We start from the raw sequence: 57,277 nt of genomic DNA, 5'->3' as shown, positions 1-57,277 counted from the left end.
TTCGGTGCGGGCCACGGCGGCGTCGAGGGTGCTGCGGTCGGTGACCGTGCCGCTCAAGGCCAGGGCGCGACGGCCGAGGGTCTGGATGCGCTCGACGGTGCTGGCGATGCCGGGGCTGCCGGGCAGGTCAAAGCAGGCTACGTCGGCGCCGGCTTCGGCCAGGCCCACAGCGATGGCCTGGCCGATGCCGCTGCCTGCGCCCGTGACGAAGGCGACTTGGCCGTGAAGACTAAAAAGTTGCATGCGTTACTCCATTCGTGAAATCACAGTTCAACCCTGTGGGAGCTGGCTTGCCTGCGATAGCGATAGTTCAGTCACATCTATAGTGGCTGGACCACCGCTATCGCAGGCAAGCCAGCTCCCACAGTTGATCTCTAGTGTTTGTGGGTTAAGCGGTGGCCATTTCCATCACCGAAACCGGCGTAGCCTCGCCGCGCTCCAGAATCCCCATCTGCCGCCCCCGGCTCATGACCATTACCCGATGGGACAGCCCCAGCACTTCATCCAAATCCGAACTCACCACAATCACCGCCATGCCCTTGGCCGCCAGGTCTGCGATCACCTCATAAATCGCGGCGCGTGCGCCCACGTCGATGCCGCGTGTGGGCTCATCGAGGATGAACACCTTGGGGTTGCGCGCCAGCCACTTGGCAATGATCACCTTCTGCTGGTTGCCACCGGACAAACTCGAAATCCGCGATTGCGGCGCGCCTTTCACGCCCAGGCGCGCCACCGCCGTGCGCGCAAATTCGCGCAGTGGGGCAGGGAACACCCAGCCGCGCTGGTCGAGCAGGTCGGTGTTGCCATAAATCAGGTTGTCTTCGATGCGATGTTCCACCACCACGCCTTGTTGCTTGCGGTCTTCGGGCACCAACACCACACCGGCCTGGATCGCTTCGAACGGCGAGCGCAATTGGCGAACTTCGCCGTCGAGCTGCATGTGGCCCTGGATGTCCTGGGCCGCACCGGCAATGGTGCGTACCAGTTCGGTGCGCCCGGCACCGACCACTCCGGCAATGCCGAACACCTCACCGGCGCGCACGCTGAAATCAATGCCGTGCAGGGCAAACTCACGGCAGCTCAAGCCCTTGACTTGCAACATCACCTGCTCTTTGGGCGCCTGCAACGTGGGGAAAATTCGCTCCAGGCTGCGCCCGACCATCTGCTCCACCAACTCCCGCACCGGCACCTGGGCCGTGGCGTGCAGGGCGATCTGGCGACCGTCGCGCAGCACCAGCACGCGGTCGGCAATGCGTGCGATTTCTTCCAGGCGATGGCTGATATAGATAAACGACACGCCCTCAGCCTTGAGCCGCTCGACCTGTTGAAAGAGCAACTCGGTTTCTTCGCCACCCAAGGCGGCGGTCGGTTCATCCAGAATCAACAAACGCGCTTTAAGGGTCAGCGCCTTGGCGATTTCCACCAGTTGTTGCGCCGCCACGCTCAGCCCTTCGACCTTGCGCGATGCCGGCACGTCAAGCCCCAGGCGCTCCAGCTGGATCTGCGCCTGGGCCTCGATGTATTCGCGGTCGACCCGCCCGTGACGCATGGGCAGGCGGCCGACAAAGATGTTCTCGGCAATCGACAATTGCGGCAGCAGGCGGATTTCCTGGTGGATCAAGCCGATCCCCGCGCCCAACGCCGCACCCGGAGAGGCGGGTGCATAGGGGTGGCCCAGCCAGGTCATGCTACCGCCGGCTTCGGGTTGCACCAGCCCGGCGATAATCGACGACAAGGTGGATTTGCCCGCGCCGTTCTCGCCGAGCAAGGCCAGTACTTCGCCGGGGCGGATGTCCACATTGACCTGCGACAGCACCTGCACCGGGCCATAGGCCTTGCTGATGTTGCGCAGGCACAGCACCGCATCGGCTGCGGTGTCCAGAGCTGCTGCTTGCATGGCGACCTCCCAGGTTCACGGGTGCTGTTGCAGGAACGGCGCGACGTTGTCTTTGGTGGTCAGCACGGTGGGCAGCAGTTGCTCCTTGGGCACGGCTTTACCGGCTTTGAGGTCAATCGCCGAGGCCACGGCGAGGCGGCCCATCTTCTGGGTCTGCTGGGTCATGGTGGCGTCCAGCACGCCGCTTTCCACGGCCTTGAGGCCGGCGACATCGCCGTCAAAACCGACCACCACGACCTTGTGGTCGAGGTTGCCGACTTTCACCGCCTGGGCAGCGCCCAAGGCCATGGCATCGGCGCGGCCGAAGAATACGCTGATATTCGGGTCACGCTGGAGCAGGTCCTGGGCCACGGCAAAGCCTTTGTCCTGGGCCCATTCGGCGGGTTGCTGGGCGACGATCTTGAGGTCCGGGAAGGCTTTCAGGCCCTCTTCAAAGCCTTTGGCGCGGTCGATCTCGGGCGTGGTGCCGAGCTGGCCTTGCAACACGGCGATGCGGCCTTTGCCGTCGGTGATTTTGCCGACGTATTCAGCCAGCGCCTTGGCACCGGCGACGCTGTCGCTGGCGATGAACGTGTCGCCCGGCGCGTCAGGCGCGTTGCGGTCCACGGCGATCACCGGGATGCCCGCAGCCTTGGCGGCTTTCACCGGCACGCCTGCGGCAGTGGCGCCGGCCGGGATGTAGATCAGCACGTCGATCTGGCGGGTGATCAGGTCTTCAATCTGGCTGACCTGGGTGGAGGAGTTGCCCTGGGCGTCCACGGTGATCACCTTGATGCCCTTGGCCTTGCCCTCGGCTTCCACCGATTGCTTGATCTGGTTGAAAAAGTCGGCCTGCAGGTTAGCCACGGCCAGGCCGATGGTCAGGTCCTTGGCCCAGGTGGTGCCGGCGGCGGTGAGCGTTGCGGCAGCCAGAGCAGTAGCGATAAGCAGTTTTTTGGGGCTGAACATGTCGGTGACTCCTGGTTTTATTGTTGGAGGGTGTCAACTGTCGAACAGGGTTAACGGGCAGTGCTGGAGCGGCGTCGCAGGGTGTCGATGGTCACGGCGAGGGCGATGACTACGCCGATCACCACTTGTTGAATAAAGGGCGAAACGCCCAGCAGGTTGAGGCCATTGCGCAGCACGCCAATGATCAGCACGCCGACCAGGGTGCCGCCGATGCTGCCGACGCCACCGCTGAGGCTGGCGCCGCCGATCACCACGGCGGCGATGGCGTCCAGTTCCAGGCTCAGCCCGGCGCTCGGTTGCGAAGAGTCCAGGCGCGCGGCCAGGGTCACGGCGGCGATACCGGCCAGCGCACCGCTCACGGCGTACACCCACAAGGTAATTGCGCGCACCTTGATGCCCGACAAGCGCGCCACTTCCGGGCTGCCGCCCATGGCGTAGAGGTTGCGGCCACCGGCACGAAAGCGCAGGAACACCCAGGCAACCACCAGCATCACCAGGAACAAGCCGACGGTTGCCGACAGGAAACCAAAGTGCCGCACCGTGGCCAGGCTGGTGAACCAGTCCGGGTAGCCGACGATCTGCCGGCCTTCGGTAAGAATGTTCGCCAGGCCACGGGCCACCGACATCATGGTCAGCGTGGCAATAAACGGCGGCAACTTGGCGTAGGTGATCAGCCCACCGGACACCAGCCCGGCGAGCATGCCGCTGGCGATCGAAATTGGAATCGCAAAGCCCAGCGGCACCGCCTGGTCCTGATACAACCAGCCGAGCATCATCATCGAGAAGGCCAGCACCGAACCTACGGACAAGTCGATGCCGCCGATCACGATCACCGCCGTCATGCCAATCGCCAGGATGCCCAGCACGGTGACCTGATCCAGGATGTTCAGGCCATTGCGCAAGGAAAAGAAGAATTCGGAGCTGAAGGAGAAGACCAGCACCAGCAGTACGAGGCCGATCAGCGGGCCGCCGATATTACTGGGGAGCAATTTCACCAGCCTGGGGCGGCGGGTCGGCTTGAGATCGGCCGGATGGACAGAGGCTTTGGCGTCCACTTTGTTCTCCTGACTTATTTTTTTTGGAGTTCATTCAGGCGGCTTGAATATTTATGCATGCCTGACTGTTAATTCAGATTCTAGTGACACCGTGTCAAAGTCAAGCGCTTAATTTTTCATGCAGGCGGTCAAACGGCTGTTCGCGTTGGCCGCAAAGCCACGGTTTAGTGGAGCGCGCGGCGGATTTTGGCCGCTGGTCCGAGGGGGTTTACCAAGGTTTATTTCATTTTTCCGCCGATCACTCACTTGACCTGCTGGCGGATCGGCGTCTAAATAGAAATATATTGTCAGTACTGAATAAATATTCAAATGCAGTGCTGAACACTTTCACCCCGCGTGGTCAGCCTCAAAGGAGCCGCTGCATGAATGCCTTCCAGTACGACGCCCACCAGATCAAAGAACAGGCCCGCCTGATCCGGCGCCACGTGATCCGCCTGAATGCCGACTCACCGGCGGGCGGGCATACCGGGGCCGACCTGTCGGAAACCGACATCCTCGCGACCCTGTATTTCCGCATCCTCAACACCGGCCCGGAACGCACCCAAGACCCGGAACGCGATATCTATATCCAGAGCAAAGGCCACGGCGTCGGCGGTTTGTACTGCTGCCTGGCGCAGGCCGGCTACATCCCAACCGATTGGCTGCCGACCTACCAGCACTTCAACTCACACTTGCCCGGCCACCCGGTGCGGCAGAAAACCCCTGGCATCGAGTTGAACACCGGCGCCCTCGGCCACGGCTTGCCGGTGGCGGTGGGGCTGGCGTTGGCGGCGAAGATGTCCGGCAGTAAAAAGCGCATTTATGTGCTGACCGGCGACGGCGAGCTGGCCGAGGGTTCGAACTGGGAAGCGGCGATGGCGGCGGCCAAGTACGGGCTGGATAACCTGTTTGTGATCGTCGACAAAAACAAACTGCAGCTGGCGGGTTTGACTGCCGAGATCATGCCGCTGGACCCGCTGGACGTGAAATGGGCCGCCTTTGGCTTTCGCGTCAGCGAGTGTGACGGCAATGATGTGAACCAGTTGATCCCGGCGCTGGAAAGCATGCAGAGCCAAACCGGCGCCCCGCAGGTGTTGATCGCCCACACCATCAAAGGCAAGGGCGTGTCCTTTATCGAAGCCCGCCCCGAATGGCACCACCGCGTGCCCAAGGGCGATGAAATCCACGCAGCATTGGAGGAGTTGAGTCATGGCGAGTGAACATCTGGCGAGCGTCATGGTTGAGGCTTTTATTGCTGCGGTAGAGGCGGGCCTCGATGTGGTGCCCGTGGTCAGCGACTCCACCTCCACGGCCAAGATTGGCCCGTTTGTGCAGCGCTTTCCCGAGCGGCTGATTAACGTCGGGATCGCCGAGCAGTCATTGGTCAGCGTCGCGGCGGGCCTGGCGCTCGGCGGCAAGATCGCGGCCACCTGCAATGCGGCGCCGTTTCTGATTTCGCGCGCCAATGAGCAGATCAAGGTCGACGTTTGCTACAACCAGGCCAACGTGAAAATGTTCGGCTTGAACGCGGGCACCAGCTACGGCCCGCTCGCCAGCACTCACCACAGCCTCGACGATATTTCGGTGATGCGCGGCTTTGGCAATGTGCAGATTTTCGCCCCGGCCGATGCCATCGAATGTCGCCAGATCGTCGATTACGCGCTGCGCTATCAAGGCCCGGTGTACATCCGCCTCGACGGTAAAGCCTTGCCGGATGTGCATGGCGCCGACTATCAATTCCGGCCGGGTCAGGTGGATATCCTGCGTCAGGGCGCGGATGTGAGCATCGTCGCCCTGGGGTCGGTCGTGCATGAAGCGGTGGAGGCGGCAGCCTTATTGGCGGAGCAGGGCATTGAGGCACAAGTGATCAACCTATCGTCGATCCGGCCGTTGCAGCGTGAGGTGCTGCTCAATGCCCTGCGGGATACGCATGCGGTGATCAGCGTGGAAGAGCACAACATCAACGGCGGCGTCGGCAGCCTGGTGGCCGAAGTGCTGGCCGAGGCCGGGCTGGGTGTTCCTTTGATCCGCCTGGGCATCGGCGACGGTGAATACGCTGCCGCCGGTGCACGCGAACCCACCCGCGCCTTGCATAACATTGATGCGGCTGGGATTGTGGCGGCAGCCACTCGCGTGCGGTGAATTCAATGACTGACAATAAACCGCTGATCCTGGCGATAGATGAAGGCACCAGCAATGCCAAGGCAGTGCTGGTCAATGAACTCGGGCAGGTGATTGCGCGGGGTTCGCGGCCACTGAGTATCAGCCATCCCAGCCCTGGGTTTTCCGAACAGGACCCGCTGCTGATCTGGCAGAACACCCTGGCGGCGATTGACGACTGTGTGGCGCAGGTCAGTCGCCCGATTACGGCGCTTGCCATCAGCAATCAGCGCGAATCCGTGGTGGCGTGGGACCGGGCGACCGGCGAGCCGCTGTCGCCGTGCATCAGTTGGCAATGCCGACGCTCCACGGCGTTGTGCACGCAACTGCACGCCCAGGGCCACGAAGCCGTCATTCTTGAAAAAACCGGCCTGGCCCTGGACCCGATGTTCTCGGCAGGCAAATTTCGCTGGATTCTCGACCACCTGGACAACGGCCATGCCCGCGCCGCTGCCGGTGAAATCTGCCTGGGTACCGTCGATAGCTGGCTGTTGTGGCAACTCAGCGGCGGCCAGGTATTTGCCACCGACTATTCCAACGCGGCGCGCACGCAACTGTTCAACCTGCACACCTGCGCCTGGGACCCGGTTTTGCTGGACCTGTTCGGCATTCCGCTGGCGGCCCTGGCGCCGATCCAACCCAGCGCCGGTTTTTTCGCCGAGACCGTCGCAGCCGGTGGTTTGCCCGCAGGTATCCCGATCATGGCGATGATCGGCGACTCCCATGCCGCGTTGTATGGGCAGGGCGGCTTTGTACCGGGGCTGGTCAAGGCCACCCTCGGCACCGGTTCATCCCTGATGACGCCCATGAGCGGCGCGATTGCTTCCACCCATGGCCTCTCAACCACCCTGGCCTGGCATGACGGCGCTAAACCCACGTTCGGCATGGAAGGCAACATCGTGCACACCGGCGCCGCCGTGCAATGGGCCTCGCGGCTGGTGGCAGGCGAATCCCTGGATGCCCTGGCCGAGCAGGCCGCGCAGTTGCCGGACAATGGCGGCGTGTACTTCGTGCCGGCGCTGTCCGGGCTGGGTGCGCCGCATTGGCAAGCCGATGCGCGTGGGCTTATTTGCGGCCTGAGCGAAGCCACGACCGGTGCGCATCTGGTGCGGGCCTCGCTGGAGTCCATCGGCTATCAGATTCGTGATGTGTTCGAGGCGATGCAGCAGGACATCGGCAGCCCGCTCAAGGAGCTTTGGGTGGACGGCGGCGCCACGCGTAACCGCTGGTTGATGCAGTTTCTGGCCAACCTGCTGCAACGCCCGGTGGTGCGCAGTTTGTCACCGGAAGTCTCGGCACTCGGTGCGGCGCACCTGGCGGGCAGGGCGCTCGGGATTTGGGCCAGTGACGAGGCGCTGGCAGCACTGGAGCGTCAGCGTGAGCGGTTTGAGCCGCAGGAGGATGGGCAGATGTCAGCGCGTTACGCCGACTGGAAAAAAGCCCTGGCTCGCACCCTGCTCTAAAGACCGATCGAGATCAAACTGTGGGAGCGGGCTTGCTCGCGAATGCGGTGGGTCAGTTGATTCATCTGTCACTGATACACCGCATTCGCGAGCAAGCCCGCTCCCACATTCAGACCATGCTCGACATCACGGCTTCCAGGTATCCACATCCCTGGCATCCACCGCCTTGGGCAACAACCCCGCCTTGAAGAACGCATCCGCAATCTTCTGCTGCTCACCCAACTGCTCCACCGTCACCGGCTGCACCTGATAGCTGCGGTGCGCATTGGCGGCTTGCACCGTGGCCACATCCAGGTTGCCCCACAGCGGGCCGAGCACTTTGGCCGCGTCCTGCGGGTGGGTTTTCACCCACTGGCCGGCTTTTTCCAATTGCTCATACACCACCTTCAAGACCTCGGGGTGCGCCTTGGCGTACGGCGTGCCGGTCAGGTAGTAGCGCTTGTAGCTGGCAAGGCCTGCACCATCGGCCAGTGTGCGTGTCGGCAATTGTCGCTGCACGCTGGTGAGGAAGGGTTCCCAGGTCACCCAGGCATCCACCTTGTTGTTTTCGAACGCCGCGCGACCATCGGCTGGCGACAGATAAGCCGGCTCAATGTCCGAAAACGCCAGGCCGGCTTTAGCCAAGGCAGCGATCAACAGATAGTGGGTGCCGGCCGCTTTGGTCACGGCGATTTTCTTGCCTTTCAAATCCGCCAGCTGCTGGATCGGCGAGTCCTTGCGCACCACGATGGCCTGGGCCGATGGCGAGGGCGCTTCCTGGGCGAAGTAGGTGAGTTTGGCCTGCGCCGCCTGGGCGAAGATCGGCACGGTGTCGGCCACGTCGGCGCTGATGTCCACGTTGCCCACATTCAGCGCTTCAAGCAGCGGCAGGCCGCTGGGGAATTCGTGCCAGCTCACGTCAATATTGTCGGCCTTGAGGGCTTTTTCCAGGGTGCCCTGGGTTTTCAGCAAGGTGATCAGGGTCGAGGATTTCTGGTAACCAATGCGTACGGTTTCCTTGGCCGCGGCACTTACCGCGACGGAAAAAACCAATAACCCGATAACCACGGCGAGGGGACGACGAATAGGCATGGCGCGCTCGATCTTCAGCGAAATAGCGCCAAGCTTAAAGTTATGAAAAGCATTCGATAAATACTCTTTCGATCTGAGCTTAGGGCGCTTTTTGCAACATCCGACCAATCGGGCATAACCATAGAGTTATATGATTCTTTCATAATCTTGCGTGATTAATATAATCAAAAGCGAATTTTCCCGCGAAGACGCTTTATGACCACACGCCGTCAGATCCATTTGTCAGCCTTTCCTATTAAGCGGCCCGGTGGTGCACAGCCATGCGGTGTGGCGCCACCCGCAAACCGTCGGCAATTACCTCGACCCCGAGTACTACACGCGCATCGCCAAGGTCGTGGAAGAAGGCCTGTTCGACTTCCTGTTCTTCGCCGATCGCCTGGCCGTGGGCGACCAGATGGGCGGCTCCCGTGAGTTTGCATTGCGCTATGGCGCCCAGGACGCCACGCGCCTGGACCCGTTGCCGATTCTGTCGTACCTGGTCGGCCAGACCACCCGGCTTGGGCTGGGCGCGACGCGTTCCACCACCTATTACGAACCGGCGCACATCGCCCGCGAATTTGCCACCTTGGACCACCTCTCCAAGGGCCGCGCGGCGTGGAATATCGTCACCTCGATGAATGACAGCGAAGGGCGCCTGTTTGGCAAGGCCAAGCACCTGGAGCATGACCTGCGCTATGACCGTGCCGATGAGTTTGTCGAGGTCGCGCTCAAACTCTGGAACAGCTGGGGCAAGGACGCGCTCAAGCTCGACCGCGAAAGCGGCGTGCTCGCCGACCCGGCATTGATTACCTCTGTGCAACACCAGGGCGAGTGGTTCCGGGTCGAAGGCCCGCTGAATATCCCGCGCTCGCCCCAGGGCCGGCCGGTGCTGATCCAGGCCGGTTCGTCCGGGCGGGGTCGGCGCTTTGGCGCACGGTGGGCCGAGGCGATTTTTACCATTCACCCGCACCTGGCGGCCATGCGGGCCTTTCGCGATGACGTGCGCGCCCAGGTGGTGCAACAAGGCCGCGCCGCCGACAGCTGCAAAATACTCACGGCGGTGATGCCATTTATTGGCGGCAGCGAAGCCGAAGCCCGCGCCAAGCGCGACCAGCACAACGCCCTGGCGCGGCCGGAGCTGGGGCTGGTGACACTGGCTTCGCAATTGAATGTGGACCTGTCGCCGTTTCCGTTGTCGGCCACCTTGGCCGAGGTGGCGCAGTCGCCGCTGATCCACGCGGCGGCCGCTGAAAAGCTGCTGATGCAAGGCTCTGAGCTGAGCCTGGAACAGCTTGGCCGGATCTTCGCCAGCAGCGTGCGCGTGCCGCAACTGGTGGGCACCGGCGCGCAGATCGCCGACCAATTGGCCGAGCTGTTCGAGCAAGGCGGTTGCGACGGCTTTGTGATTTCGCCGGGGTACTTGCCGGGCTCGTTCACCGAATTTGTCGAGAGCGTGATTCCGCACTTGCAGCGCAAGGGCCTGTTCCGCACCGCGTACGAAGGCTCGACGCTGCGTGAGCACCTCGGTCTGGCGGAACTCGCACACTGAATGCACTGAAATGCACTGAATGTGGGAGCTGGCTTGCCTGCGATAGCGGTGGGTCAGTTTGCATCGTTGTTGACTGACACTGCGCTATCGCAGGCAAGCCAGCTCCCACATTAGGGCGGCGGTGTTTTTTATTGGGTATATCAATTTAGAAAGGGAATTGCGCATGGCTGCTTTCGATCACTTGACCCGTCGCCACTTGCTTGGCATGGCCGGTATCTCCCTGGCCGGCCTGGCGCTGCCAAACCTTGGCTTTGCGGCCGACGAGCACGCCGGGCACGGCACGCCTGCGGAACCAGCCGGCACCGGCGAGTTCATCCGCCTTGATGCGCCGCGTAAGCTCAAACTGGCAGTCAACCTCAACGCCGTGTGCCTGGCGCCGGTGGTGATCGCCCACGGCCAGGGCTTTTTCACCAAGCACAACCTCGATGTGGAGCTGGTCAACTTCGGCAATTCCACCGAAGTGCTGCTCGAAGCCATCGCCACCGGCAAGGCGGATGCCGGCATCGGCATGGCGCTGCGCTGGCTCAAGGCGCTGGAACAAGGCTTTGACGTCAAGCTCACGGCCGGCACCCACGGCGGTTGCCTGCGCTTGCTGAGTGTCGCGAACGGTGGCGTGAATAAGCTCGAAGACCTCAAGGGCAAGGCCATCGGCGTCACCGACATGGCCAGCCCCGACCGCAATTTCTTCTCGATCCTGCTGAAAAAGCACGGCGTCGACCCGGTGCGCGACGTCGAATGGCGCCTGTACCCGGCCGACCTGCTGGGCACCGCGCTGGAGCGTGGCGAAGTGCAGGCGGTCAGCGGCAGTGACCCGTTCATGTACCGCCTGATCAAGTCCGGCGTGGCGCGGGAATTGTCCACCAACCTGGTAGAGGAATACGCCAACCTCAGCTGCTGCGTGGTCGGCGTCACCGGCAAGCTGGTCCGTGAAGACAAGCGCGTGGTCGCGGCGCTGACCCAGGCGATTCTGGAGGCCCATGATTATTCCGTGCAGCACCCCGAAGAGGTCGCCAAGGGCTTCCAGGCCTATGCGCTCAATACCACGACAGAAGAAGTGCAGGCGATCCTGCACGACCACACCCACGGTCACCATGCGGTCGGCGCGGCATTGACGCAGGAAATCACCACCTATGTCACCGACCTGAAAACCGTCGAGGTGATCAGCAAGGGCACCGACCCGGTGGAATTCGCCAAGGAGATCACTGCTGATGTCTTCAGTTGATGCAACCACCCTGAACCCAAGCCTGGCCTTCAAGGCCGGCTGGCAGGGCGCAACGGTGGTGGCTGCCTGGGTGGCCGTGGCGCTGTTGATCAGCTATTGGCCCAATGCCGTACGCAATTGGCCAATGACCCAAGGGCTGGCCAATGTGTGCGTGGCGGTGGCTGCGCTGTTCATTGTGTTGAGCGTGCTGGGCCGGCGTTTTTCGCGGCTCGGCCAGCGCCTGAAAAGCGCCGGGCCTTGGCTGATTGCCTTGCCCGTGTTGCTGGGTATCTGGGAGCTGCTCACCGCCAAGCTGGCGCTGCTGCCGGTGCCGTTTTTTGCGCCGCCCCAGGCCTTGCTCGCGGTGTATATCGAAGACTATGCGCGCCTGGCCGACAGCCTGCTGCATTCGGCCTTGCTGCTGGGTTCGGGCGTGGCGTTGGGCGCTGCCACCGGGTTTGTCGCGGGCGTCTCCATCGGCTGGTCCACGCGCATCGGCTATTGGTTGCACCCGGTGCTGCGCATCCTCGGGCCGGTGCCGTCGACGGCATTGCTGCCACTGTGTTTTTTCCTGTTCCCCAGTAGTTGGAGCGCGAGCGTGTTCCTGATCGCGCTGGCCACCTGGTTTCCGGTCACGGTGCTGACCTGGTCCGGTGTGGCGAGTGTCGATAAAGCTTATTACGACGTGGCGCGCACTTTGGGTGCCAGGCCGGGCTTCCTGATTTTCAAAGTAGCGATTCCCGCCGCGTTGCCCCACGTGTTTGTCGGCTTGTTCATGGGCTTGGGCGCCTCGTTTTCGACCTTGGTGGTGGCGGAAATGATGGGGGTTAAATCCGGCATCGGCTGGTACTTGCAGTGGGCCCAGGGCTGGGCCGCCTACGCGAATATGTACGCGGCCTTGTTGATCATGGCGCTGGCGTGTTCGGGGCTGATCACCGGGTTGTTCCTGGTGCGTGACCGCTTGTTGGCCTGGCAGAAAGGAGCGATGAAATGGTAGCGCTGGCACAGGCAGTACAGCCTTCGGCAGGGCTGGCGCTGCGGATTGAAAACCTCAGCCATGGCTTTGCCCTGGACGGCCAGCATTTGCCGGTATTGGAGCGGGTTTCCCTGGAGGTGGCGCCCGGTGAGTTGGTGGCGTTGCTGGGCCCTTCGGGCTGCGGAAAATCCACTTTGCTGCGCCTGGTGGCCGGGTTGGAACCGGCTGACTCCGGCCGTTTGCTCGCCGATGGGCACGCCATCACCGGCCCGGACCCAAGCCGCGTAGTGGTGTTCCAGGACCCGACCCTGTACCCGTGGCGCCGCGTATGGGACAACGTGGCGCTGGGTTTGGAAGCCCAGGGCCTGCTCAAGACCCATTCGGCCAAGGTCGATCAAGCCCTGGAGAAAGTCGGCCTCAGCGCCTTCGCGCGCGCCTACCCTCGGCAACTTTCCGGCGGCATGGCCCAGCGCGTGGCATTGGCCCGTGCGTTGGTCAACCAGCCACGGCTGCTGATCCTGGATGAACCCCTGGGCAAGCTGGACTCGCTGACGCGCATCACCATGCAAAAGGAGCTTATCGACCTGTGGCAGCGTCAGGGCTACACGGCGCTGCTGGTGACTCACGACGTGGAAGAAGCCCTGCTGCTGGCCAACCGAGTGATCGTGTTCAGCGACCGCCCGGCGAAGATCCAGGCGCAGTTGAGCATTGATCGGCCGTACCCTCGGCATCGCGATGATGCTTATCTGGTGGATTTACGCCGGCAGATTCTGGGGTTGTTGGGGTTGGGGGAGAGCTGGTAGCACTCATCCAAACAGCGCCTGGGCGAACGCCTGCGGCGTCGGGCAGGTTCAGCCAAGCCTGCTTGCGGCTGACCCAGCTACTGGTCCATCAACCCGCAAACCACCGGCATTTGCAGAATATGGGCGCCGTTTCTTGCAGGTGTCGGATTGGAATTAAGTGAATGCCGAAATCGTATAAATAACTGTCAGATTTGACAGTTATTTTGAAGTGCTCGATAAGCCAGGATGGAGACCCATTGCTTAACAAGGAAAAGGGTCATGAATATCTCTATCAGAGAATTTGCAGGTTGCTCAGCCGCTATTCTGATTTTGCTTGCCTCTGAAGTTTATGCCGCAGGTTCTGTTTATCGGTGCCATCTTCCGGGCCAGGGAACATACACGGAAATTGGGGCTGTTAATCAGGCCGATGCCCAACAAAAGATGGCCAAAATATCCGGTGTTGAAGCGAGCAAGATCTTATGTGTATCGAAACCCTAAGACCATTTGATGGGGTGTAGAGCCTAACCTTCAAAAACAACTATTCATTTATTGAGCATTCCCATGCTTTGCGTGGGAATGCCGCTAGGGACGCTCTGCGTCCCGCAACGCCACAGTCGCACCGATGCAGTTGCTGACTGCATAGATTTTGACACTGCCAACCCCATGCGTAAGGATCAAACCCGTTTTCGAAAATTGAGTTTCAGCGATGGCGAGAATCCATACGATTTCGCAGATCTGCCAAAGCAATACGGCTTGGAAGTTTTCGAGCTGGCGGGCCTCTACAAAGCGGTCGACGACAAAAGTCGGTAGTTGCACTGGGATGAATTTCGTCGGCACTCCACCTGGCCAGGGATGACGCCGAAGCCAACCTGAAGAAGCTCGCATCCAAGGCCTAGGTGCGCTTAAACCTGCTCCTCGGCCCGCAACTGCACGCTCATGTCATCACAACTTTTTGCCCAGTCACTCAGCCACTGCGGCATGGGCGGTGACGTTTCGGCCAAGCCGAGTTCGCGCACAAAGTCGGCCGGGGGCAGGGTGCCGTTGGCGCAGCGGAACAGCCCGCGCATCACCACCACGCCCACCACTCGGCCCCGGCTGACAAAACGGTGCTCCATCAGGCTCCATTTATGGTCCCAGCCGAGCATGCGGGTGTGTACCTCGAACACTTCGAACAGCTTCAGCTCGCGGCGGAACTTGCCCCAGGTGTCGCCCACGACGGGCAGCGCCTTGTTGCGCAGGGCCACACGGAAAGCGCCGGTACGCAGCACAAAATCCATCCGCGCAACGTCTGCCAGGGTGAAATACCGGCCATTGGTGACATGCCGGTTGATATCCAGATCGAGCGGCCACACGCGCATGCGCACCACCGTGGTGTCCAACGCCTGCACGGGCTTGCGCCAGGGACGACGGAACAACATAAACAGCAATCGAAACCAGAGATTCATACACGTGCCAGGCAGTTGATCAGAAGCCGCACTGTACGGAGCCGGAATCGACTAAGGTAGGTGCGCAAATGACTTATTACATGCGAAAAGCGCAAACAGGTTTTTTATGCACATTACCTTGCTCCTGGCCGATGATTGTTCTGCCGCCAACGCCACCCTGGTCCTGGAAATGCTCAGCGCCGCCAATCTGTTTGCCGACAGCCCACCTTTTGAGGTTGTGGTGGTCTCCCTGGACGGCCAGCCCGTCACCACTTGGAGCGGGCAGTGCATGCAGGTGGCGTGCGCGGCGGCGCAGGTGCGCCGCACCGACTTGGTCCTGATCCCCGGTTTCCTGTTTACCCTCAAGCAGGCCTTGCCCACCTTTCCTGCCTACGGCCCGTGGTTGCGCGAGCAATATGCCCAGGGCGCGGTGCTGGCATCGATGTGCACCGCAGCTTTTTTGCTGGCCGAAAGCGGCCTGTTGCAAGGCTTGCGCGCTACCACCCACTGGGCGTTTGCCGAGCTGTTCCGGCGCCGTTACCCCGACGTGACCCTGGAGGACGCGCAGATCCTGTGTGAAGAAAACCGCGTGATCACCAGCGGTGGTGCCAGCGCGGCGATGGACCTGATGCTGCACCTGATCCGCCGCTTCGGTTCACCAGAGCTTGCGCATACCTGTGGCAAATACCTGCTGATCGACGGCGTGCGTACCGAGCAGTCGGTGTACGCCCTGTGGTCGTTGCCCAAGAACCACGGCGATGGCGAGATTCTGCGGGTGCAGCATTGGCTGGAGCAGCACTTTGCCCAGGCGTTGGTGATTGACGACGTGGCGCGGCGTTTTGGCTTTGGTGTGCGCAATTTCAAGCGGCGTTTCAAGGAAGCAACCGGCTATACGCCCGTGGGCTATGTGCAAACCCTGCGCCTGGAGCGGGCCAAGCAGATGCTGGAGTCCACGCGCATGACCCTCGAAAGCATCACCTACGCGGTGGGGTATGAAGACAGTAATTCATTTCGCCGCCTGTTCCAGCAGCGCGTGGGGATGCTGCCGGCGGCGTATCGCAAAAAATTCCTCACCACGGCCTGAATCAGCGGCGTAGCTGCGCCTGCGCTTCAATGCATTCCACCAGAAACTCCATCACCACTTTCACCGACGCAGAGCGGCGCATATCCGGGTAGACCGTCAGCCAGATATCACGCGCCGGGCCGTCGCTGGGCGTGGGCAACCGCATCAACAGCGGGTCGGTATCGCCCACCAGGGTGGGCAGTACCACTGCGCCGACCTGTGCGCGGGCGGCCATTTGCTGGGTGATCAACTCGCTGGCGGCAAACACCACGGGGCGCGGGCCGCGCAGTTGGTGCAGCCACGCTTGCTGGGGCAGGTGATCGCGGCTGGGGTCGTAGGCGATGAAGGTCCATTGCGCCGCCGGCAAATGTTCGAGCGCAGGCGCGGCGTACAAGCCGAAGCGCACCACCCCGACTTTGCGCCGCACCAAGGCTGCTTCGTCGGGGCGCACGGTGCGCAAGGCGATGTCGGCTTCGCCCTTGTCCAGCGCAGCCAGTTGAGTGGACGGCATCAGCACCAGATTCAGCTGCGGGTAATGGGCGCGTAACCGCGCGAGCTGAGGGGCAATGCAGTGATTGGCGATGGAGGGCGGGCAGCTGACGCGCACTGTGCCGGCCAGTTCGATGGAGGCCACGCGCGACAGGCGCATCACCTGCGTGGCCATGTCGCCCATGCTCGCCGCCACTTGCGCCAAGGCCAGGCCTTGCGCCGTGAGCGGGCGGCTGCGGGGCAGGCGGTCCACCAGTTTTACGCCCAGGGCCTTTTCCAGCGCATCGACCCGGCGCCCGACGGTGGCGTGCTCCACCTGCAACTCGCGGGCGGCGGCCGACAGTGACTGGGTGCGCGCCAGCACGGTGAAGTAGTAGAGGTCCTGCCAGTCGAACATCGGGTTATTTCCGCACAGAGACTGGGAAAGATTGGGGAATATTCCAACCGAATAATCCCTTTTACCATGGCCGCTTCCCAGTGCAAACGGAGTTGTTCCCTGATGAAAGCCATCACCCTGCAAACCTACGGCGGCCCCGATGTCGCCCAACTGCGCCATGATGTGGCCAAACCCCAGGTCACGGCGGGGCATGTGCTGGTCAAGGTGGCCTGCGCCGGGATCAATTTCATGGATATTCATACGCGCCAAGGCAAATACGCTGCGTCGATGACTTACCCGGTGCGGTTGCCCTGCACCTTGGGCATGGAAGGCGCCGGTGTGGTGGTTGAAGTTGGCCCCGGCGTGAAGCATTTGGCCGTGGGCGACCGGGTGGCCTGGTGCATTGCCTGGGGCGCCTATGCCGAATATGCCAACGTGCCCGCCGATAAAGTTGCGCAGATCCCCACGGCGATCCGCTTCGATCAGGCCGCAGCGGCGATGTTTCAGGGTTGCACCGCGCACTACCTGGTTGAGGACGTGGCACGCTTGCAGGCCGGCAGCAGCTGCCTGATTCACGCGGCGTCCGGCAGCATCGGCCAGTTGCTGGTGCAGATGGCACGGCAGTTGGGCGCGACGGTGTTCACCACCGGCAGCAGTGCCGAAAAATGCGCGATTGCCCGGCAACGCGGCGCCCACCAGGCCTGGACCTATGACGGCTTTGCCGATCAGGTGCTGCAAGCCACCGATGGGCGCGGAGTGGATGTGGTGTTTGATTCACTCGGCAAAACCACCTTGCGCGAGAGTTTCCGCGCTTGCCGCACGCGGGGTTTGATCGTCAATTATGGCAACGTGTCGGGTTCGCTGACTGACCTGGACCCGATTGAATTGGGCGAGGCGGGCTCGCTGTTGTTGACCCGACCACGGCTGGCCGACCATATGGCCGACGGGGCGACTGTGCAGCGGCGTGCCAATGCGGTGTTCGCGGCGATGCTGGAAGGGGCGTTGAGCGTCGAGATCGAGGGCCATTACCGCCTGGAGACGGTGCAACAGGTGCACGCACGCATCGAGGCACGCCAGCAGATCGGCAAGGCGGTGTTGTGGGTGGACCGCGACTTGCGCTGATTGGTGGGGTGAGCAGGCTTGATGGTGTGAGTAGGTTTGTTGGGGTGAGTGGGTTTGTTGTGGCTAGCAAGCTTATTGTGGCGAGCAGGCTTGCCCTGCGTTGGGCTGCGAAGCGGCCCCAGTGCGGCTAATGCGATTTTTCAGTTAAACCGCGTGTTCAGGTTTCAGGGCCGCTGCGCGCCCCAACGCAGGGCAAGCCTGCTCGCCACAGGTACTGTGTTAGCCAGAAGTTGGGTGGCTACATGGCCAGATCGCAGGCGAAAAAAAACCGGCTGATCAGGCCGGTTTGGGGTGCCTCGCCAACCGCGAGGGTTATACGTGGTTGCTCTGCAGACGATCCGAACCACCTTCAGCCAGGCCGCGTTCCTGCAGACGATCAGCACCGCCTTCAGCCAGGCCACGTTCCTGCAAACGGTCAGCACCACCTTCAGCCAGGCCGCGTTCCTGCAGACGATCAGCACCGCCTTCAGCCAGGCCACGTTCCTGCAGACGATCAGCACCGCCTTCAGCCAGGCCGCGTTCCTGCAAGCGATCCGCACCGCCTTCAGCCAGGCCACGTTCCTGCAGGCGATCAGCGCCACCTTCGGCTATACGGCGTTCCTGCAGGCGGTCAGCACCATTTTCGGCTACGTGGCTGCCTTGCAGGCGATCCGCGCCGCCTTCAGCGACAACCGGGTGGGCAAAAGCGTTGGCAGCCAGTACCGAGAAAGCGAGGCTAAGCAAGAGTTGGCGTTTCATGGTGGTGTGCTCCGAGAGTTGTAGTTGGGTGTTGCCGGGTATGGGTTTGATGGTACGCGTTGGATTTTTTAAGAGAACTTCATTGCGCTGATGGTGACTATCGACGCCAGCGATGGCCCGTTTTGGCGGGCCATCGTGCAGGCGCTCAAGGCATCTGCGGCAGTTCCTGAGGGCGCAGGTCAAACACCAGCACCTCGGCGTCTTCGCCCTGGCTCAGGCGGATCTGCCGTTCATTGCGCAGCCGTGCGCCGTCGCCTTCCTGCAAGCGTTGGCCATTGAGTTCGACGCTGCCACGGGCCACATGCACGTACACATGGCGGTCCGCCGGCACGTCCAGGGTCGTGGCTTCGTCGCCGTTGAACAGCCCGGCATACACCCGTGCATCCTGGCGAACCTTGAGCGAGCCATCGCTGCCTTCCGGCGAGATGATCAACTGCAAGCGCCCGCGTTTCTGCGCCGCGCTGAAGTGCTCCTGCTGGTAGCGCGGTTCGGCGCCGACCACATTCGGCACAATCCAGATCTGCAGAAAGTGCACGCCATGGCTCTGGCTGTGGTTGAACTCGCTGTGGGCCACGCCGCTGCCGGCGCTCATCAGTTGCACGTCACCAGGGCGGATCACCGAGCCGGTGCCCAGGGTGTCCTTGTGTTCCAGGGCGCCTTCGAGCACATAGGAGAAAATCTCCATGTCGCGGTGCGGGTGCTGGCCGAAGCCCTTGCCGGCGGCGACGCGGTCATCGTTGATCACCAGCAGGTCGGAAAAACCCTGCTCCTTGGGATCCCAGTAGTTGGCGAACGAGAAGGTGTGGAACGACTTCAACCAACCGTGATTGGCGGCGCCGCGTTCCGAGGCTTTGCGAAGGGTCAGCATGATCTTGTCCTCTAGTGAGCGCAGGCTGCGAAATGCAGGGCGCTTGCGTTGAGAAGAAGGTTAATGGTTTTCCATGGATTCATTAATAAGCTGAAAATTGAATTAATGTCGCATTTTAGTTGACAGTGTGGGCGTGCCATAATGCCGTCCCGACTCCCGTTACGATGGACTTGCTCTTCATGAAAACCGTGGCCATGGTGCTGTTTCCAGACTTCCTGCTGCTCGATATGGCCGGGCCGCTGGAGGTGTTTTCCATAGCCAACCGCTACCTGCCGGCGGCGGAGCATTATCGGATCCTGACGATCGGCACTGAGCCCGGCCCGCTGCGCGCCTCCAATGGCGTGCACATGCTTGCCGACCTGCCACTGGACGCTGCCGACGAGGCTTACGACCTTCTATTGGTGCCCGGCGGGCCTGGCGCTTATAACGAATGCCATCCGGCTTTGCTGCCGTGGCTTCGGGCCGCAGCGCCACGGGCACGGCGCTTCGGTTCGATCTGCACTGGCGCCTTTGTGCTGGGGCACGCCGGGCTGCTCGACGGCCACCGCGTCACCACGCACTGGCACTACACCGACCGCCTGATCAAAGGCTTTCCCAAGGCCATCGTCGAGACCGACCGCATTTACTTGCAGGATGGCCGCTTGATTACCTCTGGCGGGGTCACTGCCGGCATCGACCTGGCGCTGTCGATCATCGCCCAGGACCATGGCCGACAGGTGGCGGTCGACGTCGCCAAGGTGTTGCTGGTGGTGATGAAACGCCAGGGTGGTCAGGCGCAGTTCAGCCCGATGACTGCCGCCGTCGCGCCGCTGGAAACCCCGATCACCCGCGTGCAGAACCAGGTGCTGGCGCAGTTGGACCAGCCATTGAGCATCGTGTCCATGGCTGCGCTGGCGGGCATGAGCGCGCGCCATTTTGCGCGGCTGTTCGCTAAAGAGGTGGGGATGACGCCCATGGCCTTTGTGCAAGGCGCACGCATCGACCGTGCCCGGCACCTGCTGGAAAGCACTGACCTGCCGCTCAAGACCGTGGCTTTCCGCGCAGGCTTCGGCAGCGTGCGACATATGCGCTTTCTGTTCAGTGAAAAACTCGGCCTTAACCCCACGCAGTACCGACAGCAGTTCAGTTGACGCCGGAATGTCCGTCTGGCTGCCCTGATTGTCCGTGTCGCTCCCTGTGCCAGCATTGTCCTGTCACGCATAGCTGGCAAGATAGCCCCAGGCCCCTAGAAAGGAGGCGCAGACGCCCAAGGCCGGGTGTTCCAGCGCTGACAGCAGATGAACCATGCACACACGGTGAGCTTCGGCCCCTATACCTTTCATCGCGATCAACGCCTGGTCAGCAAGACCGGGCTGCCGGTGCCATTGGGTGGGCGTGCGCTGGATATCCTCGCGGTGCTGTTGGAGGCGCCGGGGCAATTTGTCAGCAAGGACACCTTGATCGGCCGGGTCTGGCCGAACAGCGTGGTGGAAGACAATAATTTGCGCGTGCACATCGCCGCCCTGCGTCGTGCGCTGGACGGACAACGCTATATCCTCAATGAGCCGCAACGCGGCTACTGTTGCGTGGCGCCGTCACCGGCACCGCAGCCTCGGCACAATCTGGCCGCACGGCTCAGCCCGGTGATCGGCCGCGACGAACTGCTGGGCAGCCTGGTGCGACGCCTGGGCGGCCAACGGCTGATGATGCTCACCGGTTGCGCCGGAATCGGCAAGAGCAGCGTGGCGCTGGCCCTGGCCGAACGGGTGTTGCCGCGTTACCGCGATGGCGTGTGGTGGCTGGACCTGGCAACTGTGCAGGCGCCGACCCGGTTGCTCGACTCTCTGACCGAAACCCTGCACCTGCAACCCTGTGACAGCGCCCATGCGCTGTGCGAGCAATTGGCCGCCCGGCAACTGCTGCTGGTGCTCGACGGTGCCGATCTGTTGCTGGGTGCCTGCCGCCACCTGGTGCATACGCTGCAAGCCAGAGCGCCACAGGTGAGCGTGCTGCTGACCAGCCGCGAAGCCTTGCAGGTGCCCGGCGAATGGGTGCAACACGTGCCCCGGCTGGCGTTGCCGACGCCGACTGACTGGGGCAGTGTCGAGCAGGCCATGAGGTATCCCGCCCTGCAATTGTTCGTGGCACGGGCGTGTGCCGGTCAGCAGGGATTTGTCGTGCGGTCTCAGGACCTGGCGCCGTTGCGCGATATCTGCCGGCGCCTGGACGGCATCCCGCTGGCTCTGGAACTGGCGGCGGCCCAGGTTGAAGTCCTGGGAGTACGCGGGTTGCAAAAGCAGTTACACAAAGGCGTACAGGTGTTGAGACGGGGCCGACGCACGGCGGTCGAGCGCCATCAATCGCTGACGGCAGCGCTGGATTGGACGTATCAACGCCTGAGCCTGCCGCAGCGTTGGCTGTTCCTGCAATTGGCGTTGATCAAAAGCGCGGTGACGTTGCCGGCCTTGACCGAACTGGTGGCCGGTACTGAACTTGCGCATGCCGACCTGGCTTACCTGCTGGCACGTCTGACCGCGACGTCCGCCCTGGCGGTCGAGCCCGGCCCCGGCCCGCGGCGCTATCGCCTGCTCAACAGTGTGCGCAGCTACGCCCTGGCGCAACTGCGCGACCCGTTGCAGGTGGCGCGTTTGCAGCAGGGCTATGAGCATTACCTGGGGCCATTTTCAGGCCGGCCGTTTGTCTTGCAACTGGTCGAGCAGGCTGCGCACGCGGACTAGATCCTGGGTGGCAAAGCCTTCGGTAAATTGCCCATAGACCGAATTCAACCGCTCACGTGCCTCCCGCACACGGCCCTGGCTTTGCCACAGGCGGGCCAGCGAGGTCGCGCAGCGCAGCTCCCAGGCCAGTGCGCCTTGTTCGTGCGCCATGCCCAATGCTTCCTGCAGCAGCGATTCGCGCGTGCGCAGATCGGGCAGGGCCTCGGCGCGCACCCTGAGAATCTCGGCCGTGCACCAACCGGCCGCGCCGTTTCTGGCGCGCTCAAATACCCTGTCATCTACCTGCGTGGCATTGAAGGTCACCCGTATGTCCTGAACCAGCCCCAGGCCTTGCAATGCCTCATGGGGCGCGGTGCCCTCGTAGTGCCGCGCCCAGGTATGGAACAACTGCGCCGAATGTTTCTGTGCGTGTTCCAGCAACAGCGCCAGCAGCGTGTGCGCCGCGTCGCTGTCACCGTTGTAGTGGGCAATCGGTACGCCGGCCAGGGCCAGGGTGTAGCAGATCGAGGTGCCGTGGTTGATCTGCAACGCCAACGCCAGCGCCTGGCTTGCCGTTCGCGCGGCCCGCTCAGGAAACCCGCGCAGCCACAGGATGCGCGCCAGTACCGTCAGCGACGCCACGCTCTGGTCGTATTGCACGCCAAAGCCATGGGTGAAACGGTTGAGATGGCCGCTGTGGGCCATGCGCTGCAGCACTTGTTCGGCATTGTGCAGGGCCAGGACCTGGTCGCCCGCGTAATGCTGGGCCAGTACCCGTAAGCGTTGGGCACTCAAGTCCAGCAGCGGATCGGTGCGCGGGTCGAGGCGGTCGAACTGTATGCTCTGTTGCAGCGCCTCATGGTAGTGGCCGGCACACAGGTTGACCGCCATGTGCCCGGAGATGGCGCGCAACTGGCCCCCATTGTCCTGGAGCGCCTCAGCCAGGCGCCGGGCCGCCACGAATGCAGCGATGGTCTGCGGCGCGCCGCCCAGGGCGTGATAGGACAGGCTGCCCAGTGCCAGTTGCAGTTGCATGGTCAGCTGCGTGCAGGGCGCGTCCGATTGCAGCATCAGCGCCAGGGCCTGGTTTACGTACAGCCCATGTTCGCGCAGCAGCGACAACTCTTGCCACAGGGGCATGGCGCTGACCGTCAGGCGAATGCCCAGCAGGTGCGCGCCGTGTTCGCCCAAGCCCCAGTCGAGGGCGGCGCGGATGTCCTCGCGCAACGGTGCATAACGGTTGATCCACAGCTCGGTGGGGGTGAGTTCCCAGTCCTCCTGCGCCTGGTCCATCAGCGCCAGACAGCGCGCGGCATGGCGCTCGCGTGTGCTGTCGAGTTCTGCCGCGAGGGCGAGCTTTTCCAGGGCATAGCTACGGGTGATATCCAGCAGACGATAGACCATTTCATCATCGCCGGCCTCGACGTTGAGCAGCGACTTGGCCACCAGCTGGCTGATCGAGCCCAGCACTTCGGCCGGTACGATCTGCTCCCCGGCGATTACCGCCGCCGCGCTCGCCAGGCTGAACCCGCCGCGAAACACCGCGAGGCGGCGCAGGCAAATCTGTTCGCAGGTGGTGAGCAGGTCAAAACTCCAATCCAGCGTGGCGCGCAAGGTTTGCTGACGGGGCAGGTCGCTGCGCCGGCCGCGGTTAAGCAGGCGCAGGTTGTCTTCCATTTGCACCAGCAAGCCCGGCAAGCCGAAACGCTCGATCTGCGTGGCGACCAATTCGATTGCCAGGGGAATGCCGTCCAGGCGCTTGCAGATATCAATCGCCAGGGGCAGCTCTGCCTCGCTGAGCTCAAAACTGTCCTGGTGCGACATGGCGCGTTCGATCAGCAGTTGCAACGCCGGGTAGCCGAGGGCCTGAGCGCGGTTGCCGGTGGCGGGTGGGCAGGCCAGCGGCTCCAGGCGCTGCACATACTCTCCCTCGGCGCGCAGGGCTTCGCGGCTGGTGGCCAGAATGTGCAGCTGTGGCGCGTGGCGCAGCAGGGTTTCGCTGATCAGGGCGATGTCGTCCAGCAGGTGTTCGCAATTGTCGATCACCAGCAGCAACTGTCGTGCGTGCAGGTTGCGGGCCAGGCTCAGCAGTGGCTCATGTTCGCTGGGGGCGAGGTCGAGCAGGGCGGCCAGGTTGGGCAGGATCATCGACGGCGTGCTGAGCGCCGCCAGATCCAGCAGGCGAATGCCGTCGCGGTAATGGCCGATCAATAATTCCGCCACGCGCAGCGCCACGGTGGTCTTGCCGATGCCGCCTGCGCCGGTCAGGGTGATGAAGCGTTGCTGCGGCAGTTGCTGCACCAGCGCGTCGATCAATACCTGGCGGCCGATCATCCGCGTACGGCGCAGCGGCAGGTTATGGCCCTGGTTGTGGGGAATACCGTCGATGGCTGTGGTCATCGGTTCGATGCTCAGAGGGGCGACAAAGCTGTAACCGCGCTGGGCGACGGTGACGATATAGCGCTGCCCGGCCTGACCATCGCCCAGAGCCTTGCGCAACGCAGCCACATGCACACGCAGGTTGCCGTCTTCGACTACCGTTTTGGGCCATACCCGCGTGATCAGTTCCTGCTTGCTCACCACATTGCCGGCGTGTTCCAGCAAGATCAGCAAGATTTCTATCGCGGGCCGGCCCAGCCGCAAAGGGCGGCCAGCCTCCAGCACCAGGCGTTGGCGCGGGTGGACACGGTAGGGACCGAAATGCACGGCCTGGTCGCTGAGGTCACTCATGCTGGCCCCCTGTTCTGAAAAAAAGTCCGGCCAGCATATTCCAGGCAGGTGCAGACCACTAGGCTGCAACCCCCTGTGATTTTTGACGAATGTGGTGATTTCGCCAGGTCATCGGGTTCACGCCCTCGCTGCGTGTGAACATATGGCAGAAGTGCGCCTGGTCGCAAAAGCCGCACTCCAGGCTGATTTGGGTCAGGCTCAAGGACGACCCGGTGATCAGTTCCTTGGCCCGCTGAATGCGCTGTTGGCGAATCCACTCCTGGGGCGACAGCCCGGTGGTGCACTTGAATGCACGGGAAAAATGGCTGCGCGACAGCGCACAGGCCTGCGCCAACTCGGCAATCGCCAGGCTTTCGCCGAGGTTGGCGAGGATCAGTTGCTTGGCAATTCGCTCGCGCCGGGGGCACAAGCCACCGGTGACGCCAAAGCGGGGGGCACAGTCATCAAGTCGGGCCATGACAATTATCCGTAGTCGATGGGAGCGATCCCGGTGAATGGATGCAGTGTAGACCGCTGTATTTTTGGCGCCGGGCCGTCTGGCTGGCGAGTTAATCGTTGTTAATTTCGCCAGGTGCGCGCCCGGAAAAGACAGCACAGGCATGCAATCTGCGATCCGCCCGGCGTGCTTACCTGACGGCCTGATAACCGTTTGGATACCGCCATGAACCGCAACGACCTGCGCCGCGTCGACATGAACCTGTTGGTGATTTTCGAGGCGCTGATGTTCGAGAAGAACCTGACCCGGGTCGCCGAAAAGCTCTTCATGGGCCAGCCGGCCGTGAGCGCTGCGCTCGGGCGCCTGCGCGACTTGTTCGACGACCCATTGCTGTTGCGCAACGGGCGCGGCATGGAGCCCACGCCACGGGCGGTGGCCATACTCAAGGAGCTGCAACCGGCGATGGACACCATTTCAGGCGCAGTCAGCCGCGCCAAGGATTTCGACCCTTCCACCAGTTGCGCGGTGTTTCGTATCGGCCTGTCCGACGATGCCGAGTTCGGTCTGTTCCCGCCGTTGCTCAGCCAGCTGCGCGAAGAGGCACCGGGGATCATCGTGGTGGTGCGCCGCGCCAATTACCTGTTGATGTCCTCGTTGCTGGCCAGTGGCGAGATTTCCGTGGGCGTCAGCTACACCACCGAACTGCCGGCGAATGCCAAGCGCAAGAAGCTGCGGGACATTCCCTGCAAGGTACTGCGCGGCGACGACGGCGCGGCGCCGTTGACACTGGATGACTACTGCACGCGGCCCCACGCGATGGTGTCGTTTTCGGGGGACTTGAGCGGCAATATCGACCTTGACCTGGCCCGCATCGGCCGGGCGCGCAGGGTGGTGCTGGCGGTGCCGCAATTCAGCGGTTTGCGCGCCCTGCTGGCGGGCACGCAAATCATCGCCACAGTGCCCGACTACGCCGCCTGTGCCTTGACCGAAGGCACCGTGCTGCGCGCCGAGAACCCGCCGTTCGCGATTGAAGCCTCGGAATTGTCGATGGTGTGGAGCGGCGTACACGACAACGACCCGGCGGAGCGCTGGTTGCGCTCGCGCATCAGTGAGCATATGGCGCGGATGGCGTGAGCGCGCCAGGCGAGACAGCACAAACATCCAATTCCCGCCCCCCGTTCCCCGCCAGACTCCCCCCATCGCTCAACTCTCCAGGGGGGAAACACACCATATGGACCCGACACCTGAAACCAGCCCCGACGAAGTCGTCACCCTGGTCGTCAAACACCTGATCAAGGCCGGCCGTGAAGCCGATTACGAGGCTTGGCTGCGGCGTATCGTGCGCATCGCTGGCGAGCGCCCCGGCCACCTCGGTGTGGATGTGGTGCGCGGCAAGCAGGGCGGGCAGGCGCTGTTTACCTGCGTCTTGCGCTACCGCTCCACCGACGCGTTGCAACGCTGGCTCGACTCCCCCGAACGCCAGGCGCTGATCGCTGAAGCCGCGCCGATGCTGGCCGACGGCGACAAAACCGAAATCGGTGCCGCCAACGAGTTCTGGTTCGCGCCCCTGGCCGACAGCGCCGCGAAGCCGCCGCGCTGGAAGCAGGCGGTGGTCAGCCTGTGCGTGATCCTGCCGCAAACCCTGCTGCTGCCATTTATCTGGGGCCCGATCCTGCGCTTGCACCCGTTCCTGTCCAACTATGTGGTGTCCACTTTTCTGGTGACGCTGACCATTGTGTTGCTGGTGGTGTACCTGCTGATGCCGGCCGCCACCCGCCTGTTTGCTCCCTGGCTTGAAGCCTCTGTAAAGGAAACCCTATGAACGCCGATCTGATTCTGTTCAATGGCCAGTTCCACACCGTGGATCGTGAAAACCCACGGGCCACCGCGGTCGCTATCCACCAAGGCCGATTTGTCGCGGTCGGCACCGACGGCGAGGCCATGGCCCTGCGCGGCAGCGGCACCCAGGTCATTGACCTCAAGGGCCGCACCGTGATCCCTGGCCTTAACGACTCGCACTTGCACCTGATCCGTGGCGGGCTGAACTACAACCTTGAACTGCGCTGGGAAGGCGTGCCGTCTCTGGCCGATGCGTTGCGCATGCTCAAGGATCAAGCCGATCGCACGCCGACGCCGCAATGGGTGCGGGTGGTGGGGGGCTGGAACGAATTCCAGTTCGCCGAAAAACGCATGCCGACCCTGGAAGAGTTGAACCAGGCCGCGCCAGATACGCCGGTGTTCGTGCTGCACCTGTATGACCGTGCCTTGCTCAACCGCGCCGCCCTGCGCGTGGCCGGTTACACCAAGGACACGCCGAACCCGCCGGGCGGCGAGATTGTGCGCGACAGCAACGGCAACCCCACCGGCATGCTGGTGGCGCGTCCCAACGCGATGATTTTGTATGCAACCCTGGCCAAGGGCCCGAAGCTGCCGTTGGAATACCAGGTCAATTCGACCCGCCAGTTCATGCGTGAACTCAATCGCCTGGGCCTCACCAGCGCCATCGACGCCGGCGGTGGTTTCCAGAACTACCCCGATGACTACGCGGTCATTGAACAACTGGCCAAGGACCAACAGTTGACGGTGCGCATCGCCTACAACCTGTTCACCCAAAAGCCCAAGGAAGAACTCAGCGATTTCAAGCACTGGACCGGCAGCGTAACCCTGCATCAGGGCGACGATTACCTGCGCCACAACGGCGCAGGCGAGATGCTGGTGTTTTCGGCGGCGGATTTCGAAGATTTCCTTGAGCCACGCCCCGACCTGCCGTTGACCATGGAGCAGGAACTGGAACCGGTGGTGCGCCATTTGGTTGAGCAGCGCTGGCCGTTCCGGCTGCACGCCACGTACGACGAATCCATCTCGCGCATGCTCGATGTGTTCGAGAAGGTCAACCGCGACATTCCGTTCAATGGCCTGCCGTGGTTCTTCGACCACGCCGAAACCATTACGCCGAAAAACATCGAGCGCGTCCGGGCCCTGGGCGGGGGTATCGCGATCCAGGACCGCATGGCCTTCCAGGGCGAATATTTTGTCGAGCGCTACGGTGCCAAGGCCGCCGAGGCCACGCCGCCGATCAAGCGCATGCTGGCCGAAGGCGTGCCGGTAGGGGCGGGCACCGACGCCACGCGGGTCTCGAGCTACAACCCCTGGACTTCGCTGTACTGGATGGTCAGCGGCCGCACCGTCGGCGGCCTGGAACTGCACGCCGAAGGCCTGCCGCGCCTCACTGCGCTGGAATTGTTCACTCACGGCAGCGCCTGGTTCTCCTCGGAGCAGGGCAAGAAGGGCCAGATCAAGGTCGGCCAGTTGGCGGATGTGGCGGCACTCTCGGCGGACTTCTTCAGCGTGGATGAAGAAGCCATCAAATGGATTGAATCGGTCCTGACCGTGGTCGGCGGCAAGGTGGTGTACGGCGCCGGTGATTTCGACGGTTTCGCACCGCCCCAAGTGCCGGTGCTGCCGGACTGGTCGCCGGTGGTCAAGGTGCCGGGGCACTGGCGCCCAGGTTCACCGGTGCAAGCTCAAGTTCACCACTGCAGCGGACCGTGCGGCGTGCATGCCCACGGCCATGAAAAAGCGCGGCTATCCAGCGTGCCGGTCAGCGACTTCCAGGGTTTCTGGGGCGCGTTCGGTTGCTCGTGCTTTGCCTTCTGATTTTAAAAACACCCAAAGGAGTTAACCCATGACTTACAAGCGCTTGAACAAAGATGACGCCGTTGTATTGCTGGTCGATCACCAGACCGGCCTGATTTCCCTGGTGCAAGACTTCTCTCCGAACGAGTTCAAGAACAACGTGTTGGCCCTGGCCGACGTGGCCAAGTTCTTCAACCTGCCGACCATCCTCACCACCAGTTTTGAAAGTGGCCCTAACGGTCCGTTGGTTCCGGAACTCAAGGCACTCTTCCCGGATGCGCCTTACATCGCCCGCCCTGGTCAGATCAATGCCTGGGACAACGAAGATTTCGTCAAGGCTGTGAAGGCCACCGGCCGCAAGCAGATCATCATTGCCGGCGTGGTAACGGATGTGTGCGTCGCGTTCCCGACCCTGTGCGCCCTCGCTGAAGGCTTTGAAGTGTTCGTGGTCACCGACGCCTCGGGCACCTTCAACGAAACCGTGCAACAAGCCGCTTGGGCACGCATGACGGCCGCCGGCGCGCAACTGGTGAACTGGTTCTCTGTCGCCTGTGAACTGCAAGTTGACTGGCGCAACGATATGGAAGGCCTCGCTAACCTGCTGTCGCCGCGCATTCCCAACTACCGTAACCTGATGAACAGCTACTCGGCGTTTACGGCCAAGTAAGCGGCGCTTGAAGGGGTAGATTAACCCCGTAGGAGGGGGCAAGCCCCTCCTGCATTTGATTGTGTCGTAGCGGCTGACAGGCTATAAACCAGTCAACTGTCCACCGAGAAGCGACAATGAACCCCTTCGAAGACATGCGCCTGTTCTGCCAGGTCATGGAATCCGGCAGCTTCACCGCCGCGGCCGAGCAATTGGGCTTGTCCAAACAATTCGTCAGCCGCCGCCTGATCCAGCTGGAAGACCGCCTGGGCGTACGCCTGCTCAATCGCTCCACACGTCGGTTGGACGTCACACCGCTCGGCCAGAGCTACTACGAATCGGCCTTGCGCCTGCTCAGCGAAGTCGAGCAAGTGGAGCAGGGCATCGCCGGCCAGAACAGCGAACCACGTGGCACGATTCGGCTCAGCGCGCCGTTGTCGTTTGCCATGGCCCATTTGGGCTGCTTGCTGCCGCAGTTCCTGCAACGCCACCCGCAGGTGTCGGTGGAAGTCGACTTGAGTGATCGCCCGGTGGACCTGATCGGCGAGGGCTACGACCTGGTCTTGCGCATCGGCACCCTGGAAGACTCGACCCTGATTGCCCGGCGCATCGCCAGCGTGCAGCGGGTGTATTGCGCCAGCCCTGATTACCTCGCCGCCCGGGGTACGCCGCTCAAGCCCGAAGACCTGGCTGATCATGACTGCCTGCCCTATGGCCATGGCCGCCAAGTGCAATGGCGCTTCAAAGGCAAGTTGCAGGGGCTCAATGTCAGTGGTCGCATGCGCGTGAACAATGGCGAGTTGCTGCGCGACACCGCAATCGCCGGGTTGGGCGTGACCTACCTGCCGACTTTTATTGTTGCCGAGGCGTTGAAAGACGGGCGCTTGGTAACCCTGCTGGACGACTTTGCTCCCGAAGCCCTGACCCTGTCGGCGGTGTACCCGCAGCACCGGCAAAGTTCGCGGCCAGTGCAGGCGCTGGTGGAGTTTTTGCGCGAGCGCCTGGCCGGCGGCTGCTGATTCACACTCATCCCTGTGAAGACTGGCTTATGTGGGAGCTGGCTTGCCTGCGATGCAGTCACCTCGGTGTGTCAGTCACACCACGGTGATGCTATCGCAGGCAAGCCAGCTCCCACACATATTCAAGGGTTGACGAGATTGGCCAACGTCGAACCTTGCACATACCGCTCCAGATTCGCCAGGAACGTATCGGCAATCTCCTCCTTGCTGTTGGTCGAAATCGCCGAGGTATGCGGCGACAACCGCACCCGCGCATGGCTGTACAACGGGTGCCCCGGCGGCAGTGGCTCGGGTTCGGTCACATCCAGCGAGGCCAGGCCGATCTGGCCGTTATCCAAGGCTTCCAGCAGGGCCTCCTGATCCAGCAAACCACCGCGTGCAATGTTGATCAGGTGCAATCCCGGCTTGGCGCCGCCGAGCACATCACGGTCGACAATATGCCGCGTGGCCTCGGTGAGCGGTGCCGCCAGCACCAGGTGGTCGGCACGGGCGAACAGGTCGTGGATGTCCTTGGCGGCCTCAACGTGGTCCACCTCAAAGGGTGCCTGGCGCTGGCGCAGCGCAACCACGTTGATCCCCAAGGCCAGGGCTTTTTGCGCCAGGCTTTTGCCGATCGCACCAAAGCCGAGAATGCCCAATGTGCTGCCCTTGAGCGGGCGCATCGCGGTGAATGTCCACTGGGCATCCTTCACCCAAATAGCCGGCAAATGCTTGGCCGCCGCAAAGATCGCCGCCAGGGCGAACTCGGCAAGGTTATCGGCGGCGCTGCCCCGTGAGGTGGTCACCGGCGGGCCGTTGAACAGCCACTGCGGGTAGAAGTCGATGCCCGACGACACCAGGTGCACCCACTGCGCGCCATACGGCCAGCCCGGCGGCGGGGTGTCGGGCGCGGTGTAGCCGCGCACGTTGATCGGGCGCAGCAGCAGGATATTGGCCTGGGGCGGCAGGTCGCTGGGCACGCCGGCCGGCACGCCGATGACCTGGGCCTGGGGGTGGATCGAGGCAAGGCGTTCGCGCAGTACCTCGTTGTAGTCTTCGTCCAGCTGGCTGGCGATAATCACCTGACTCATGAGCGTTCCTTATTCACTGTGGCGCACGTTGAGCGAACACCGCTTTACCCACACCTTGCAGCACTGCGTCGTTCTGCGGCGTATGCACGCGGCTGCACAGCACGTCGCGGTAATGCCGTTGCAGCGGGCTATGGCGCGACAGGCCAGGGTTGCCCGAGGCTTCGATGGCAAGCTCCACGGCGCGGATCGCATTGCCGGTCACCAGGTATTTAAGCTGCGCCGCATTGGCGGCTGGCGTGTGGCCCTGGGCGGCGGCATCGAGCAGGCTGCGGTTGGCGAACAGCAGGGTGTCGATATGGCCGACGGTTTCCTGAAAACGCGGCAGGCTCGACAGCGCGGCACCGAGGTTGGACGGCTTGCGCTGCTCCAGCCAATTCACCAGCCAGTCCCGCGCAGCCTGGGCCACGGCGTCATACACCGACGACAGCAGCACCGACATCCACAGGAACCCATCGCCATCCAGCTCAGGCTGCGGTGCGCTCCAGGGGCTCACGCTGACGGCATGGTCCAGCGGCACCAGGACGTTATCGAGCACCACTTCGTGGCTGCAGGTGGCGCGCATGCCCAGGTGGTCCCAGGTGTCGATGATGCTCACACCGGGGCTGTTTTTCGGCACCAGCCAGGCGCCCACCAGCGGGTCGGCATCATCACTGCGCGCCCACACGCTGAACCAGCTCAGGCCGTGGCTGCCGGTGGAGTAAATCTTGCGGCCGCTGATGCGCCAGCCGTCGGCGGTGCGCACCGCCGTGGTCGCCGGCAGCCCGCCACGGGCCGGGGTGCCGAGGTCAGGTTCGACGCGCAGCGCATTGATCAACGCGCCGTTGCGTACGGCGTCTTCGGCGACTTGCACGCGCAGGTGCTGTGGCCAGGTTTTGCTGTCTTGCAGGCGTGTGTGCTGCAGGTACTGCATCACCAGAATCAGCGCGGTAGACGGCTCGCCCCTGGCAATTGCGCTGATGGCTTTGCGCGCCTGCGCCAGGCTGGCGCCGCCACCGCCCAGGGCCTTGGGCACGGTGAGGGCGACCAGGCCATGTGCATGCAGCCGCTTGAAGTTGGCGTGGGGGAAGGCGCCGCTTTCGTCATACCGGTGCGCGGTGCTGGCCAGCTCGGCGCTGAGGCGTTCGAGCAGGGCGTCGAATTGCGCGACTTCCACGGAGCGTAAAGACGGTTGAGTCATAAGTCTGTACTCGGTCAAAAATGTGGGAGCGGGCTTGCTCGCGAATGCGGTGGGACAGTTACAGGTGAATTGACTGTCCCACCGCATTCGCGAGCAAGCCCGCTCCCACAGGGGATAGCGTTTAAGCCCGTGCTTTCAGGGGTGTTTCAATCACGCTGTACCGATTGCTCGGCACCTCCAGCCCCAGGTTATCGCGCAAGGTCTGGCCGCTGTATTCGCTGCGAAACAGCCCGCGTTGTTGCAACACCGGCACCACCAGTTCGGTGAAGTACTGCAAGCCATCCGGCAGTACCGAGTTGATGATGAAACCATCGCTGGCGCCGGACTCGAACCAGGTTTGAATCGCATCGGCGACCTGCTCCGGGGTACCGACAAAATCGCGCTTGGGCCGCGAAAAGCGCAAGGCCACTTCGCGCAGGGTCAGGCCTTCGTCCCTGGCCAGCTGCTTGATACGGTCGGAACCGCCTTTCTGGCTGTTGCTGCCCAGGTCGCCAAGCTCCGGGAAGGGGGCGTCCAGTGGGTATTGGCTGAAGTCGTGGTCGTTGAAGGGGCGGCCCAGCGCCACAATCGCATCTTCGACGGTGACCAGGTCCACGGCCTGCTGATAACGGCTTTCCACCTCGGCGGCATCGCGCCCGACAATCGGGCGAATGCCCGGCAAAATCGACAGGCTCGCCGCATCACGGCCAAACCCCTTGGCGCGGCGTTTTAAGTCAGCCGAGTAAGCCTTGCCTTCTTCGAGCGTCTCCACATGCACAAAAATCGCATCGGAATGCTCGGCGGCAAAGTTGCGCCCATCTTCAGAGGTGCCCGCCTGAAAAATCACCGGCTGGCCCTGACGCGAGCGGGCGATGTTCAGCGGGCCTTTGACCGAGAAAAATTCGCCCTTGTGGTTCAGCGCGTGCAGCTTGTCGGGGGTGAAAAATTCGCCGCTCTGCTTGTTGTAGGCAAAGGCGTCATCTTCCCAGGAATCCCACAGGCCCTTGACCACGTTCAAGTGCTCCTTGGCGATGCGGTAGCGCACGGCATGGGGCGGGTGCTCGGCTTTGCCGAAGTTGTCGGCGGTGCCGCTCAGCCACGAGGTGACCACGTTCCAGCCGGCGCGGCCGCCGCTGATATGGTCCAAAGAGGCGAACTGGCGCGCCACCTGGTAGGGCTCGGTGTAGCTGACGGTCACGGTGGCGACCAGGCCGATGTGGGTGGTCAACGCGGCGAGGGCCGAGAGAATGGTCAGCGGCTCGAAACGGTTGAGGTAGTGCGGGCTGGATTTGGCGTGAATGTGCAGGCTGTCGGCGATAAATACGAAGTCGAACTTGGCTGCTTCGGCCAGTTGAGTTTGTTGTTTATAGAAGCCAAAGTTCGTACTGGCATTCGGTTGCGCCTGCGGATGGCGCCATTCGCCCCAGCCGTGACCGACACCGTGGACCATAGCGCCCAGTTTCAGATGACGTGGCGTGCTCATATGCGGCTCCTTGCTTAGCGCGATGCTTGGGAAGTGGGAAAACGTTCGGCGTTAAAGCTGGTGTCGAAACCTTGGGACACGTCGATGCGCTTGGGCAGCAGGCCTTCTTGCTGATAGGTGTCGGCGGTGGCTTGCAGGCCCTTGATCACGCTGTCGTCAATCACCACGGGGTTCAGTTGCGTGTCTTTGGCCACCTCCAGGTGCACCGCCAAGGGCAGGCCGGTAATTTTGGCTTGGGCCGCGGCGTATTCATCCGGGTGTGTGTTGGCCCAGGCGTAGGCACGGTCGACGCGGGCCACGAAGTCATCCAGTTGCGGGCGTTTGTTGGCGATCGCTTGGCTGGTGGCGGCGAAATACAGGTGGTTGCTCAACAACTGCTTGCCGCTGACCAGGACCCGGGCGTGGCTTTGTGAGGTGACCACCGTGGTGTAGGGGTCCCATGTCGCCCAGGCATCGACGGTGCCGTTATCGAGTACCAGCCGGGATTCAGCGGGCAACAGAAAAATGAATTGCACATCCTTGCTCGTCAGGCCCGCGCCGGCCAAGGCCCGGATCGCCAGGTAGTGCCCGATGGAGCCGCGCCCGGTGACGATTTTCTTGCCCTTGAGGTCGGCGGCCGTCTTGATCGGTGAGTCCTTGGGCACCACCAGGGCGGTGGTGTTGCGCCCTTCGGCGTGGATGATGCTGACCACCTTGAGCGCGGCCCCGGCGCCCAGGGCGAACACATACGGCGCATCGCCGAGGGCGCCGATATCAACGGCACCTGCGTTCAGGGCTTCGCCCAGCGGCGAGGCGGAAGGGAACTCCGACCACTGGATTGTGTAGGGCACGTTTTTGGTTTCGCCAGAGGCTTCCAGCAGCGCCTTGATCGTGGATTTCTGGTTGGCCACCCGCAGCGGTTGCAAGTCGGCGGCGTGTGCAGTGCTGATCAGACCGAGGGCCAGGGCGCTGCTCAGCAGCAGGTGTTTGAAGGGCGTGCTAAAGACCATGATGGATAAATCCCAGGCAAAGTGAAAAAGTGTGGGTTACCTCCGCCTGGCAAGGGGTCGGTGCGGCCTGCCCCAGCGTGGGGCAGGCGTGAAGGTGGTTCAGATCACGTAGAAACCGTGGGTGCCATCGCGTGCCAGCTGGTCGACCAGGCCGAATTCCCAGTCCAGATACGCCTGCATGGCTTCCTTCGGGCTGTCGGTGCCTTCGTACGGGCGGCGATAGCGGTCGATACGCGGTGACGCGAGATGGGTTTCGCCTTCTTCCAGCGGCAGTTTTTCGGCGATCCAGTTAAGCGTGCCGCCTTGCAACAGGAACACCGGCTTGCCGGTGATGGCTTCGACTTCGGCGACCGCCAGGCGCGCCAGTTGGCTGCTGCCGCAGGTCAGCACATAACGTTCGGCGGGCGGCACCTTGGCCAGGGCCTGGGGCAATTGCGCACGCAAGACCCAGAAGGCACCGGGGATATGGCGTTTGACGTAGTTGACGCTGGGGGTGAAATCCAGCACCGCCGTGTCGCCATGGGGCAGCCACTCGGCAAGGGTGTGGGGGCTGATCAGTTCGGCCTGCAAGGGCGCCGGCACCGGCGCGACCCACGCACCGTGCTCGCTGAAGTTCGCCGCTTGCAGGTCGTCCAGCACGTACACCTCCCAGCCCAGTTGCGCGAGCCATGAGGCGGACATATTGGCCCGCACGCCGTCGTCATCGGCCAGCACCAGGCGCGCTCCGCGCACGCTGGCCACATGGTCGGTTTCCTGCACCAGCTGGCCGCCGGGTGTGGAACGCGCGCCCGGCAAATGGCCGGCTTCGAACTCCTCCGGCGTGCGCACATCGAACAGGTACGTGGTGCGGGTCGCTTCCTGCTGCCAGTTGTGCAGGTCGGCTAACGTGGCGCGGCCAACCCGCGCCTTGTCGGCCACCCGGCGCGCATCCTGTGCGGCGATCTGGCGGTGTTCTTCGCGGGTCGGCGCAAAGCGGCGCGCTTGGCCATGGGCGAGTTTCTGCCCGGCCAGGGTCCAGCCGATAGTGCCGTTGCGCAGTGCCGACACCGGGTTGGCGATGCCTGAGTTGATCAGCGACTGCGTGCCGATAATGCTGCGGGTGCGCCCGGCGCAGTTGACGATGATGCGGGTGGCCGGGTCCGGCGCCAGTTCACGGGCGCGCAGCACCAGTTCGGCACCCGGCACGCTGATGCCGGTGGGAATGCTCATGGTCTGGTATTCGTCGAAGCGGCGCGCGTCGAGCACCACCACATCGGCCTGGCTGTCGAGCAGGGCCTGCACCTCTTCGGCGGCCAAAGACGGCGTGTGGCGCTCGCTCTCCACCAACTCGCCGAAGGCTTTGCTCGGTACGTTGACGTCGATAAACAGCTCGCCACCGGCACGGCGCCAACCGTCGAGGCCGCCTTCGAGCAGGCTGACCTGGGTGTAACCCAACGCAATCAAACGCGCGGCGGCACGTTCGGCCAACCCTTCGCCATTGTCGTAGACCGTCACTTGGGTATCGCGACGGGGAATGCGCGCATACACCTCCAGCTCCAGCTTGGACAGCGGGATATTCGCAGCGAACAGCGGGTGCGACTCGGCAAAGGGCGCTTCTTCGCGCACGTCGACCAAGGCGACTTCTTCACGGTCCAACAGGGCCTGGCGAATCTGGGCGAAGCTGCGGTTCGATACGGTGGTCATAGGGCAGGGCTCTTTTCTTTGGACAAATCCCAGATGTTCGGGAGGTAGGCGTTGGAATAACCGGAGATAAACAGTTTCTCGCTGCCGTCGGGCTGGTACACCGCGCGGCGCACGGCACCAATGTTGGCGCCGTACACGTGAATGCTGATCGACACCTGGTCGCTGTGGGCATTGCTGACTTGATGGATATCACCGACTTTGGGCGACACCGCCTCAACCTGGCCGGGCAGCAGTTGAACCGGTGTGCCTTCGGCCACCAGGCTGCCATCGGGCGCCCGTTCAAAACCCTGGGAAAACTCCGCACCGCGCAACATGCCGATCAGGCCCCACACCCGATGGTCGTGAATCGGCGTGCGCTGGCCCGGCCCCCAGACAAAGCTGACGATGCTGAAACGCTGGCGCGAATCGGCATGCAGCAAAAACTGCTGGTAGCGCTCGGGGTCGGGTTGGGCGTACTCGTCGGGCAGCCAGTCGTCATGGCTGACCAGTTGCGCCAATAGCTTGCCGCCACGGTGCAACAGGTCGCCTTCGCGTGGGTTGCCGTCGATCAGTTCCGCCAGGGCGCCTATAAAGGCTCTGAGTCTTTCGGGGTGTCGGGACTGGGTCATGGCAATTCCATCATGGCGGTTATGGGGATGGCGTGATGGGTTTATATAAGCATAATGTTTATAGTTAATATGCTATTTTTTAATGATTAGCTTATAGCTTTAGGTAATTTAGAACCGGTCTGAATAGCGTTAGACGTTATCGATCACAGCGCAGGCTATCCAGACTGCCGTGGGGCAACTATGCTTGCCACACATCTTAATGACTGTTCTCTATGTGCGGCCCAAATGAAAATTGACGATATCGATGCCTTTGTCGAAGTGATTCGTTGCCAGTCCATCAGCCACGCCGCCGAGTCGTTGCAGTTGACTCAGCCGGCCATCACCCGCCGCGTGCAGAACTTCGAGCAGGCGCTGGGCGTGGAGCTGTTCGACCGCAACACCAAGCCGCTCAAACCCACGCTGATCGGCACACGTGTGTATGAACAATGCCGGCTGATCCTGCGCGAGATGGATGCCCTGCGTGAGCTGGTAGCCACCGATGCACCGCCCACCGGCGTGTTGCGCCTGGGTGTGCCGCAGACCATCGGCGATGTGGTGCTGCTGGATGCGCTCAAGCACCTGCGCAGCGAATACCCCGACTTGCGCGCCCAGGTCGCCACGGGGTGGGGCAGCCAACTGGTCGGCAAGATCGAGCGCGGCGAGCTGGATGCGGCAGTGGCGTTGTTCCCGGCGGGCAAGATCTTTCCGGACAACATCGTCGGTGAGTCCATCGGCAAGATGGAACTGGTGGTGGTGTGTGCCAAGGCGCAGTTGCCGAAAAAGCCCTGCAAGTTGGCCGATGTGTACCAGGGCGGCTGGATTCTTAACCCGGATGGTTGTGGTTTCCGTGCCGGCTTGCAGCGCACCTTGTCCGACCAGGGCTTGGCGCTGCGGGTGAACCTGGAAACCTTTGGCACAGAATTGCAACTGGGCCTGGTGGCGGACGGACTGGGCCTGGGGCTGGTGCCACGCCCGCTGTTGGAGCGCAGCGCGCACCTTGAGCAACTGGCGGTGGTGCCGCTCAAGGACTTCAAGCCGGTGATGGATTTGTGGCTGATCTACCCGCACTTCCTGGGCAACCTGCAGGGGCCGGTGGATGCGTTTGGGACGCTGGTGGCGGCTTCTTTACACAAGATTCGCAATGCTGCCTGAGGCTGAGGGGGGCGGTTTGTCGGTGTACATATCCGTTGCTGCGGTCACGGCTTCTATTGGTTCCGCTCTTACAGCGGGTCACTTTTGGCAAACGCCCCAAAAGTAACCAAAAGGTCTTCGCCCCACCACTCGGCACCTCGCTAATGCTCGGTGTGCCCTCACTCCGGCTTAAATCCGTGGGCCGCCGCGATGGGCCATCCTTGGCCCAGCGCGGCTAACCCGGCGTCCTGCCGGGTTACCCACGGATTCAAGCCTGCGTTCGGCCATCGTGGTTGACGGGGCGCCTCAGATCAAAATCAAGATCAAGATCTACAGCACGGCGGCCTGAAAGCCGACCTGAGTGGTTGAAGCAAGAGCCAGATCAAGTACAAGTCAAAAGCCTCTCTACCTGATGCAACTCGGTCCAACTGTGGGAGCGGGCTTGCTCGCGAATGCGGTGGGTCAGTTACAGATGAATTGACTGACCCACCGCATTCGCGAGCAAGCCCGCTCCCACATTGGTCGAGTGTCGTACCTGCTCTTTTCATAAAAAAAAATAATAATTAGCTTAGATTAAAATGTGCTTTTTATTATTTTTGGCCATCCCCTAGGCTGACTGGAAGTCCTTAAGGCCATCCAGGAAGTTTTGCCATGAGCAGCGTCACCTCGCTTTCCAGTGTTTCCAGTAACGTCCGCCAGCGCGTCACGCCAGAAGAGTGGGAGGTGCGCGTCAAGCTGGCGGCGGCCTATCGGCTGGCGGCGTTGTACAAGTGGACCGACCATATCTACACGCACTTCTCCGCCCGTGTGCCGGGGCCGGATGAGCATTTCCTGATCAACGCCTACGGGTTGTTGTTCGATGAAATCAACGCGTCCAACCTGGTCAAGGTCGACCTCGACGGCACGATCGTCGACGACCCGACCGGTCTGGGTATCAACTACGCAGGTTACGTGATCCACAGCGCCATCCACGGCGCGCGCCATGACTTGCAAGCGGTGTTGCACACCCATACGCGTGACGGCATCGCGGTGTCGGCACAGAAGGATGGGCTGCTGCCGATCTCCCAGCACGCCATCGCGTTCTCCGGGCGCGTGGCCTACCACGGTTATGAAGGCGTAGCGCTGGACCTGGATGAGCGCGAGCGCTTGGTGGCTGACCTGGGCGACAAGAGTGTGATGATTTTGCGCAACCACGGGCTGTTGACCGCTGGCATCAGCGTGGAACACGCCTTCCAGCAACTGCAAGGGCTGGAGCGCGCGTGCAATATCCAGATCGCGGCGCAGGCAGGCGGCAATGCCGAGCTTATCTTCCCGCCGGCAGAGGTGGTGGCCAAGGTGGAGGAGCAGGCCAAGGTATTCAGCAATGGCGCAGGGCCGGGCGTGGCGCGGCATTGGAATGCGTTGATTCGGCAGTTGGAGCGTACGGATACCGATTATAAAAACTGAATCCATGCTTGACGCCAAACTCCTGTGGGAGCTGGCTTGCCTGCGATGGCGGTGTCTCAGTCGACAGCAATCTTGACTGTTACACCGCCATCGCAGGCAAGCCAGCTCCCACAGTTGATCAGTTCCCACAGTTGTTTTGTGGTGTGATCAGGCGACCTGTTTGGCCTGCTCACGCTCGGCGACCAGCTGGCGGGTCAGTGGGATCAGCCGCTTGCCGTAGTCGATTGCGTCGTTGAGCGGGTCGAACCCGCGTATCAGGAAGGTGGTGATACCCAGGTCGTAGTAGTCCAGCAACGCCTCCGCGACTTGTTCGGCGGTGCCGACCAATGAAGTGGAGTTACCCTGCGCGCCCAGCAACCCGGCGATCCCGGTCCACAGGCGCTTGTCCAGGCGCGAACCCTGCGCCGCCGCTGCCAGCAAGCGGCGCGAGCCTTCGTTGGGTGGCTCGCGGCGCACAAAACCCTGTTGGTCAGCCAGTGCGGTCGCCTGCTGCAAGATCGTCTCGGCACGTGCCCAGGCCAGCTCCTCGGTTTCTGCGAGGATCGGGCGCAACGACAAACTGAAGCGAATCGTGCGCCCGTGCTTGGCCGCTTCTGCGCGCACCTGGGTCACCACTTCGCGCACCTGCTCGTAGGTTTCACCCCACAGTGCATACACGTCGGCATGCTTGCCGGCTACCGCAATCGCGGCCGCTGAAGAACCACCGAAGTACAGCGGGATATGCGGCTGCTGCGGCGACTTCACCGTCGAATGCGCGCCTTCGACCTGGTAGTAGGTGCCTTTGAAATCGAAAGGCTGCTCATGGGTCCATTCCTGGCGCACCACGCTGAGGTATTCGTCGGTGCGTGCGTAACGTTCGTCCTTGCCAATATGGCTGCCATCGGCGCGCAGTTCACGGTCATCGCCGCCGGTGATGATATGCACGGCTGTGCGCCCGCCGTTGAACACGTCCAGGGTCGCGAACTGGCGTGCGGCCAAGGTGGGTTGGGCAAAACCCGGGCGATGGGCGATCAGGAACTGCAGTTTTTGGGTCACGCTGGCGGCATGCGCGGCGATCAGCGTGCTGTCCGGGCTGTTGGAATGAAACGCCACCAATGCGCGGTCAAAGCCGGCTGCTTCGTGGGCGCGGGCCACGGTTTCGACGTAATCCGGTTGCAGGGTAGGGCCGCTGCGCGGGTGAATCTCGGAAGCGTGATGGCCGCCGATATAGCCGATAAATTCGATGCTCATGGTCTGTCCTTGTCGTTTGCGCGATTAACACCTCCTCCGGGCGTGGGGTCGGTCACTCGGGTCAAAAGTAAGGGCAGTGGCGGGGTCTGTAAAATGCCTGTTGGTTCTAACCTAATTATAAAAAAACAGAATTATCATGCGTAAATTTTATTAAATCTGTGCATTCAATGTGACAAGCCTGCTCGCCACAGAACAGTGCGCTAAAGACTTAAACGAATCTCGGCACACAAGCCACCTTCAGCCCGATTACTCAAGGTCAGCGAGCCGCCGATCGCCACCGCCAGTTGCTGGGCAATCGCCAACCCCAGCCCGGTGCCGCCGGTGCCGCGATTGCGTGAGCTTTCCACCCGATAGAACGGCTGCAACACCTGCGCCAGTTCGTCTTCGGCAATTCCCGGTCCTCGGTCCAACACCTTGATCGACAGCTGCCCATCCGCTGCGCAGCCGACTTCCAGCTCGGCGTTGCCGGCGAATTTAAGGGCGTTGTCCACCAGGTTCACCAACACGCGGCGCAGCGCGTGGGGGCGAGTGTCGAGGATCAGCGCGCTTTTGCCGCGCAGGCTGACCTGCTTTTGCATGTCCTGATAGTCAAACACCAGGCTGTCGAGAAAGGCGTCCAGGTCAATACGGTGGCTGGCCTCGGTAGCGCCGTGAACGCTGCGCGCATACGCCACGCCCTCACGCACCAGGTGCTCCATTTCGCTCAGGTCGCTCCACAGTTTTTCGCGGTCGGCGCTGTTATCCATAAACTCGGCGCGCAGTTTCATGCGGGTGATCGGCGTTTGCAGGTCGTGGGAAATCGCGGCGAGGATCTGCATGCGTTCCTTGAGGTATTCGGCAATGCGCTGTTGCATGGCATTGAACGCCGCGGCGGCATGCGCGACTTCACTCGGGCCGGTTTCGTCCAGGGGCGTGGGGTGGGCGTTCGGGTCGAGGGTTTCGACCGCACGCGCCAGGCGTGTCAGCGGGCGCACGGCCAGGCGCACCGCGACCCAGGTGCAGCCGAGCAGCAGCGCCAGTTGCAGCACCAGCACCACCGGCAACCAATAGGCTACGGGCGGGGCGGCGGGGCGTACGTCGAGGGTGATCGGGTTGCCATCTGCCAGGGTAAGGTGCACCTGGAAGTGTTTTTGGATGCCGGGAATATCGCGAAAGGTCAGGGCGTAATGCGCGCCCAGGGCGTCCGCAATCGAGGTGGCGGCCATTGGCACGTCGTGGCTGCTCATCGGTTCACCGGCCTCGCCGGCGTTGAGCAAGTAGCGGTAATTCTGCCGGTCGAGACGCGCCAGCCAACTGGCGCGCTCGTTGGCGGGCAGGCGGTCGAGGATGGCCACCGAGGTGGACACATCGTTTTCCAGATTGCCGAGCATCACCGTGCGCGCGCTGATGTAGCGCTCGTAGAACTGCGCACTGAATGACAACCCATGGGCACACACCAGGCTGATCAGAAAAATCAGCGACAGTTGGGATGCCAGTGTGCGCGGCCAGCCAACCCGCCATGGCTTCATTGCTCGGCCCCGAGGATTTGCACCGGCAGTGAAAACACATAACCCTCGCTGCGCACGGTTTTGATATAGGCCGGTTCGCGGGCGTCATCCAGCAAGCGTTGACGCAAGCGGCTCACCAGCAGGTCGATGGAGCGATCGAACAGGTCGGCGTCACGCCCCTGGGTCAGGTTCAGCAATTGGTCGCGATTCAGCACGCGCTGCGGGTGGTCGAGAAACACCCGCAACAGGCGGTATTCGGCGCCGCTCAGAGCCACCAGGGTGTCGTCCTCGTCGAGCAGGTGGCGGGCGGTGGTGTCCAGGCGCCAGCGGCCAAAGCGGATCAGCCGCCCGGTTTCACTCACCACCAGGTTCGGCGGCAGCATGCGGGTGCGCCGCAGTACGGCGTTGATGCGCGCGAGCAGTTCACGCGCGGCGAACGGCTTGACCAGGTAATCATCGGCGCCCATTTCCAGGCCGATGATGCGGTCGGTTTCATCGTTGCGCGCCGTGAGCATCAGCACCGGCGTGGCTTTGTGCTTGCCCACCCGCAGTTCGCGGCACAGCTGCAAGCCGTCGTCGCCGGGCATCATGATATCCAGCACGATCAGGTCCACGGGCGTGGTGTCGAGGAAGCTGCGCATCTGGCGGCCGTCGGCAACCACGGTGGTGCGCATGCCGTTTTTTTTCAGGTAATTGCCCACCAGTTCGCGGATTTCCCGGTCGTCATCGACGATCAGGATGTGATCGACATGATCCATGCTGCCTTCCTCGTTAAATACTCTTGGGCCGCAGTCTAGCCATCGCCGCAGGCTTTGCCTTGTGCCCTTTGTATTGCAGTGTATCTGGCGCTGACCAGATACACGGCGAAGCAAAAATCAGTGGCGCACGGCCTTGAGCAACAGTGCCTCGAACACCCGCTGGGCGCGCGGCTCGTCAGTGTGGGCGACATTGAAGCGCATCGAATTGAGGTGCGCCGGGTCGTAGCCGAACAGCGCGCCCGGCGCCAGCACCAGGCTGCGTTTCAGCGCCTCCTGGGCCAACAGTTCACCGTTTACCCCATCGGGCAGGCGCGCCCAGATAAACATCCCGCCTTCATACGCCATCGGCAGCTCGCAGCCGCAGCGCTTGAGCCATTGCTCGACGCGCCCGCCAGACTCCATCAAGCGCTGGACCATACGCTTGCGGTGCTTGGCGTAGCTGCCTTCGCTGAGCATGCGGTAGACGATTTGCTCGAACAGCTCCGAGGTCACGCCGCCGCTCATCAGCTTCATGTTGGTGAGGTTGGCGGCCAGTTGCGGCGCGGCCACCACGTAGCTGACGCGGGTGTTGGCGCTGAGGATCTTGGAAAACCCCGACAGGTAGGTGACCTGACCCAGCCCGGCGAGGGCGGCCAGGCGTGGCGGCGGATTGGGGTGCAGGTCGCCGTAGAGGTCGTCCTCGACGATGTGGCAATGGTACTGCTGGGTCAGTTGCAGCAGGCGAAACGCCTGGCCGGGGCTGAAGGAATGGCCGGTGGGGTTATGCAGCACGCTGGTGGTCAGGTACAGGCTGGGGCGGTGCTCGGCCAGCAGTTGTTCGAGCGCAGCAAAGTCAAAGCCGTCGGGGCGCCGCTCGATGGTCACCACTTTGACCCCGTGCAGGGCCAGGTTGGCGTGGAAGTTGAAGTAGCACGGCGCGTCCAGCAGCACCGTGTCGCCGGGGCGTGCGAGCAGGCGCATGAGCATGTCCAGGCCCTGCACGGTGTTGGGTGTGGTGATGATCTGTTCCACCGGCACCGACAGGCCCTCGCCGTGCAGCTTCTGTTGCAGGGCCTGGCGCAAGGGCAGCAGCCCGGCCGGCGTGCCCAGGCCGGCGATGCGCAGTGACGGCGCGCGCACCACGCTGCGCATCGTTTGGCGGATGGCCTCGCCGTTCAACCAGTCCTCCGGCAAGTGCCCGCCACCGGGGCGCAGCTCGCCGCTGGCGGTGACCAGCGGGCGGCGCAACACGCTGAGCAGGTCCTGGGGCAGCAAATCGACCCAGGTCGCGGCGGCCGGGCGTGCGGTTTCCATTGCCACAAAATAGCCGCGGCCCTGGCTTGAGGTCAGCAGGTGGCGCCCGCGCAGGCGGTCCAGCGCTTCGTTGAGGGTGAACTTGCTGACGCCCAAGGTCTGGGTCAGCTCACGCACCGACGGCAACTTGCTGCCGGGTGCCCATTCACCGCCCTCGATGGCCTGGCTAAAGGCGTCGACGATCTGCTGCACCTTGGGCGTGCCTTCCACAAAAGCGATGGCGGATACAAACATAAACCTTCCTTGTCTTTGCCGGTGCTTTTACCGGTGAAGTTAGGCCGGATTAGGCACCACTTTACCTGCCTTGTGCAATGACGCTGCCCTAGACTGCGCGCCATCTCGCCGGAAATTGGCGAAGTTTCTTACACGCGAGCAATGGATTTCGCATTCTCATGAAGACTTATATGTGCGCACCCTGCGGTTTTATGTACGTAGAAGAATTGGGTATTCCGGAGGACGGAATCCCGGCTGGCACCCCTTGGGAAGAAGTGCCGGAAGACTGGACATGCCCTGACTGCGGCGTGACCAAGGCCGACTTCATGGCCATTGAACTTTAACCCTCCATCAACGAAAGGAATCGCCCCATGGAAAGCAAACTGATCAACCCCACCGTACCGTTCTGTACCGGCGTGGCGCACCAGAAATACCTCAGCGCCGAAAAAGGCCTGCAAACCGCCATCGAGGGCGACTGCACCCATTGGTACATCGACGGCAGCCTGTTCGGCGAGATGGTCGACGACTGGACCGATGCGCGCATTGAAAGCCTGCAGGCGCAAATCGCCGCCACCGGCGTCACGCCGATCTTCCACGGCAACTTCAAGGCGCCGCTGGGCAGTGATGTCGAGGCGTTCCGCGCGGCGGCGGTGGACTACGTGAAAAAAGAGATTGATATCGCCAGCCGCCTCGGCGCGCCGTTGATCATCCACGGCGGCTGCATCGTCGAGCCAAAAATGGTGCTGATGGCCAAGAAGGTTGCACTGGAACACTACCTCAAGTCGGTCCAGGAACTGGCGAGCTACGCGCAGGCCAAGGGCACGGATATCTACCTGGAGAACCTGTCCAACTACGTCAACTACCGGCCATTCCACTACATCTTCACCCACGAAGCCGAGTACGCCTTTGTGTTCGAACGCCTGCAGACCCACAGCAACGTGTACTTCTTCCTGGATGCGGGCCACGCCAACATCGAGAACGGCCTGCCGGCCGAAGTGGTGCGCAAGTATCACCACTTGATCAAGGGCATTTCCTTCAGCAACAACAATGGCGTGCAGGATCAGCACTTCGGCATTCATGACGGCAACTGTGATTACGCCGACGTGGTGCAGGCCATCGTTGAAACCAATTGGAAGGGCTTGGTGGCGTTCGAAACCCGCAACCAGACCGCCAAGGCTGCCCTGGCCGACCTGGCGCTGATGTACCGCGAATCCCTGACCACTGAAATTGCCGTCGCCTGACAGGCCCAGGGGCGCGAGCTTTAAGCGCGCCCCGTTGTTGTTTTTATCACTCCAAGGTTCCGGCCCATGACAAGTGCGTTAACGCTGTCTTCGTTTCTCTACTTCCTGCTGTTTTGCGCCACCATGACCTTCAGCCCCGGCCCCATGACCCTGTTGCTGCTAAGCCTGGGCTTGAAGGACGGCTTGCGCAGTTCGATCCCGGCGCAGATCGGCGCCAGTGTGTCCTACCTGATTTCCATCCTGATCTTTGCCGTGGGCTTTTCGGAACTGATCAAGGGCAACCTCGCCATTACCCAGACCATTCAGTTTGTCGGCGTGGCTTATATTCTGTACCTGGCCTACAAGCAGTGGACCAGCAGCGGTGTGTCGATCAACCAGGGCGGCGCCGTGGAAGGCTCGCGCAGCCTGTTCGGCAAGGGCTTGCTCACCGGCTTTTCCAACCCCAAGACCATCATCATGTTCAGCGCGGTGTTCCCGCAGTTTGCAGGTGCAGGCGAGCACAGCTCGGCGGCGGATATCGCCATCCTCGGGCTGACGTTTCTGACCCTGCAGTTTGCCAGTGGCTGCCTGTACTGCTATTTCGGCCAGCGTATCAAGCACGTGCTGGAAAACCCCAAGCGCCGGGTGCTGCTGCAACGGATCACGGCGGTGCTGCTATTGGGCGTTGCATTGATGTTGGCGCGCGGGTTTTCGCATTGAAGTATTAGCTGGTAAGCAGTAGTGGCGCTTTGACTTTACCCTGATAGACTCCAGGCAATCATTCAGGATTGCCGCCACCATGCCAGCCGTCGGAGGAAATGGACTTCCGCTCGCTTCGCGCCTGTTCAAATCGCGGCTCTTGGGGCTGACGCTCGGTTTTGTCTGCGTGGTCTTTGGCATGTACCCCTTGCACCCGTCGCTGTGGGTGTGGGCTTGGATGCTGATTAACGCCTTTGTCTGGCCGCACCTGGCTTACCAGTGGTCGCGCCGGGCGAGCAACTCACTGCGCAGCGAACGGCGTAATTTACTCTTCGATTCGTTCTGCGGCGGCTTCTGGGTCGGTGCCATGCACTTCAACCCGCTGCCCAGCGTGACCACGCTGTCGATGATGACCATGAACAACGTCGCCATCGGCGGGCCGCGTTTTATGCTCGCCGGCTGGGTGGCGCAGGGGCTGGGCATTGGCGCCGCGCTGCTGGTGTTCGCACCGGCGTTTATTGCGGTGACCAGCGAAGCGCAGTTGTATGCGTGCCTGCCGATCCTGATGCTGTATCCCCTGGCGCTGGGCTGGATCTGCTACCGCCAGGCCGTGACCCTGGCCCGCCACAAGCGCGAGTTATTCGCCTTGAGCCGCACCGACAGCCTGTCCGGGCTGCTCAATCACGGCGCCTGGAAGGACCATCTGGAAATCGAGTTTCAACGTTGCCGCCGTGAACAGGTGGGCGCGGCCATTGCGCTGATCGATATCGACCATTTCAAGACCATCAACGACACCTACGGGCACGTCACCGGCGACATCGTGCTGCGCCAACTCAGCAAGGTGTTGCGCCAGAACCTGCGCGCGTCCGACCTGGCCGGGCGCTATGGTGGCGACGAGTTCTGTGTGATTTTGCCGGGCATGCCGCTCAACCGCGCCACCGAGGTGATGGACGCTTTGCGTGACCGCTTCAGCGCACTGGCTTATGCACAAGACCCGACCCTGCGCGCCAGCTTGAGCATTGGCCTGGCGCCGTACCAGCCGGCACACACCGATTCCACCAGTTGGCTCAACGATGCCGACCAGGCGCTGTATGAAGCCAAGAGCGGCGGGCGCAACCGCGTCAGTGCGGTGCAAGGCAGTTGGTTACGCTCGGTTTAGTGGGGTAGGGTAGCGCAGCACCTCCCCACAACAACAAGGATCGGTCCATGCTCTTCACCTTCTCCCGTACCCTTCTGGCCGCCACCCTGGCTTTGTCCTTCGCTGTGCCGGCCTACAGCGCCGAACCCCACAAACAAATCCAGGCGGATGCCGAACAGTACAAGGCCGAGGCCCTGAAACTGCTCGAGCGCCTGGTGAATATCGACTCGGGTTCAGGCTACGAGCCGGGTTTGACCCAAGTGCGCGACATTGCCGTGGATGAGCTCAAGCAGCTCGGATTCAGCATTGAGCTGGTGCCCGACAAAGCGGCCAACAACAGCCATGTGATCGCCACCCTCAAGGGCACCGGCAAAGCCAAAATCCTGCTGATGGCGCACATGGACACCGTGTTCAAGGAAGGCTCGGCCGCCGAGCGCCCGTTTCATATCAAGGATGGCCGCGCCTACGGCCCTGGCGTGATGGATGACAAGGGCGGCATCGTCGCCGGTATCTACGCGCTCAAAGTCCTGAAAAACCAGGGCTTCAAGGACTATGCGCAAATCACCTTCCTGCTCGACGCCAGCGAAGAAACTGGCTCAGAAGCCGCCTCCGAGCTGATCCGCAAAACCGCCAAGGCCCACGACGTCACCTTGAACCTGGAACCCGGCCGCCCGGCCGACGGCCTGGTGGTATGGCGCAAAGGCAGCGCCACTGCGGTGGTCGAAGTCAAAGGCAAAGCCGCCCACGCCGGCGTCGCCCCCGAACTGGGTCGCAACGCTGCGATGGAAGCGGCGCACCAGATCCTGCAGTTGGGCAAACTCGGCGATGAAGAGAAGAAAACCACCATCAACTTCACCGTGATCAAGGCCGGCGACCGCACCAACGTCATCCCCGACCAAGCCACCGCCAAAGCCGACGTGCGCGCAGCGCTGCCTGAAGAGTTCGATCGAATCGAAAAAGACCTGGCGCGGGTGTCAGCCCATAAGTTGATCCCGGACACCGAAGTGAAGACCAGCCTGCTGCGCGGCCTGCCGCCGATGCCACAGACGCCGGAGTCAGACAAATTGGTCGCGATTGCCCAGGGGATCTATGGCGAATTGGGTCGTAAATTGACCATTGAAGGCAGCGGCGGGGCCGCAGACGCGAGCTTGTCGGCTGGGGTCGGGACACCGACGTTGGATGGGTTTGGGATTGTCGGTGGGAATATTCATACGCCGGAGGAATATGCCGAGGTGGAAAGCGTGGCGCCACGGGTTTATTTGTTGAGTCGGATGATTATGGAACTGTCGAAGCGGTAATAAGGCGGCTCACCTGGTTACTCTGGGTGAGCTGGCTTTGTGGCTGGCAAGCTAGGCTATTTTGTGGTGAGCGAGGTTTTCGTTGTAAGTGAGGTTTTTGTGGCGAGCGAGCTTGCTCGCGCTGGGCTGCGTAGAAGCCCCAAAACTGTTACCCCCGATACACCTGGAAAAATGCGCCGCCCTCATTGGGACCGCTTCGCGGTCCAGCGCGAGCAAGCTCGCTCGCCACAGGGGAGTTGGGAAGTGAGAAAGGTGGTGTGCCTACCATGTTGATGGGTCTTCCTGGCTGGCTTTGTGGAGGTCGCATTTTCCACATTCATTCGTGTAAGTGAGGTTTTTGTGGCGAGCGAGCTTGCTCGCGCTGGGCTGCGTAGAAGCCCCAAAACTGTTACCCCCGATACACCTGGAAAAATGCGCCGCCCTCATTGGGACCGCTTCGCGGTCCAGCGCGAGCAAGCTCGCTCGCCACAGGGGGAGTGGGGCAGTGAGAAAGGTGGTGTGCCTACCATGTTGACGGGTCTTCCTGGCTGGCTTTTTGGAGGTCGCATTTTCCACATTCATTCGTCGTAGGCTATTTTGTGGTGAGCGAGGTTTTCGTTGTAAGTGAGGTTTTTGTGGCGAGCGAGCTTGCTCGCGCTGGGCTGCGTAGCAGCCCCAAAACCGTTACCCCCGATACACCTGGAAAAATGCGCCGCCCTCATTGGGACCGCTTCGCGGTCCAGCGCGAGCAAGCTCGCTCGCCACAGGGGGAGTGGGGCAGTGAGAAAGGTGGTGTGCCTACCATGTTGATGGGTCTTCCTGGCTGGCTTTTTGGAGGTCGTCTTTCCATACCTCGTTGGCTAGTCGGTGAATGTCTGCGAAGAAACCGCGGGGGTTTACTATTTCTGTTTCGTCCCAGGCCATCGTTATGTACTCGTCATAATCACTCTCAAATTCTCTAGTGAAGTTAAAATCATGCGAATCTAGAGCTTCCTTGAGCGTCGATATCAGTACGAAGCGATGTCCGTAAGAAAGATACATGAGGTCTTTTAAAATGAACTCGATAATGATTGTTTCTCTATCTTTTTCATCGTTTGGATCATATTTCCATAGTGCTTCGCCGACGGTGTCTTCAAGGTCGTAAATCGATAGTGCTCCTAATATATGAGAGATGCTGGGAGTGTAGGGTATGTCCATGAAAGGAGACTTCAAAATTGGCTGCTTACTTAGGGAGTTCGATCAATGGTTGAGTTGGGTTGTTTTTTTAAAAATATGATTTCAGCTATCCATGTTTTCTATATGTTTTGGGTATTTGCTGTTAGGTTTGTAACCTCGACCTCTACAAGCAATTCAACTATAACCACAGGATTGCCCTGCTTGTCGAAACTTGTCGGTGATGGCAAATCGCAATCATGTGGCGAGCAGGCTTGCCCTGCGTTGGGCTGCGCAGCAGCCCCAAAACAGACGACATGGGTTTACGCTAGTAGCTCGTTTTTTCCCTATTGGGGCTGCTTCGCAGCCCAACGCAGGGCAAGCCTGCTCGCCACGGTGGTGGGGTGTTTCAGTGGTGTAGGTAGTGTTTTCACCATGTTGATGGGGCTTCCTGGCTGGCTTTTTTGGCGTTACTTATTTTCTTGAAGTTCAGTTTGATATCGAGTAAGACATTTAAGCAGTGTCGTCATAAACTTTCTTTTGTCGGCGATTTCGTCGTCGAAATAGGTGTCAAAGAGATAAAATACAGATTCAAAATTTTCAGATGTATCGAGGAAGTGGTTTAGCGTGTCGATATACCACTGGCGCTCCTCGGGTTTGTATGACAGATACTCAGGTTTGGTTAGCCCGTCAAATAACTCGGATAGTTCTTTTTCATCGTTTATATTTTTTGAAACGATGAAGGTTTCTCTTTCTGGGTCGTCGTAATTTTCAATACAGTAAGTGAAGAGCAGACTTCTTAGTATTGACGGTTTTGGTGGTCGTTTCATGTTATAACTCCTTGAGCGCGGTAATTGGATTTCCATTTTTATCTAGAATTACTCTGGCTTTGTTTGTGTCCCATATTGGAGATTTTATTTTTTATAGCCTTCTCCAAGTATCCTGCCCATTTCCATAGGTTCTCGGGGGGGCTCTAGATTGATTCGTCGAAAGACAAGTCGTGCGCTTGTTGTGGCGAGCAGTGAAATGGGTGGTGTTTTTACCATGTTGATGGGGCCTCCAGTCTGGCTTTTTGGAGGTCGTCTTTCCATACCTCGTTGGCTAGTCGGTGAATGTCTGCGAAGAAGCCGCGAGGGTTTACTATTTCAGTTTCGTCCCAGGCCATCGTTGAATATTCATCTGGGTCATCTTCAAAATAAGAATGGAAGTCAAAATTTTCTGTGGTTAAAGCGACTGATAAGTTCTCCATTAATTTGTATCGGTGACGATAGGAAAGCTTGTTGTATGGATCCAGGCAATATTTGAGAATTAAATTTTCTCTATCTTTTTCGTTGTTTGGGTCATAGACGTGTAGCTCTGCTCCCTTGGTATCTTCTCTATCGTAAATGTCAAAGACTCCCACGAAATAATATAAGCTCGCGTCGAAAATTATCTGGTTGGAAGATGGGTGGAATAAAATTTTTCATTCCTTTATTGGAAATAGGGCAAAGGATGTACCGTCTTCTCGGAATTTCATCTCGGCACCATTCATCGAATGATTGAATCTAGGGTGTGCTGATCCTTCGTGTTCGGCCTGTAGCCTCGCCCCGGTGGCCCCTTTCATGTGGCTAGCAGGCTTGCCCCAGTGATGGGTACGTTTCAGTGAGGTATGTGGTGTTTTCACCATGTTGATGGGTCTTCCAGGCTGGCTTTTTGGAGGTCGTCTTTCCAAGTAATATGAGCGAGCTGGTAGATCTCATTTAGAAAGTCCTTGGGGTTCTCAAGCTCATACCATTCGGCCCTTGGCCATGAGGCTGCTTCGTCTTCGTTGATTTCGAATAAGCTCTGGAAGTCATAGGTTTTGTCGTTCAGACATTCTTTTAGGTATTGAATTAACGCGTATTTATGCCTGTAGGAAAGATAGTCCAAGCTCAGGGCGTAGGTTTTTATGAGCTTTTCTCTGTCTCCTTTTTCATTTGGATTGTATTTCTCAAGCTCTTCACCAAGCTCTTGCTCTCGGTCATAGACATCAAACACGCCTATAAACCATTTGAGGCTCGGATTGAATGGCTCATTTAAGAACGGGTCTTTCAACATTACTTTTTCTCGGCAGGAAATGCGGTGAATGGCCTGGTGTTATCTTTTTTGTCGAATTTCACCTCGAACCAATTTAGGTTTTCATTTAGGTGTGGATTTGCTGAGTCTGCTTTGTTAGGTCGATAACCCCGCCCTGCGCCAGGTAATTCCAGTTTGAGTATTGGGTTTTGATTGTGGTCTTTTCCATTGAACGGTTCCAGTCCAAGCGATTCGCGTGTCAAGGCCTTGTTCAAGGCGCTCAGCTGCATTCGCCAATTATGAAACTGGGAGCTTAGATTTCCCTTCGCGCCAGGTTTATGCAATCCCGTGCCTGGGTCTGTTCCATCAATTGCTCTCTGCTTCAGAGCCGGATCGCTGATCTCGGGACCATGTTTGGCGACAGTATGCATGCCATATCTATCTTCTAATGCGAGTACGCGCCGTTTGGCGTTTGACTCTGCCAGTTCATATATTCGTGCCTGCCGCTGTTCCCGTGCCGGTTCTGGTACTCCGGGTTGCCGCTCATCGACCTTTGCCTGTCGGGACGGGTTTTTAAAGCCTGTGCCTGTTTTACAACCAGCTTCGCCCGGACAAGAGTTCAGGCCCAGCGGATCGACCCACCCTGTTGGATTGGGCACGTACCGGTACGCATTAATCCCACCCGCCAGCTTCACCGGGTCCGGCGTCAGGTAACGACCAATATCCGGATTGTAGTAGCGATGGCGGTTGTAGTGCAGCCGGCTTTCCGCATCAAAATATTGGCCCTGAAAACGCAGCGGGTTGTCGATTTTTCTTACGTCGAGGCGGGCTATTTCGCCGTAGGCGCGGTAATGCGCGGACCAGACGATTTCGCCCTCGGGGTTTGTCAGTTCCTGCGGCGTGCCGAGGTGGTCGAGTTGGTAGTGGAAGGGGTTGGTGTCTTCTGGGCCAAAGCCTTCCAGCAGTACCAACGGGCGAAAACTGTCTGGTTCGTAGAGGTAGCTGCGATGCCGATCCGCGTGGTGTTCTGCAACCAGCTTGTCGCCTTGCCAGAAAAACTCCGTGGTTTTTCCGTCCACCGTTTTGCTGATCCGCCGTCCAAACGGGTCATAGCGATAGCTGGCGGTTTGCCCGTTTGGTTGGGTAATACCAATCAACCGATGCTGGCAGTCGTAGCGGTATTCCGTAACGAGCTGATGGCCCTTGCCACGCCGCTGTCGGATCAGACTGCCGAAGGCGTCATAGTCGTAATGATGATCGCCCTGGATCATCAACCGATTCCCCGCCACGATGTCCGGGCCGGGGCGGTCTTGCATGAGCAGGTTGCCGACCGGGTCGTGGCCGAAGCGTTCCTGTAGGTCTTGGGAATGGTCGGCGCGGGTCAGGCGGGCGAGGGGGTCGTAGTGGTAGTGGTGTTCGCCTTTGCGGGTGTCGAGCAGGCGGGTGAGGTTGCCGCTTTTGTCGTAGTCGTATTGGCGTTGGTAGAGCGTGTGTTGCTGTTGGCTGACGGCGTGGGCGTGCAGGCGGTTCTGGTCGTCGTAGTGGTAGTGGCTGAGGAGCTGGCCCTGCTGGCGTTGGTGTTCGCGGCCGGTTTTGAACAGGTGGGAGGTGAGGGTTTCGCCATTCAGTTCGACGGTGGAAAGGTGGCCGCCTTTGTCGTGGTTGAAGGTAACGCGGTTGTTGTCCGGCAGGCGCAGGTGGTGCAGTTGGCCGCAGGCATCGTAGCCATAGCGCAAAGTGCCCCAGCCCTGGTGTTCGGCGGTGAGGCGGTTTTGTGGATCGTATTCGTAGGCCAGCGCCCAGTGGCCGTCGTCGACGCTGAGGAGATTGCCTTGGCGGTCGTAGGCATAGTCGACAACATTGCCGTCTGGCAGGGTTTTTCTTACGAGGCGACCGGCGTGGTCTCGCTCGTAGCGGGTAACGAGCTGACTGCCGTCGTCGCCGTGCTCGGTTTTTTCCGCCAGGTTGCCGTTGAGGTCATACACATAGGCCGTGCGCTGGCCGTCAAAACCGATTTCCTGCTGGATCAGGCCGTTGGGGTGGTAATCGAGCCGGTAGGTTTCGCCTGCCTCGTTCTCGATCGAGGTCAGCAGCAGGCGCGCATTGTCGTAGCGGTACTTAACGTGGCTGCCATCGGCGTTGATTCGGCGGCTGATCAGGTGCAGGCCGTCGGCGTATTCGTAGCGGGTGACGTGGCCGAGTTCGTCGTGTTCGGCGGTGATTTTTCCGTAGGCGTTGTAGCTGTATTCGCGTGTTGCACCGCCGGGTTGGGTCAGTTTTCGCAGGCGTCCGGCAGCGTCCCATTGGTACTGCGTGAGCTCGCCGTGCTCATCTTCCCGCGTGATCTGTCGCCCAAGATCGTCATAACGATAACGCTTGATACCCCCATTGGGCAGCAGCTCCTCAAGCAACTGCCCACGCTCATTCCAGACCAGCCGATGGCAACTGTTATCGGGAAACCAAACCCCCGTCAGCTGCCCATATTTGTTGTAGCTGTAGTCCGTGACATTGCCATCAGGATCGGTCTTACGAATGACGTCGCCCTGATCGTTACGCTCATACTTCCAGACGGCGAGCCCACGCCTTACGACCCGCACGAAACCGTTGTCATGCTCGTAGGACGTCGGCTCATCGTCCCCCGGAAACAGCGCCACCAAGCGTCCGGCGTCGTCGTACTGATACGCCGTCACCGCCCCAAGCGGGTCCTGCTCGACCGTCAGCCGGCCTTTGTCGTCATAGGATTTGAAGTGTTCAGCGCCGTCCGGATCAATGCGCTGCACCAAGCGTGCGCGGTCATCGTGGACATACACTTCCCGGCTGCCATCAGCGTTATGCACCGTGACACGGCCGTCATCGCCCCAGGTATACCGCGTATCCATCTGCGAAAAGCTGGCCCAGTGCCGAACACACCGAGCCGCCTTGCCAGCCCGTTCCCACTCCCAAAAGAAACTCGCGCCACCGGCCAGCCCGCGCTCAAGAATGACGTGCTGCTCGTCGTAGCGGTAAACCTCGCTTTCGCCTACAGCATTGGTCGCAGAAACCAGTCGGCCAAGGTCGTCATAGGCGTAGGAAACAACGCTTTGCTCGGTCACCCATTCGAAGGGCTCATGCCCTTTGGCCCGATGAACCTGATAGTCCACCGCCACAATGCGGCCCAATTCATACCGCAACAGCAGCGAGCGACCTACGCCATTGTCCAGCCGTTCAACCCGCCCCAAACGATCACGAAAAATCCGCAGCCGGTTGTCATACGCATCGCTGATGGCGGTCAGCACACCGTCGCGAAAGTGATAAAACCGCGACGCCTGAGCCAGCACCAACTCATCGGGCAATTCACCCAAATAAATCGCCGCTTCAGCCAAGCTATTGGTAATCGCTGGTCGAGCAGCAGAGGGCAGCACAAATTCAGTGCGGCGATTCTCATGATCGGTCCACACCACCGACTCACCGGAAACGCAAAGCCTGTGCGCCAGCGAATGGCTCCAGCCAAACCCCAGCCCGCCATCCACTTCCACCGCACTGGTGCGATACAGCCGCGTCCACTCAAACGGCAAAATCCCGTCCAGCGTGCCATCGGTGAGGGTCAGCAATTCCTCGCCGGTGACCATCGACACCGGGCAACCATTGGTAACGGTTTTGTCCGCAGGGGCCGCCGCATCGCCATTCAGGTTTTGGCCCGAAGCCGGCACATCATCCACAGGTTCCTGGCGTACCAACGTCGTCTGCTGCGTCTTGCCGCGCACCGCCGGCACCGGGTTGGCAACCAACTGATCCCCAGCCTTCAACGGCGCAACCGGCACGGTCTTGATCGGCGTCGCGGCACTGCCCAGCAAGATCGGCTTGGCCGCCTCGACATGCTCACCCAAGCGAGATTTACCGAATTGCCCGGCCAGTCGCTCCAGCCACTCACGCGCACGCCGAGACTTGATGCCGCCCAGCACCTGGGCGCTCATGCGTATCGCAATCCCCATGCCGCCCGTGGCCAGGGCCAGCACCAGGTTGATCAGCACGTCGGCGCCGATTTCCCCCAGCAACTCGTTCATGTAAGCAGGCGGCAACAACCGCATCCAACTGACCATGGCCGACAGGTAGATAAACAGCAGCGGCTCATCGCTGAGCACCAACAGGCCTTTTGCAAGCGCCTCGGCGCTGACATTCAGCAGCTGTTCAAACTCGGCCTGGGACAGATAACTCAGCAGCTTTTCAGCGTTGTCCAGCGGGTGCGCAAGCCACTCAAACAGCTGCTTGAGACTGTCCCAGAGTGAGTACAGCGCCTGGCCAAACCCTTTGGCGTAAGCCTGGTCCAGCATGAGATAGCGCTTGAGGACATTGGCCTCGGAGTAGTCCTGCCACAACGCTGCAAACGTGCCGTTCCACTCGCTGCGCAGCCAGCCTTCCAGCGGTTCGATGACCGATTGATAGGAGGCATACAGCGCTTTGAAGTGTTCGCTGGAAACGTTGGGGTAAAAATTGACCCGGTACTGCTGGTTGCGATCACACTCGGTGATTTCGAGAATGCCGCTGGGGCCGATGGTCTTGTGGATCGGCTCGCCCAATGGGCCGCCGTTGGGATCGACGCGTTGCAGCACCACCGGCGTATTGCCGATGGGCACAAAGCGCGCGCTTTGGAACATGTGCACCAGGGTCAACGTACCGTTGGCCTGGCAGGTGGCGACGGTGGTGCTGGGAATGATCGAACGGTCGATCGGCGCCACCAGCGCCACTTCGTCACCGACCTTGAACACCTGTTCGACGTCCAGCGCTGAAAAGCTGAAAAAGCTTTCTGCCCAGGCATCGTAGGTATTGAGGCAGCGTCTGAAATCGCCGAGAACGGACTCGACATCCCGCGTCTTCGAATCCATGGCCGCCAGCACCAGCAGGCCAATGGTCTGGCCGGTGGCGGCGATCAAAAGAAAACCCCGCAAGCC

Annotated in this window: 49 protein-coding genes and 1 pseudogene (1 of these 50 cut by a window edge); 26 read left to right on the top strand and 24 right to left on the bottom strand. The window is 61.3% G+C overall.

All coding sequences use genetic code 11. The features are described 5' to 3' along the window. From QF043_RS17305 to QF043_RS17290, 4 genes are all read right to left on the bottom strand, one after another. Positions 1-243, bottom strand: partial view of an SDR family oxidoreductase gene (locus QF043_RS17305; protein WP_307419501.1) — the 5' portion only. It extends 522 nt beyond the left edge of the window; the window shows 243 of its 765 coding nt (coding positions 1-243); the start codon lies at positions 241-243; its stop codon lies off the left edge, out of view. 145 nt (positions 244-388) lie between these two features. Beyond that, complete coding sequence (locus QF043_RS17300) at positions 389-1,897, bottom strand: sugar ABC transporter ATP-binding protein (RefSeq protein WP_307419500.1); 1,509 nt, start codon at positions 1,895-1,897, stop codon at positions 389-391. A gap of 15 nt (positions 1,898-1,912) precedes the next feature. Continuing rightward, the gene (locus QF043_RS17295) at positions 1,913-2,845 is read right to left on the bottom strand and encodes a sugar ABC transporter substrate-binding protein (RefSeq protein WP_056857914.1); all 933 of its coding nucleotides are present in this window, start codon (positions 2,843-2,845) and stop codon (positions 1,913-1,915) included. 50 nt (positions 2,846-2,895) lie between these two features. Continuing rightward, positions 2,896-3,900, bottom strand: coding sequence for an ABC transporter permease (locus QF043_RS17290; protein WP_307419499.1), 1,005 nt, complete (start codon positions 3,898-3,900; stop codon positions 2,896-2,898). A gap of 362 nt (positions 3,901-4,262) precedes the next feature. On the opposite strand from QF043_RS17290, the gene QF043_RS17285 reads away from it, so the two are divergent. From QF043_RS17285 to QF043_RS17275, 3 genes are read left to right on the top strand one after another with little or no spacing between them, the layout of a single operon-like run. Continuing rightward, complete coding sequence (locus tag QF043_RS17285; protein ID WP_058421561.1) at positions 4,263-5,099, top strand: transketolase; 837 nt, start codon at positions 4,263-4,265, stop codon at positions 5,097-5,099. Further along, positions 5,089-6,021, top strand: coding sequence for a transketolase family protein (locus QF043_RS17280; RefSeq protein WP_307419497.1), 933 nt, complete (start codon positions 5,089-5,091; stop codon positions 6,019-6,021). Before QF043_RS17285 ends, QF043_RS17280 begins: the two co-directional genes overlap by 11 nt. Positions 6,022-6,026: 5 nt before the next feature. Further along, positions 6,027-7,502 carry an FGGY family carbohydrate kinase gene (locus QF043_RS17275; protein WP_307419496.1) on the top strand — a complete coding sequence of 492 codons (1,476 nt, stop codon included), beginning with the start codon at positions 6,027-6,029 and terminating at the stop codon, positions 7,500-7,502. A 126-nt stretch (positions 7,503-7,628) separates the two neighbouring features. Here the strand turns inward: QF043_RS17275 and QF043_RS17270 are convergent, their stop codons facing one another. Then, the gene (locus QF043_RS17270) at positions 7,629-8,573 is read right to left on the bottom strand and encodes an aliphatic sulfonate ABC transporter substrate-binding protein (RefSeq protein ID WP_307419495.1); all 945 of its coding nucleotides are present in this window, start codon (positions 8,571-8,573) and stop codon (positions 7,629-7,631) included. A gap of 195 nt (positions 8,574-8,768) precedes the next feature. On the opposite strand from QF043_RS17270, the pseudogene QF043_RS17265 reads away from it, so the two are divergent. The 5 genes and pseudogenes from QF043_RS17265 to QF043_RS17245 all read left to right on the top strand — a co-directional run bounded on the left by QF043_RS17265 (position 8,769) and on the right by QF043_RS17245 (position 13,558). After that, positions 8,769-10,101, top strand: a pseudogene (locus QF043_RS17265) (LLM class flavin-dependent oxidoreductase). 163 nt (positions 10,102-10,264) lie between these two features. Next, positions 10,265-11,323 (top strand): ABC transporter substrate-binding protein, encoded by a 1,059-nt coding sequence (locus QF043_RS17260; RefSeq protein ID WP_307419494.1) that lies wholly within the window; start codon positions 10,265-10,267, stop codon positions 11,321-11,323. Beyond that, positions 11,310-12,299, top strand: coding sequence for an ABC transporter permease (locus QF043_RS17255; RefSeq protein ID WP_307419492.1), 990 nt, complete (start codon positions 11,310-11,312; stop codon positions 12,297-12,299). Before QF043_RS17260 ends, QF043_RS17255 begins: the two co-directional genes overlap by 14 nt. Beyond that, a complete protein-coding gene (locus tag QF043_RS17250) occupies positions 12,293-13,081 on the top strand; it encodes an ABC transporter ATP-binding protein (protein WP_307419491.1) in 789 nt (262 codons plus the stop codon). The genes QF043_RS17255 and QF043_RS17250 overlap by 7 nt, the downstream gene beginning before the upstream one ends. A gap of 258 nt (positions 13,082-13,339) precedes the next feature. After that, entirely contained in the window at positions 13,340-13,558 is a 219-nt protein-coding gene (locus tag QF043_RS17245; protein ID WP_307419490.1) for a hypothetical protein, read from the top strand. 404 nt (positions 13,559-13,962) lie between these two features. Here the strand turns inward: QF043_RS17245 and QF043_RS17240 are convergent, their stop codons facing one another. Beyond that, positions 13,963-14,505 (bottom strand): acyl-CoA thioesterase, encoded by a 543-nt coding sequence (locus tag QF043_RS17240; RefSeq protein ID WP_307419488.1) that lies wholly within the window; start codon positions 14,503-14,505, stop codon positions 13,963-13,965. A 106-nt stretch (positions 14,506-14,611) separates the two neighbouring features. Here QF043_RS17240 and QF043_RS17235 point away from each other — a divergent pair, with 106 nt between their 5' ends. Then, positions 14,612-15,568 carry a GlxA family transcriptional regulator gene (locus tag QF043_RS17235; protein ID WP_307419487.1) on the top strand — a complete coding sequence of 319 codons (957 nt, stop codon included), beginning with the start codon at positions 14,612-14,614 and terminating at the stop codon, positions 15,566-15,568. A gap of 1 nt (position 15,569) precedes the next feature. Here QF043_RS17235 and QF043_RS17230 read toward each other — a convergent pair whose 3' ends face one another. Next, entirely contained in the window at positions 15,570-16,433 is an 864-nt protein-coding gene (locus QF043_RS17230; RefSeq protein WP_307419486.1) for a LysR family transcriptional regulator, read from the bottom strand. A 102-nt stretch (positions 16,434-16,535) separates the two neighbouring features. Between QF043_RS17230 and QF043_RS17225 the strand changes: the two genes are divergently transcribed. Together QF043_RS17225 and QF043_RS30805 are read left to right on the top strand one after the other, a co-directional pair. Next, the gene (locus QF043_RS17225; protein WP_307419485.1) at positions 16,536-17,534 is read left to right on the top strand and encodes a quinone oxidoreductase; all 999 of its coding nucleotides are present in this window, start codon (positions 16,536-16,538) and stop codon (positions 17,532-17,534) included. Positions 17,535-17,852: 318 nt separating this feature from the next. Continuing rightward, on the top strand, positions 17,853-18,296 hold the full coding sequence (locus QF043_RS30805; RefSeq protein WP_373460706.1) for a hypothetical protein: 444 nt from the start codon (positions 17,853-17,855) through the stop codon (positions 18,294-18,296). Between the two features lie 121 nt (positions 18,297-18,417). Here QF043_RS30805 and QF043_RS17215 read toward each other — a convergent pair whose 3' ends face one another. Continuing rightward, entirely contained in the window at positions 18,418-19,140 is a 723-nt protein-coding gene (locus QF043_RS17215) for a pirin family protein (protein ID WP_307419483.1), read from the bottom strand. 179 nt (positions 19,141-19,319) lie between these two features. Between QF043_RS17215 and QF043_RS17210 the strand changes: the two genes are divergently transcribed. Next, a complete protein-coding gene (locus tag QF043_RS17210; RefSeq protein ID WP_307419482.1) occupies positions 19,320-20,270 on the top strand; it encodes a GlxA family transcriptional regulator in 951 nt (316 codons plus the stop codon). A 147-nt stretch (positions 20,271-20,417) separates the two neighbouring features. Beyond that, positions 20,418-21,857 carry a winged helix-turn-helix domain-containing protein gene (locus tag QF043_RS17205; protein WP_307419481.1) on the top strand — a complete coding sequence of 480 codons (1,440 nt, stop codon included), beginning with the start codon at positions 20,418-20,420 and terminating at the stop codon, positions 21,855-21,857. Here QF043_RS17205 and QF043_RS17200 read toward each other — a convergent pair. Both QF043_RS17200 and QF043_RS17195 read right to left on the bottom strand, forming a co-directional pair. Then, entirely contained in the window at positions 21,804-24,566 is a 2,763-nt protein-coding gene (locus QF043_RS17200; RefSeq protein WP_307419479.1) for a winged helix-turn-helix domain-containing protein, read from the bottom strand. The genes QF043_RS17205 and QF043_RS17200 overlap by 54 nt on opposite strands. 58 nt (positions 24,567-24,624) lie before the next feature. Further along, positions 24,625-25,023, bottom strand: a complete 399-nt coding sequence (locus QF043_RS17195; RefSeq protein ID WP_305459318.1) for a helix-turn-helix domain-containing protein — start codon at positions 25,021-25,023, stop codon at positions 24,625-24,627. A 204-nt stretch (positions 25,024-25,227) separates the two neighbouring features. Between QF043_RS17195 and QF043_RS17190 the strand changes: the two genes are divergently transcribed. The 5 genes from QF043_RS17190 to QF043_RS17170 all read left to right on the top strand — a co-directional run bounded on the left by QF043_RS17190 (position 25,228) and on the right by QF043_RS17170 (position 30,303). Next, positions 25,228-26,136, top strand: coding sequence for a LysR substrate-binding domain-containing protein (locus QF043_RS17190; protein WP_307419478.1), 909 nt, complete (start codon positions 25,228-25,230; stop codon positions 26,134-26,136). A 97-nt stretch (positions 26,137-26,233) separates the two neighbouring features. Then, positions 26,234-26,824 (top strand): antibiotic biosynthesis monooxygenase, encoded by a 591-nt coding sequence (locus QF043_RS17185; RefSeq protein WP_056857895.1) that lies wholly within the window; start codon positions 26,234-26,236, stop codon positions 26,822-26,824. Next, the gene (locus tag QF043_RS17180; protein ID WP_307419477.1) at positions 26,821-28,659 is read left to right on the top strand and encodes an amidohydrolase; all 1,839 of its coding nucleotides are present in this window, start codon (positions 26,821-26,823) and stop codon (positions 28,657-28,659) included. The genes QF043_RS17185 and QF043_RS17180 overlap by 4 nt, the downstream gene beginning before the upstream one ends. 28 nt (positions 28,660-28,687) lie before the next feature. Beyond that, positions 28,688-29,305, top strand: coding sequence for an isochorismate family cysteine hydrolase YcaC (ycaC, locus tag QF043_RS17175; protein WP_017137757.1), 618 nt, complete (start codon positions 28,688-28,690; stop codon positions 29,303-29,305). Between the two features lie 116 nt (positions 29,306-29,421). Next, a complete protein-coding gene (locus QF043_RS17170) occupies positions 29,422-30,303 on the top strand; it encodes a LysR family transcriptional regulator (protein ID WP_307419476.1) in 882 nt (293 codons plus the stop codon). 122 nt (positions 30,304-30,425) lie between these two features. Here the strand turns inward: QF043_RS17170 and QF043_RS17165 are convergent, their stop codons facing one another. The 6 genes from QF043_RS17165 to QF043_RS17140 form a co-directional block, all read right to left on the bottom strand. Continuing rightward, entirely contained in the window at positions 30,426-31,373 is a 948-nt protein-coding gene (locus tag QF043_RS17165; protein WP_307419474.1) for a D-isomer specific 2-hydroxyacid dehydrogenase family protein, read from the bottom strand. A gap of 13 nt (positions 31,374-31,386) precedes the next feature. After that, positions 31,387-32,550 (bottom strand): acyl-CoA dehydrogenase family protein, encoded by a 1,164-nt coding sequence (locus tag QF043_RS17160; RefSeq protein WP_307419473.1) that lies wholly within the window; start codon positions 32,548-32,550, stop codon positions 31,387-31,389. A gap of 121 nt (positions 32,551-32,671) precedes the next feature. After that, the gene (locus tag QF043_RS17155) at positions 32,672-34,012 is read right to left on the bottom strand and encodes an LLM class flavin-dependent oxidoreductase (RefSeq protein WP_307419472.1); all 1,341 of its coding nucleotides are present in this window, start codon (positions 34,010-34,012) and stop codon (positions 32,672-32,674) included. A gap of 14 nt (positions 34,013-34,026) precedes the next feature. Further along, positions 34,027-35,001 (bottom strand): ABC transporter substrate-binding protein, encoded by a 975-nt coding sequence (locus tag QF043_RS17150; RefSeq protein ID WP_307419471.1) that lies wholly within the window; start codon positions 34,999-35,001, stop codon positions 34,027-34,029. Between the two features lie 99 nt (positions 35,002-35,100). Further along, positions 35,101-36,684: a rhodanese-related sulfurtransferase gene (locus QF043_RS17145; protein ID WP_307419470.1), complete on the bottom strand. Its 1,584-nt coding sequence runs from the start codon at positions 36,682-36,684 to the stop codon at positions 35,101-35,103. Further along, positions 36,681-37,292, bottom strand: a complete 612-nt coding sequence (locus tag QF043_RS17140; RefSeq protein ID WP_307419469.1) for a cysteine dioxygenase — start codon at positions 37,290-37,292, stop codon at positions 36,681-36,683. The genes QF043_RS17145 and QF043_RS17140 overlap by 4 nt, the downstream gene beginning before the upstream one ends. A gap of 225 nt (positions 37,293-37,517) precedes the next feature. On the opposite strand from QF043_RS17140, the gene QF043_RS17135 reads away from it, so the two are divergent. Together QF043_RS17135 and QF043_RS17130 are read left to right on the top strand one after the other, a co-directional pair. Continuing rightward, positions 37,518-38,423, top strand: a complete 906-nt coding sequence (locus QF043_RS17135; protein WP_017137765.1) for a LysR family transcriptional regulator — start codon at positions 37,518-37,520, stop codon at positions 38,421-38,423. 630 nt (positions 38,424-39,053) lie between these two features. Continuing rightward, positions 39,054-39,848 carry a class II aldolase/adducin family protein gene (locus QF043_RS17130; RefSeq protein WP_236373771.1) on the top strand — a complete coding sequence of 265 codons (795 nt, stop codon included), beginning with the start codon at positions 39,054-39,056 and terminating at the stop codon, positions 39,846-39,848. A 147-nt stretch (positions 39,849-39,995) separates the two neighbouring features. Here the strand turns inward: QF043_RS17130 and QF043_RS17125 are convergent, their stop codons facing one another. The 4 genes from QF043_RS17125 to QF043_RS17110 all read right to left on the bottom strand — a co-directional run bounded on the left by QF043_RS17125 (position 39,996) and on the right by QF043_RS17110 (position 44,850). Continuing rightward, on the bottom strand, positions 39,996-41,078 hold the full coding sequence (locus QF043_RS17125) for an LLM class flavin-dependent oxidoreductase (protein WP_307419468.1): 1,083 nt from the start codon (positions 41,076-41,078) through the stop codon (positions 39,996-39,998). A gap of 200 nt (positions 41,079-41,278) precedes the next feature. Next, positions 41,279-42,586, bottom strand: coding sequence for an ATP-binding protein (locus QF043_RS17120; RefSeq protein ID WP_307419467.1), 1,308 nt, complete (start codon positions 42,584-42,586; stop codon positions 41,279-41,281). After that, positions 42,583-43,323: a response regulator gene (locus tag QF043_RS17115; RefSeq protein WP_056857883.1), complete on the bottom strand. Its 741-nt coding sequence runs from the start codon at positions 43,321-43,323 to the stop codon at positions 42,583-42,585. The genes QF043_RS17120 and QF043_RS17115 overlap by 4 nt, the downstream gene beginning before the upstream one ends. 117 nt (positions 43,324-43,440) lie before the next feature. Beyond that, positions 43,441-44,850: a PLP-dependent aminotransferase family protein gene (locus QF043_RS17110; protein WP_307419466.1), complete on the bottom strand. Its 1,410-nt coding sequence runs from the start codon at positions 44,848-44,850 to the stop codon at positions 43,441-43,443. 158 nt (positions 44,851-45,008) lie between these two features. Between QF043_RS17110 and QF043_RS17105 the strand changes: the two genes are divergently transcribed. From QF043_RS17105 to QF043_RS17085, 5 genes are all read left to right on the top strand, one after another. Then, a complete protein-coding gene (locus QF043_RS17105; protein ID WP_016968943.1) occupies positions 45,009-45,173 on the top strand; it encodes a rubredoxin in 165 nt (54 codons plus the stop codon). A gap of 27 nt (positions 45,174-45,200) precedes the next feature. Further along, complete coding sequence (locus tag QF043_RS17100; RefSeq protein ID WP_307419465.1) at positions 45,201-46,070, top strand: sugar phosphate isomerase/epimerase; 870 nt, start codon at positions 45,201-45,203, stop codon at positions 46,068-46,070. A 66-nt stretch (positions 46,071-46,136) separates the two neighbouring features. Next, entirely contained in the window at positions 46,137-46,769 is a 633-nt protein-coding gene (locus QF043_RS17095) for a LysE family translocator (RefSeq protein ID WP_017137772.1), read from the top strand. Between the two features lie 79 nt (positions 46,770-46,848). Next, on the top strand, positions 46,849-47,907 hold the full coding sequence (locus QF043_RS17090) for a diguanylate cyclase (RefSeq protein WP_307419464.1): 1,059 nt from the start codon (positions 46,849-46,851) through the stop codon (positions 47,905-47,907). A gap of 47 nt (positions 47,908-47,954) precedes the next feature. After that, positions 47,955-49,184, top strand: a complete 1,230-nt coding sequence (locus QF043_RS17085; RefSeq protein ID WP_307419462.1) for a M20/M25/M40 family metallo-hydrolase — start codon at positions 47,955-47,957, stop codon at positions 49,182-49,184. A gap of 777 nt (positions 49,185-49,961) precedes the next feature. Here the strand turns inward: QF043_RS17085 and QF043_RS17080 are convergent. Continuing rightward, on the bottom strand, positions 49,962-50,360 hold the full coding sequence (locus QF043_RS17080; RefSeq protein WP_307419461.1) for a hypothetical protein: 399 nt from the start codon (positions 50,358-50,360) through the stop codon (positions 49,962-49,964). Between the two features lie 45 nt (positions 50,361-50,405). Here QF043_RS17080 and QF043_RS17075 point away from each other — a divergent pair, with 45 nt between their 5' ends. Beyond that, complete coding sequence (locus QF043_RS17075; RefSeq protein WP_307419460.1) at positions 50,406-50,801, top strand: hypothetical protein; 396 nt, start codon at positions 50,406-50,408, stop codon at positions 50,799-50,801. Here the strand turns inward: QF043_RS17075 and QF043_RS17070 are convergent. From QF043_RS17070 to QF043_RS17060, 3 genes are all read right to left on the bottom strand, one after another. After that, on the bottom strand, positions 50,786-51,145 hold the full coding sequence (locus QF043_RS17070; RefSeq protein ID WP_307419459.1) for a hypothetical protein: 360 nt from the start codon (positions 51,143-51,145) through the stop codon (positions 50,786-50,788). The genes QF043_RS17075 and QF043_RS17070 overlap by 16 nt on opposite strands. 829 nt (positions 51,146-51,974) lie before the next feature. Next, positions 51,975-52,391 (bottom strand): hypothetical protein, encoded by a 417-nt coding sequence (locus QF043_RS17065; RefSeq protein WP_307419458.1) that lies wholly within the window; start codon positions 52,389-52,391, stop codon positions 51,975-51,977. Further along, positions 52,391-57,211 (bottom strand): RHS repeat-associated core domain-containing protein, encoded by a 4,821-nt coding sequence (locus QF043_RS17060; protein WP_307421423.1) that lies wholly within the window; start codon positions 57,209-57,211, stop codon positions 52,391-52,393. Before QF043_RS17060 ends, QF043_RS17065 begins: the two co-directional genes overlap by 1 nt. Between the last annotated feature and the right edge of the window lie 66 nt (positions 57,212-57,277).

The sequence above is a fragment of the Pseudomonas sp. W3I7 genome (assembly GCF_030816095.1).
GTDB classification, from domain to species: domain Bacteria; phylum Pseudomonadota; class Gammaproteobacteria; order Pseudomonadales; family Pseudomonadaceae; genus Aquipseudomonas; species Aquipseudomonas salomonii.
This window is presented reverse-complemented; position numbering and strand designations above follow the sequence as displayed.

Coding starts and splice junctions, on each gene's coding strand:
- QF043_RS17300 (WP_307419500.1), bottom strand. CDS start 1,897: ATGCAAGCAGCAGCTCTGGACACCGCAGCCGATGCGGTGCTGTGCCTG.
- QF043_RS17295 (WP_056857914.1), bottom strand. CDS start 2,845: ATGTTCAGCCCCAAAAAACTGCTTATCGCTACTGCTCTGGCTGCCGCA.
- QF043_RS17285 (WP_058421561.1), top strand. CDS start 4,263: ATGAATGCCTTCCAGTACGACGCCCACCAGATCAAAGAACAGGCCCGC.
- QF043_RS17280 (WP_307419497.1), top strand. CDS start 5,089: ATGGCGAGTGAACATCTGGCGAGCGTCATGGTTGAGGCTTTTATTGCT.
- QF043_RS17275 (WP_307419496.1), top strand. CDS start 6,027: ATGACTGACAATAAACCGCTGATCCTGGCGATAGATGAAGGCACCAGC.
- QF043_RS17270 (WP_307419495.1), bottom strand. CDS start 8,573: ATGCCTATTCGTCGTCCCCTCGCCGTGGTTATCGGGTTATTGGTTTTT.
- QF043_RS17260 (WP_307419494.1), top strand. CDS start 10,265: ATGGCTGCTTTCGATCACTTGACCCGTCGCCACTTGCTTGGCATGGCC.
- QF043_RS17255 (WP_307419492.1), top strand. CDS start 11,310: ATGTCTTCAGTTGATGCAACCACCCTGAACCCAAGCCTGGCCTTCAAG.
- QF043_RS17250 (WP_307419491.1), top strand. CDS start 12,293: ATGGTAGCGCTGGCACAGGCAGTACAGCCTTCGGCAGGGCTGGCGCTG.
- QF043_RS17245 (WP_307419490.1), top strand. CDS start 13,340: ATGAATATCTCTATCAGAGAATTTGCAGGTTGCTCAGCCGCTATTCTG.
- QF043_RS17240 (WP_307419488.1), bottom strand. CDS start 14,505: ATGAATCTCTGGTTTCGATTGCTGTTTATGTTGTTCCGTCGTCCCTGG.
- QF043_RS17235 (WP_307419487.1), top strand. CDS start 14,612: ATGCACATTACCTTGCTCCTGGCCGATGATTGTTCTGCCGCCAACGCC.
- QF043_RS17230 (WP_307419486.1), bottom strand. CDS start 16,433: ATGTTCGACTGGCAGGACCTCTACTACTTCACCGTGCTGGCGCGCACC.
- QF043_RS17225 (WP_307419485.1), top strand. CDS start 16,536: ATGAAAGCCATCACCCTGCAAACCTACGGCGGCCCCGATGTCGCCCAA.
- QF043_RS17215 (WP_307419483.1), bottom strand. CDS start 19,140: ATGCTGACCCTTCGCAAAGCCTCGGAACGCGGCGCCGCCAATCACGGT.
- QF043_RS17210 (WP_307419482.1), top strand. CDS start 19,320: ATGAAAACCGTGGCCATGGTGCTGTTTCCAGACTTCCTGCTGCTCGAT.
- QF043_RS17205 (WP_307419481.1), top strand. CDS start 20,418: ATGAACCATGCACACACGGTGAGCTTCGGCCCCTATACCTTTCATCGC.
- QF043_RS17200 (WP_307419479.1), bottom strand. CDS start 24,566: ATGAGTGACCTCAGCGACCAGGCCGTGCATTTCGGTCCCTACCGTGTC.
- QF043_RS17195 (WP_305459318.1), bottom strand. CDS start 25,023: ATGGCCCGACTTGATGACTGTGCCCCCCGCTTTGGCGTCACCGGTGGC.
- QF043_RS17190 (WP_307419478.1), top strand. CDS start 25,228: ATGAACCGCAACGACCTGCGCCGCGTCGACATGAACCTGTTGGTGATT.
- QF043_RS17185 (WP_056857895.1), top strand. CDS start 26,234: ATGGACCCGACACCTGAAACCAGCCCCGACGAAGTCGTCACCCTGGTC.
- QF043_RS17180 (WP_307419477.1), top strand. CDS start 26,821: ATGAACGCCGATCTGATTCTGTTCAATGGCCAGTTCCACACCGTGGAT.
- ycaC (WP_017137757.1), top strand. CDS start 28,688: ATGACTTACAAGCGCTTGAACAAAGATGACGCCGTTGTATTGCTGGTC.
- QF043_RS17170 (WP_307419476.1), top strand. CDS start 29,422: ATGAACCCCTTCGAAGACATGCGCCTGTTCTGCCAGGTCATGGAATCC.
- QF043_RS17165 (WP_307419474.1), bottom strand. CDS start 31,373: ATGAGTCAGGTGATTATCGCCAGCCAGCTGGACGAAGACTACAACGAG.
- QF043_RS17160 (WP_307419473.1), bottom strand. CDS start 32,550: ATGACTCAACCGTCTTTACGCTCCGTGGAAGTCGCGCAATTCGACGCC.
- QF043_RS17155 (WP_307419472.1), bottom strand. CDS start 34,012: ATGAGCACGCCACGTCATCTGAAACTGGGCGCTATGGTCCACGGTGTC.
- QF043_RS17150 (WP_307419471.1), bottom strand. CDS start 35,001: ATGGTCTTTAGCACGCCCTTCAAACACCTGCTGCTGAGCAGCGCCCTG.
- QF043_RS17145 (WP_307419470.1), bottom strand. CDS start 36,684: ATGACCACCGTATCGAACCGCAGCTTCGCCCAGATTCGCCAGGCCCTG.
- QF043_RS17140 (WP_307419469.1), bottom strand. CDS start 37,292: ATGACCCAGTCCCGACACCCCGAAAGACTCAGAGCCTTTATAGGCGCC.
- QF043_RS17135 (WP_017137765.1), top strand. CDS start 37,518: ATGAAAATTGACGATATCGATGCCTTTGTCGAAGTGATTCGTTGCCAG.
- QF043_RS17130 (WP_236373771.1), top strand. CDS start 39,054: ATGAGCAGCGTCACCTCGCTTTCCAGTGTTTCCAGTAACGTCCGCCAG.
- QF043_RS17125 (WP_307419468.1), bottom strand. CDS start 41,078: ATGAGCATCGAATTTATCGGCTATATCGGCGGCCATCACGCTTCCGAG.
- QF043_RS17120 (WP_307419467.1), bottom strand. CDS start 42,586: ATGAAGCCATGGCGGGTTGGCTGGCCGCGCACACTGGCATCCCAACTG.
- QF043_RS17115 (WP_056857883.1), bottom strand. CDS start 43,323: ATGGATCATGTCGATCACATCCTGATCGTCGATGACGACCGGGAAATC.
- QF043_RS17110 (WP_307419466.1), bottom strand. CDS start 44,850: ATGTTTGTATCCGCCATCGCTTTTGTGGAAGGCACGCCCAAGGTGCAG.
- QF043_RS17105 (WP_016968943.1), top strand. CDS start 45,009: ATGAAGACTTATATGTGCGCACCCTGCGGTTTTATGTACGTAGAAGAA.
- QF043_RS17100 (WP_307419465.1), top strand. CDS start 45,201: ATGGAAAGCAAACTGATCAACCCCACCGTACCGTTCTGTACCGGCGTG.
- QF043_RS17095 (WP_017137772.1), top strand. CDS start 46,137: ATGACAAGTGCGTTAACGCTGTCTTCGTTTCTCTACTTCCTGCTGTTT.
- QF043_RS17090 (WP_307419464.1), top strand. CDS start 46,849: ATGCCAGCCGTCGGAGGAAATGGACTTCCGCTCGCTTCGCGCCTGTTC.
- QF043_RS17085 (WP_307419462.1), top strand. CDS start 47,955: ATGCTCTTCACCTTCTCCCGTACCCTTCTGGCCGCCACCCTGGCTTTG.
- QF043_RS17080 (WP_307419461.1), bottom strand. CDS start 50,360: ATGGACATACCCTACACTCCCAGCATCTCTCATATATTAGGAGCACTA.
- QF043_RS17075 (WP_307419460.1), top strand. CDS start 50,406: ATGGTTGAGTTGGGTTGTTTTTTTAAAAATATGATTTCAGCTATCCAT.
- QF043_RS17070 (WP_307419459.1), bottom strand. CDS start 51,145: ATGAAACGACCACCAAAACCGTCAATACTAAGAAGTCTGCTCTTCACT.
- QF043_RS17065 (WP_307419458.1), bottom strand. CDS start 52,391: ATGTTGAAAGACCCGTTCTTAAATGAGCCATTCAATCCGAGCCTCAAA.
- QF043_RS17060 (WP_307421423.1), bottom strand. CDS start 57,211: ATGGATTCGAAGACGCGGGATGTCGAGTCCGTTCTCGGCGATTTCAGA.